This is a genomic window from Virgibacillus sp. 7505 (assembly GCF_002272135.1).
Taxonomy (GTDB): Bacteria; Bacillota; Bacilli; order Bacillales; family Amphibacillaceae; genus Terribacillus.
This window is the reverse complement of the sequence record NZ_NPBF01000032.1, coordinates 57,672-115,342: the sequence shown is the minus strand read 5'-3', so window position 1 is coordinate 115,342 and position 57,671 is coordinate 57,672. Positions and strand designations below refer to the sequence as shown.

At 44.3% G+C, this 57,671-nt stretch carries 57 protein-coding genes and 1 riboswitch (2 of these 58 cut by a window edge); of the genes, 43 read left to right on the top strand and 14 right to left on the bottom strand.

Features of this window, described 5'->3' with window-relative positions; genetic code table 11:
- The 4 genes from CHH91_RS14930 to CHH91_RS14915 form a co-directional block, all read left to right on the top strand.
- Nucleotides 1–589: the 3' portion of a hypothetical protein gene (locus tag CHH91_RS14930; RefSeq protein WP_095224246.1), read on the top strand. 107 nt of this gene lie to the left of the window's left edge; the window shows 589 of its 696 coding nt (coding positions 108–696); the start codon falls outside the window, past its left edge; the stop codon is at nt 587–589.
- Between the two features lie 106 nt (nt 590–695).
- Nucleotides 696–2,243, top strand: a complete 1,548-nt coding sequence (gene ppx / locus CHH91_RS14925; protein ID WP_095224245.1) for an exopolyphosphatase — start codon at nt 696–698, stop codon at nt 2,241–2,243.
- 84 nt (nt 2,244–2,327) lie between these two features.
- Nucleotides 2,328–4,445, top strand: coding sequence for an RNA degradosome polyphosphate kinase (locus CHH91_RS14920; RefSeq protein WP_286160800.1), 2,118 nt, complete (start codon nt 2,328–2,330; stop codon nt 4,443–4,445).
- A gap of 129 nt (nt 4,446–4,574) precedes the next feature.
- Nucleotides 4,575–5,237 carry a hypothetical protein gene (locus tag CHH91_RS14915; RefSeq protein WP_095224244.1) on the top strand — a complete coding sequence of 221 codons (663 nt, stop codon included), beginning with the start codon at nt 4,575–4,577 and terminating at the stop codon, nt 5,235–5,237.
- An 8-nt stretch (nt 5,238–5,245) separates the two neighbouring features.
- On the opposite strand, the gene CHH91_RS14910 is transcribed toward CHH91_RS14915, so the two are convergent.
- The 5 genes from CHH91_RS14910 to CHH91_RS14890 form a co-directional block, all read right to left on the bottom strand.
- Nucleotides 5,246–6,289 (bottom strand): hypothetical protein, encoded by a 1,044-nt coding sequence (locus CHH91_RS14910; protein ID WP_095224243.1) that lies wholly within the window; start codon nt 6,287–6,289, stop codon nt 5,246–5,248.
- Nucleotides 6,276–7,505, bottom strand: a complete 1,230-nt coding sequence (locus tag CHH91_RS14905; protein WP_095224242.1) for a glycosyltransferase family 2 protein — start codon at nt 7,503–7,505, stop codon at nt 6,276–6,278. Before CHH91_RS14905 ends, CHH91_RS14910 begins: the two co-directional genes overlap by 14 nt.
- Nucleotides 7,502–8,260, bottom strand: a complete 759-nt coding sequence (locus CHH91_RS14900; RefSeq protein ID WP_141234174.1) for a hypothetical protein — start codon at nt 8,258–8,260, stop codon at nt 7,502–7,504. The genes CHH91_RS14905 and CHH91_RS14900 overlap by 4 nt, the downstream gene beginning before the upstream one ends.
- A gap of 53 nt (nt 8,261–8,313) precedes the next feature.
- Nucleotides 8,314–8,397, bottom strand: a riboswitch (cyclic di-GMP riboswitch).
- A 40-nt stretch (nt 8,398–8,437) separates the two neighbouring features.
- Nucleotides 8,438–10,696: a glycosyltransferase family 2 protein gene (locus CHH91_RS14895; protein ID WP_095224240.1), complete on the bottom strand. Its 2,259-nt coding sequence runs from the start codon at nt 10,694–10,696 to the stop codon at nt 8,438–8,440.
- A gap of 18 nt (nt 10,697–10,714) precedes the next feature.
- Nucleotides 10,715–11,752 (bottom strand): endo-1,4-beta-xylanase, encoded by a 1,038-nt coding sequence (locus tag CHH91_RS14890; protein WP_095224239.1) that lies wholly within the window; start codon nt 11,750–11,752, stop codon nt 10,715–10,717.
- Nucleotides 11,753–11,994: 242 nt separating this feature from the next.
- Here CHH91_RS14890 and CHH91_RS14885 point away from each other — a divergent pair, with 242 nt between their 5' ends.
- The 6 genes from CHH91_RS14885 to CHH91_RS14860 all read left to right on the top strand — a co-directional run bounded on the left by CHH91_RS14885 (nt 11,995) and on the right by CHH91_RS14860 (nt 18,891).
- Nucleotides 11,995–12,912, top strand: coding sequence for a proline dehydrogenase family protein (locus CHH91_RS14885; protein ID WP_095224238.1), 918 nt, complete (start codon nt 11,995–11,997; stop codon nt 12,910–12,912).
- Nucleotides 12,913–12,932: 20 nt separating this feature from the next.
- Nucleotides 12,933–14,480 (top strand): L-glutamate gamma-semialdehyde dehydrogenase, encoded by a 1,548-nt coding sequence (gene pruA / locus CHH91_RS14880; RefSeq protein WP_095224237.1) that lies wholly within the window; start codon nt 12,933–12,935, stop codon nt 14,478–14,480.
- 682 nt (nt 14,481–15,162) lie between these two features.
- Nucleotides 15,163–16,167, top strand: a complete 1,005-nt coding sequence (locus tag CHH91_RS14875; RefSeq protein ID WP_095224236.1) for a CobW family GTP-binding protein — start codon at nt 15,163–15,165, stop codon at nt 16,165–16,167.
- A 56-nt stretch (nt 16,168–16,223) separates the two neighbouring features.
- Nucleotides 16,224–17,426, top strand: coding sequence for a GTP-binding protein (locus CHH91_RS14870; protein WP_095224235.1), 1,203 nt, complete (start codon nt 16,224–16,226; stop codon nt 17,424–17,426).
- A 16-nt stretch (nt 17,427–17,442) separates the two neighbouring features.
- Nucleotides 17,443–17,712 carry a 30S ribosomal protein S14 gene (gene rpsN, locus CHH91_RS14865; protein ID WP_095224234.1) on the top strand — a complete coding sequence of 90 codons (270 nt, stop codon included), beginning with the start codon at nt 17,443–17,445 and terminating at the stop codon, nt 17,710–17,712.
- A gap of 3 nt (nt 17,713–17,715) precedes the next feature.
- Nucleotides 17,716–18,891 carry a GTP-binding protein gene (locus CHH91_RS14860; protein WP_095224233.1) on the top strand — a complete coding sequence of 392 codons (1,176 nt, stop codon included), beginning with the start codon at nt 17,716–17,718 and terminating at the stop codon, nt 18,889–18,891.
- 36 nt (nt 18,892–18,927) lie between these two features.
- On the opposite strand, the gene CHH91_RS14855 is transcribed toward CHH91_RS14860, so the two are convergent.
- Nucleotides 18,928–20,934 (bottom strand): methyl-accepting chemotaxis protein, encoded by a 2,007-nt coding sequence (locus tag CHH91_RS14855; RefSeq protein WP_095224232.1) that lies wholly within the window; start codon nt 20,932–20,934, stop codon nt 18,928–18,930.
- A 216-nt stretch (nt 20,935–21,150) separates the two neighbouring features.
- On the opposite strand from CHH91_RS14855, the gene CHH91_RS14850 reads away from it, so the two are divergent.
- Nucleotides 21,151–22,368 (top strand): PucR family transcriptional regulator, encoded by a 1,218-nt coding sequence (locus tag CHH91_RS14850; RefSeq protein WP_095224231.1) that lies wholly within the window; start codon nt 21,151–21,153, stop codon nt 22,366–22,368.
- Between the two features lie 35 nt (nt 22,369–22,403).
- Nucleotides 22,404–23,258, top strand: coding sequence for a pentapeptide repeat-containing protein (locus CHH91_RS14845; RefSeq protein WP_176465806.1), 855 nt, complete (start codon nt 22,404–22,406; stop codon nt 23,256–23,258).
- A gap of 93 nt (nt 23,259–23,351) precedes the next feature.
- Here CHH91_RS14845 and CHH91_RS14840 read toward each other — a convergent pair whose 3' ends face one another.
- Nucleotides 23,352–24,413: a hypothetical protein gene (locus tag CHH91_RS14840; protein WP_095224229.1), complete on the bottom strand. Its 1,062-nt coding sequence runs from the start codon at nt 24,411–24,413 to the stop codon at nt 23,352–23,354.
- A gap of 288 nt (nt 24,414–24,701) precedes the next feature.
- Here CHH91_RS14840 and CHH91_RS14835 point away from each other — a divergent pair, with 288 nt between their 5' ends.
- From CHH91_RS14835 to CHH91_RS14815, 5 genes are all read left to right on the top strand, one after another.
- A complete protein-coding gene (locus tag CHH91_RS14835) occupies nt 24,702–25,016 on the top strand; it encodes a PTS sugar transporter subunit IIB (protein ID WP_095224228.1) in 315 nt (104 codons plus the stop codon).
- Nucleotides 25,013–25,348, top strand: coding sequence for a PTS sugar transporter subunit IIA (locus CHH91_RS14830; RefSeq protein ID WP_095224227.1), 336 nt, complete (start codon nt 25,013–25,015; stop codon nt 25,346–25,348). Before CHH91_RS14835 ends, CHH91_RS14830 begins: the two co-directional genes overlap by 4 nt.
- A 15-nt stretch (nt 25,349–25,363) precedes the next feature.
- A complete protein-coding gene (gene celB / locus CHH91_RS14825) occupies nt 25,364–26,692 on the top strand; it encodes a PTS cellobiose transporter subunit IIC (RefSeq protein WP_095224226.1) in 1,329 nt (442 codons plus the stop codon).
- A gap of 1 nt (nt 26,693) precedes the next feature.
- Nucleotides 26,694–28,109 carry a glycoside hydrolase family 1 protein gene (locus tag CHH91_RS14820; protein ID WP_095224225.1) on the top strand — a complete coding sequence of 472 codons (1,416 nt, stop codon included), beginning with the start codon at nt 26,694–26,696 and terminating at the stop codon, nt 28,107–28,109.
- 102 nt (nt 28,110–28,211) lie between these two features.
- On the top strand, nt 28,212–28,925 hold the full coding sequence (locus tag CHH91_RS14815; protein WP_095224224.1) for a GntR family transcriptional regulator: 714 nt from the start codon (nt 28,212–28,214) through the stop codon (nt 28,923–28,925).
- A gap of 19 nt (nt 28,926–28,944) precedes the next feature.
- On the opposite strand, the gene CHH91_RS14810 is transcribed toward CHH91_RS14815, so the two are convergent.
- The gene (locus tag CHH91_RS14810) at nt 28,945–29,790 is read right to left on the bottom strand and encodes a MurR/RpiR family transcriptional regulator (RefSeq protein ID WP_095224223.1); all 846 of its coding nucleotides are present in this window, start codon (nt 29,788–29,790) and stop codon (nt 28,945–28,947) included.
- Between the two features lie 134 nt (nt 29,791–29,924).
- Here CHH91_RS14810 and gnd point away from each other — a divergent pair, with 134 nt between their 5' ends.
- From gnd to CHH91_RS14790, 5 genes are all read left to right on the top strand, one after another.
- A complete protein-coding gene (gene gnd, locus CHH91_RS14805; RefSeq protein WP_095224222.1) occupies nt 29,925–30,821 on the top strand; it encodes a phosphogluconate dehydrogenase (NAD(+)-dependent, decarboxylating) in 897 nt (298 codons plus the stop codon).
- A 35-nt stretch (nt 30,822–30,856) separates the two neighbouring features.
- On the top strand, nt 30,857–32,383 hold the full coding sequence (gntK, locus tag CHH91_RS14800) for a gluconokinase (protein ID WP_095224265.1): 1,527 nt from the start codon (nt 30,857–30,859) through the stop codon (nt 32,381–32,383).
- A gap of 60 nt (nt 32,384–32,443) precedes the next feature.
- Entirely contained in the window at nt 32,444–33,766 is a 1,323-nt protein-coding gene (locus CHH91_RS14795) for a GntT/GntP/DsdX family permease (protein WP_095224221.1), read from the top strand.
- A gap of 108 nt (nt 33,767–33,874) precedes the next feature.
- Nucleotides 33,875–34,009, top strand: coding sequence for a hypothetical protein (locus CHH91_RS21280; RefSeq protein WP_286160799.1), 135 nt, complete (start codon nt 33,875–33,877; stop codon nt 34,007–34,009).
- 101 nt (nt 34,010–34,110) lie between these two features.
- Nucleotides 34,111–34,464: a hypothetical protein gene (locus tag CHH91_RS14790; RefSeq protein WP_095224220.1), complete on the top strand. Its 354-nt coding sequence runs from the start codon at nt 34,111–34,113 to the stop codon at nt 34,462–34,464.
- A 47-nt stretch (nt 34,465–34,511) separates the two neighbouring features.
- Here the strand turns inward: CHH91_RS14790 and CHH91_RS21275 are convergent, their stop codons facing one another.
- Nucleotides 34,512–34,637 carry a hypothetical protein gene (locus CHH91_RS21275; RefSeq protein WP_286160798.1) on the bottom strand — a complete coding sequence of 42 codons (126 nt, stop codon included), beginning with the start codon at nt 34,635–34,637 and terminating at the stop codon, nt 34,512–34,514.
- A gap of 438 nt (nt 34,638–35,075) precedes the next feature.
- Between CHH91_RS21275 and CHH91_RS14780 the strand changes: the two genes are divergently transcribed.
- The 15 genes from CHH91_RS14780 to gvpU all read left to right on the top strand — a co-directional run bounded on the left by CHH91_RS14780 (nt 35,076) and on the right by gvpU (nt 43,653).
- Entirely contained in the window at nt 35,076–35,276 is a 201-nt protein-coding gene (locus CHH91_RS14780; protein ID WP_095224264.1) for a DUF3311 domain-containing protein, read from the top strand.
- Nucleotides 35,273–36,730, top strand: coding sequence for a sodium:solute symporter family protein (locus tag CHH91_RS14775; RefSeq protein WP_095224218.1), 1,458 nt, complete (start codon nt 35,273–35,275; stop codon nt 36,728–36,730). Before CHH91_RS14780 ends, CHH91_RS14775 begins: the two co-directional genes overlap by 4 nt.
- Nucleotides 36,731–37,145: 415 nt before the next feature.
- Complete coding sequence (locus CHH91_RS14770) at nt 37,146–37,721, top strand: LysE family translocator (protein ID WP_095224217.1); 576 nt, start codon at nt 37,146–37,148, stop codon at nt 37,719–37,721.
- Between the two features lie 19 nt (nt 37,722–37,740).
- Complete coding sequence (locus CHH91_RS14765; protein ID WP_095224216.1) at nt 37,741–38,517, top strand: helix-turn-helix domain-containing protein; 777 nt, start codon at nt 37,741–37,743, stop codon at nt 38,515–38,517.
- A 341-nt stretch (nt 38,518–38,858) separates the two neighbouring features.
- On the top strand, nt 38,859–39,215 hold the full coding sequence (locus CHH91_RS14760) for a hypothetical protein (RefSeq protein WP_095224215.1): 357 nt from the start codon (nt 38,859–38,861) through the stop codon (nt 39,213–39,215).
- Between the two features lie 15 nt (nt 39,216–39,230).
- A complete protein-coding gene (gvpJ, locus tag CHH91_RS14755; protein WP_095224214.1) occupies nt 39,231–39,494 on the top strand; it encodes a gas vesicle protein GvpJ in 264 nt (87 codons plus the stop codon).
- 57 nt (nt 39,495–39,551) lie between these two features.
- Nucleotides 39,552–39,824 (top strand): gas vesicle protein GvpO, encoded by a 273-nt coding sequence (gene gvpO / locus CHH91_RS14750; RefSeq protein WP_095224213.1) that lies wholly within the window; start codon nt 39,552–39,554, stop codon nt 39,822–39,824.
- A 17-nt stretch (nt 39,825–39,841) separates the two neighbouring features.
- A complete protein-coding gene (locus tag CHH91_RS14745; protein WP_095224212.1) occupies nt 39,842–40,597 on the top strand; it encodes a GvpL/GvpF family gas vesicle protein in 756 nt (251 codons plus the stop codon).
- On the top strand, nt 40,594–40,857 hold the full coding sequence (locus CHH91_RS14740; protein WP_095224211.1) for a gas vesicle protein GvpG: 264 nt from the start codon (nt 40,594–40,596) through the stop codon (nt 40,855–40,857). The genes CHH91_RS14745 and CHH91_RS14740 overlap by 4 nt, the downstream gene beginning before the upstream one ends.
- A 5-nt stretch (nt 40,858–40,862) precedes the next feature.
- The gene (locus CHH91_RS14735) at nt 40,863–41,672 is read left to right on the top strand and encodes a GvpL/GvpF family gas vesicle protein (protein ID WP_095224210.1); all 810 of its coding nucleotides are present in this window, start codon (nt 40,863–40,865) and stop codon (nt 41,670–41,672) included.
- A gap of 13 nt (nt 41,673–41,685) precedes the next feature.
- Nucleotides 41,686–41,979 carry a gas vesicle protein gene (locus CHH91_RS14730; protein WP_095224209.1) on the top strand — a complete coding sequence of 98 codons (294 nt, stop codon included), beginning with the start codon at nt 41,686–41,688 and terminating at the stop codon, nt 41,977–41,979.
- Nucleotides 41,933–42,229 (top strand): gas vesicle protein K, encoded by a 297-nt coding sequence (locus CHH91_RS14725; RefSeq protein WP_095224208.1) that lies wholly within the window; start codon nt 41,933–41,935, stop codon nt 42,227–42,229. Before CHH91_RS14730 ends, CHH91_RS14725 begins: the two co-directional genes overlap by 47 nt.
- A gap of 4 nt (nt 42,230–42,233) precedes the next feature.
- Entirely contained in the window at nt 42,234–42,542 is a 309-nt protein-coding gene (locus CHH91_RS14720) for a gas vesicle protein (RefSeq protein WP_095224207.1), read from the top strand.
- A 13-nt stretch (nt 42,543–42,555) separates the two neighbouring features.
- Complete coding sequence (locus CHH91_RS20305) at nt 42,556–43,266, top strand: YtxH domain-containing protein (protein ID WP_141234172.1); 711 nt, start codon at nt 42,556–42,558, stop codon at nt 43,264–43,266.
- Between the two features lie 15 nt (nt 43,267–43,281).
- Complete coding sequence (gene gvpU, locus CHH91_RS14710; RefSeq protein ID WP_095224205.1) at nt 43,282–43,653, top strand: gas vesicle accessory protein GvpU; 372 nt, start codon at nt 43,282–43,284, stop codon at nt 43,651–43,653.
- Nucleotides 43,654–43,743: 90 nt separating this feature from the next.
- Here gvpU and CHH91_RS14705 read toward each other — a convergent pair whose 3' ends face one another.
- Complete coding sequence (locus CHH91_RS14705) at nt 43,744–44,277, bottom strand: hypothetical protein (RefSeq protein ID WP_095224204.1); 534 nt, start codon at nt 44,275–44,277, stop codon at nt 43,744–43,746.
- Between the two features lie 63 nt (nt 44,278–44,340).
- Nucleotides 44,341–47,589 carry an efflux RND transporter permease subunit gene (locus CHH91_RS14700; protein WP_095224203.1) on the bottom strand — a complete coding sequence of 1,083 codons (3,249 nt, stop codon included), beginning with the start codon at nt 47,587–47,589 and terminating at the stop codon, nt 44,341–44,343.
- 202 nt (nt 47,590–47,791) lie between these two features.
- On the opposite strand from CHH91_RS14700, the gene CHH91_RS14695 reads away from it, so the two are divergent.
- From CHH91_RS14695 to CHH91_RS14675, 5 genes are all read left to right on the top strand, one after another.
- Complete coding sequence (locus tag CHH91_RS14695) at nt 47,792–48,670, top strand: TetR/AcrR family transcriptional regulator (protein ID WP_176465805.1); 879 nt, start codon at nt 47,792–47,794, stop codon at nt 48,668–48,670.
- A 136-nt stretch (nt 48,671–48,806) separates the two neighbouring features.
- The gene (locus CHH91_RS14690; protein ID WP_095224201.1) at nt 48,807–49,118 is read left to right on the top strand and encodes a PTS sugar transporter subunit IIB; all 312 of its coding nucleotides are present in this window, start codon (nt 48,807–48,809) and stop codon (nt 49,116–49,118) included.
- Nucleotides 49,119–49,123: 5 nt separating this feature from the next.
- Nucleotides 49,124–50,473, top strand: a complete 1,350-nt coding sequence (gene celB, locus CHH91_RS14685) for a PTS cellobiose transporter subunit IIC (protein ID WP_095224200.1) — start codon at nt 49,124–49,126, stop codon at nt 50,471–50,473.
- A gap of 14 nt (nt 50,474–50,487) precedes the next feature.
- A complete protein-coding gene (locus CHH91_RS14680; RefSeq protein ID WP_095224199.1) occupies nt 50,488–50,820 on the top strand; it encodes a PTS lactose/cellobiose transporter subunit IIA in 333 nt (110 codons plus the stop codon).
- Between the two features lie 62 nt (nt 50,821–50,882).
- Nucleotides 50,883–52,790, top strand: coding sequence for a BglG family transcription antiterminator (locus CHH91_RS14675; RefSeq protein WP_095224198.1), 1,908 nt, complete (start codon nt 50,883–50,885; stop codon nt 52,788–52,790).
- A 28-nt stretch (nt 52,791–52,818) separates the two neighbouring features.
- Here CHH91_RS14675 and CHH91_RS14670 read toward each other — a convergent pair whose 3' ends face one another.
- Nucleotides 52,819–53,085, bottom strand: a complete 267-nt coding sequence (locus CHH91_RS14670) for a hypothetical protein (RefSeq protein ID WP_095224197.1) — start codon at nt 53,083–53,085, stop codon at nt 52,819–52,821.
- A gap of 145 nt (nt 53,086–53,230) precedes the next feature.
- Here CHH91_RS14670 and CHH91_RS14665 point away from each other — a divergent pair, with 145 nt between their 5' ends.
- The gene (locus CHH91_RS14665) at nt 53,231–53,587 is read left to right on the top strand and encodes a nuclear transport factor 2 family protein (RefSeq protein ID WP_095224196.1); all 357 of its coding nucleotides are present in this window, start codon (nt 53,231–53,233) and stop codon (nt 53,585–53,587) included.
- 45 nt (nt 53,588–53,632) lie between these two features.
- Here CHH91_RS14665 and CHH91_RS14660 read toward each other — a convergent pair whose 3' ends face one another.
- Entirely contained in the window at nt 53,633–55,069 is a 1,437-nt protein-coding gene (locus CHH91_RS14660) for a glycoside hydrolase family 30 protein (RefSeq protein ID WP_095224195.1), read from the bottom strand.
- A gap of 56 nt (nt 55,070–55,125) precedes the next feature.
- A protein-coding gene (locus tag CHH91_RS14655) for a beta-glucosidase (protein ID WP_286160797.1) crosses the window boundary here: on the bottom strand, nt 55,126–57,671 show its 3' portion. It continues 103 nt past the right edge of the window; the window shows 2,546 of its 2,649 coding nt (coding positions 104–2,649); the start codon falls outside the window, past its right edge; it ends in the stop codon at nt 55,126–55,128.

Below are 57,671 nucleotides of genomic sequence, written 5' to 3'. Positions count from 1 at the left end.
GGCGAATGAGCAAAAAGAGCAGTCTTATGCCGCTGAATCAAAGCTAACAGAAGAACCGAAAGAAGTGAAAATAGAGCATATCGATGGAGAGTTTGCCCTCCAGAAAGAAATGATTGCAGTGGAGGAAGAAGAAGCTGCTGAATTAGAGCCTGAAACGGAAGAAGTTCAGACAACGGAAGAACCAGTGGTTACAGAAGATGAAACAGAGTCCGGTTTTAGCTCTGATTCTACTTATCAAGCACCTGGATCAAGCTACACTGCCCCATCAAGCAGCACATCTGGCAGCAGTTCATCCAGTTACAGTGGAAGCAGCTCCAGTAGGTATAGTGGAGGATCTTCCAGTGGAGGATCATCTAGTGGTTCAGGTGGGGGGGCTTCTTCTGGAGAAACGGATGCAGAGAAAGAGAATGATAGTAATACTGCACCGTCAAAAGAAGAGGATAAACCTGCAGATAAACCGAAACCAAATCCGAAGCCTCCTGCAGCGGAAGAACCGGAAGAGGACCCAGCACCGGAACAAGACTCCGAACAACCGGAAGTCCCTTCAGATGATGCGGATGATAAGGAAGAAATAGAAGCAGTAGGATAAATCAGACAGTCGCACAATTGTGCGGCTTTTCTTTTAGGGACAATGTTATGGCAGCTCCATTTTGGGTAATATGGAGAGAAAGGATTTCGACGTGAGGGGACTTGTTATGAAGACAAAGTATTATGCCATTATAGATATCGGATCGAATACAATGCGCCTTGTCGTGTATTTGCGTGACAAGAGCGGCAGAATCAAAGAAAAAGAGAATGTGAAGGTTGTTGCGCGTCTGCGCAATTATTTGACTGCTGATGGAGTCCTGGACGAAAAGGGGATCCAGACATTGATTAAAACATTGCACAGCTTCCAGGAAGTGACACGCTTTTATGAGCTGGAGTCCACAACATGTGTGGCAACAGCTACCGTTCGACATGCGAAGAACCAACAGGAAATAGTAGAACAGGTAGATAAAGAAACAGACTTTACTATCAGGGTCCTATCAGACTATGAAGAAGCGTATCTCGGTTATTTGGCTGTGGCGAACAGTACACCGTTTCGGGATGGTATAACCATCGATATCGGTGGCGGCAGCACGGAGGTGACTTATTTCGAGAATCGCAAGCTGCTATTCTATCATAGTTTCCCATTTGGAGCTTTATCTCTGAAGCGGCAATTTGTAGCAGGAGAGAAGCCGACGGAGGAAGAACTGGAGCATATCCATACATTTGTATGTGAGCAGCTGCAAACATTGGAATGGCTGCCGGATAAACAGCTGCCGATCCTCGCAATTGGCGGAAGTGCTCGGAATGTCGTCCAGATGCACCAGGAAAAAGTCGGTTATCCACTGGCTGGATTGCATCAATATAAGATGAAGAAGCAAGATATCGAAGACATGGAATCAGAGCTTGCTCCGCTCAGCTTTGCCGAGCTGCAGAAGGTGGATGGTCTCTCAAAGGATAGAGCTGATATCATTTTGCCGGCAATACAGGTGTTCCGCTGCTTGCTTGATATTGTAGGAACAACAGATTTTGTTCTCAGCCGAAAAGGATTGCGGGATGGATTGCTGTATGAAGTGCTGCATCGCCGTAACGAAATGACCTTATTCACAGACGTACAGGAACGAAGCTTCGAGGAGCTGGCGAAGGATTTCGAGATTGATCGGACACATGCACTGCAGCGGCAGAAAACAGCTGTATTGCTGGCGGAGCTAGTGGAGAAAACAGGGCTGGTGGAATTGAATGACCATGATAAGTTTCTCGTGAAGTATGCTGCTTATGTATATAATGTCGGAGCGTATATTGATACAGAATCCGGAAATCAGCACACGTTCTACTTGTTGGCGAATCGGACAATCGACGGCTTGCTTCATAAAGATCGAATCATTCTGGCATTACTCGCTTCCTTCAAAAATAAATCCTTCTATAATCGTAACGCAGAAGTATTCCAGTCCTGGTTCAAGGAAGAGGAGCTTGCACATTACCGGCAGCTGGGAGCTATTATCAAACTGGCAAGCAGCTTGCATGCAACGAAACGGAATATTGTGGCTGACATCGATTTGCAGGAGGATGGAGACGATCTTCTGCTTACTGTAATATGCAACAAAGACTGGCGTGCAGAATGGTATCAAGTGGAAAAACAAAAAAAACATCTGGAAAAACAGCTGAGACGAAATATAGGGCTCGTTTTTCGTGAAGATACTCATTTCCATATAAGTTAAAATTTACAATAACTTCATAATCTCTCTTTTTACTGACTGATATACTAGAAGTGAAGAATACTGTCGAAAAGTGGTGCATGGAAATTGAGAACTGAGGAACAGCTGCGGGTTGATCTGAATAACCCGAAAAATTACAATAACCGAGAGTTGAGCTGGCTTGCATTTAATGAACGAGTGCTGGAGGAAGCGCTTGATGAGCGCAACCCTTTGTTGGAAAGGCTAAAGTTCCTGTCGATTTTCAGTTCCAATCTGGATGAGTTTTTCATGGTGCGCGTGGCTGGTTTGAAGGATCAGGTGAAGGCTGGATTCAACCGGCCGGAAAATAAAGCCGGTATGACGCCAAAACAGCAGCTTCAAAAAATTGGAGCAAAGGCGCACCGTCTCGTGGAGATGCAGAACAGTGTATTCCAGGATGTGATTATCCCGGAGTTGAAAGAAGAGAAAGTAGAATTATTGAACATGGAGCAGCTGTCCAGTGCCCAGCTGCTTCGTCTGGAAACGTATTTTGAAGAAGAAATATTCCCTGTACTTACGCCGATGGCAGTCGATGCTTATCGCCCGTTTCCAATGCTTCTGAACAAAAGTCTGAACCTGGCTGTCTCCTTATTGGACGAGCATGAGATGGATGAAGCTGCTCAGCAGAAGACAGCCATCGTGCAGGTGCCGGCTGTTCTGGACCGCTTTATTCAGCTGGAGGATACAAGGGAAGATGAACTCCATTTTGTTCTCCTGGAAGATATCATCAGTCATTATATTTATAAGCTATTCCGCGGATATCAAATAAAATCTGTGACAGTTTTCCGTATAACCCGGAATGCTGATATGACGATTCATGAAGAAGGCGCCCGGGATTTATTGAAGGAAATAGAAAAAGAGCTCAAGAAACGTAAATGGGGAGCAGCTATCAGGCTGGAAATCCCAAAACAAGAGTATGACTACAAAATGATCACCTTCCTGACAGAAACACTGGATATCCATCGGAAGGATGTCTATGAAATTGATGGACCGATCGACATGACGCGAATGATGCAGTTCTACAAGCTTGTTGCAGCAAAACGGGAGCATCTAGTTTATGAGACGCTCATCCCGCAGCCGCCTGCTGAAATCGGAACAGATGAGAATTTATTCGATGCTATCAATGATCGGGATATATTCCTGCATCATCCGTATGAATCGTTCGAGCCTATTGTTGATTTCGTTTCAAAAGCAGCAGATGATCCCGATGTGCTGGCGATTAAGCAAACGCTTTACCGAGTGAGCGGCGATTCGCCTATTATTGATGCGTTAAAGCGTGCAGCAGAAAAAGGGAAACAGGTTACCGTGCTGTTCGAGCTGAAAGCGCGCTTTGATGAGGAGAATAATGTGCAATGGGCCAAGGAACTGGAAAAGTCCGGCTGTCACGTTATCTATGGTATGACCCATCTGAAGACGCACAGCAAGATAACACTTGTCGTGCGGAAGAAGCATAACCGAATCGAGCGATTTGTTCATCTTGGCACAGGGAACTATAATGATCAGACGGCCAAGCTGTATACAGACATGGGGCTGTTTACCTCCAAGCGGAAATTCGGCATTGATGCGACTAATTTTTTCAATTACTTAAGCGGCTATACTGAGAAACCGACCTTCCATCATCTGTCGGTAGCTCCATTTGATATCCGGTCGGATATGATCAGTATGATGGATGAAGAGATTCGCTTACATAAACGGTATGGGAATGGGCGAATTATCATGAAAATGAACTCGATCACCGATAAGCCAATCATTCAGAAGCTATATGAAGCTTCCATCGCCGGTGTCAAGATCGATTTAATCATCCGGGGCATTTGCTGCCTGCGTCCTGGAATCAAGGGTGTGAGCGATAATATACGTGTACGGAGTATTGTCGGCAGATATCTGGAGCATACGCGAATCTATTATTTCCATCATAATGGGGAGGAAAAGATACAGCTTTCCTCAGCTGATATGATGACAAGGAATATGGAGAAGCGGGTGGAAATCCTTTTCCCGATATTCGACGGACCTATCAAGCGTCGAATCCGAGACATCCTCGATGTCATGCTAAAGGATAATAGCAAGGCAAGAGAGCAGGATGAAAACGGAGTCTATCATTATGTAACAAGGGGCGATCAGGAAGAGCTGATAGATAGCCAGCTGATATTGTTTAATGAAGCTTATCGTGTGATGGAAGATGAGGAGTGAGGATAGGACGCAATCAGCGTCCTATTTTTTTGCTTTTCGACAGAATCTGCTGGGAATTATTGCTATAATGGACTCTAGCAATCTTAAACTGGAAATTCATTCTAGCAGTCTAGCAGAGGAGTGGAAGCAGTGAAGGCATTTTTTATAACATTAATATGTATTTGTATACTTGCAATAACAGGTACTGGCATCTACTTCTTCCTATCACAGGAAGAAAACGATTCAGCCAGCGGGAAAGAAAATGAGGCAACGCAGCAAGAACAATTGCCAGCTGAAATGCCGGAAGATAAACAATTGAAGCCAGTAGAGAAAGGAGAAGGGGCGTCCAAGCTGGAGGAACTTTCTGGCGATACAAAGGATTTCCTTTCTACGTTCACATACGAGGTCTATGATGAACAAGTTGCCTATCAGAATGAAGAGCTGGTCAAGCAAATCATCAGTGACCAGCATGCCTATTTGAATGATCTCACTGGCTGGGGACACATCGATAATGTAGATATCGACTATCTGGCTCAATCAGAGGAATGGCAGCAGCTGCAGAAGGATGTAGAAAGACTGCGAACGGAAGGCTTTGCTCCATCAGAAGCTGTAAACGATATGTGGAACGCCGAGGCGTTCATGCGAATCGCAACAGACAGCGCGGACCTGAACAGTCTGCGTTATGTGCATCGGATTTTTCATGATATGGACGCAGAAATCAATGGAGCAGAAGTGGATAAGGTGTGGGGCGCAACGCGTGCATTTGGTGCTGAAACGGAGACGCAGGAGCTGTATGCATATATTAAAGGATAAAAAAGCAGTCAACGACTGCTTTTTTGTTCTTTATATAGTGTTGCTGTATAAGAAGCATACATATAATCAAAGAAATGGATATCATTGTAATTTGGGTCAGCCTGCAAGGGTGATTGTTTCTGCAGCTGGCTGTATAGAGTCTCGGACATTTGCTGATCATCTACTATTAAACTATAAATCAAAGCAAGCGCATATACAGCACTAGATTCATAATTAACTACGGGCTTGCCGGTGTTACGGTCATAGCCGCCATATAATAGACCATTATTTTGCATTTGAGTTTGAACCCAATCATGAAAACTTTTCGGTTTTTCATGTGTACTTTCTGCATACTGAATAGCAATCAAGAATTGATCAATCATATTTACCGTCTCTGCATTTGCTGTGTGGTAGCTATTGTTTTCCGGGTTGTAGATTTCATTGAAAAAAATTTTGTCTGTCAGGCCATCTGCCAAGATTTGCTTGTATCTAGGTAATTTGGAAGCTTGCAGCTTCTCCAGCACATCATAATCTATATAACTGAGATGAATCTCGGATGTTCTTTGTTGTGATGACCAATCATAGAAATCAACGATTAAACCATTAACAGTTTGTGTTTTATTCATTGTATCCCATATCTGTCCTGCAAAATTAGTGTAAGAGGAATTATGAAACTGTTCTCCCCCTCTTAGCAGTGTTCTTATTATCCGGTAATCGTCTACTGAAGCATTTGCAGTTACATCTTCTTCCAGCTGCCACTTTAGAAAAATGCCCTCATCGGTAGTGACTGTGAAGTTAGATTGAAGCAGGAGAAACTGCTCCTCAAATTCTTGGCTATCTCCGACTATGAGTAAATATTCCATGTATTGCCCGAGGCTTTCAAGAAGGATAGGAGTAGTGTCGCGTTCTCCATCTCCATAGCTAGCAATGAAACCTTCTTTGTTCTTGTATTGTTGTTTGACGGTACTAGTAACTGTTTCCTGGTCAACAGAAGAAGAGAAATTTAAAAACAAAAGAAGGCTACAAATCAGCAGCAAAAGTATTTTAGCAACATAACCTTTATGCTGCATCATCCTTAAACCTTTCTGTTTTATCCCACTTAATTGTTTGCTTCGTCAGCCGGCTCCATATATAAGAAAGTCCACTCCGTAAAAGCAATAACAGGAAGATCTGAGCATAAGTGAAATACATGATTAAGCCGATAAGTACATTAAAGGGGGTAATAGTCCTTTCAAGCACCATTGCACTGACGACCTGAGCAGTATAAACTACATAGCTCATAAACCAGAACAACAGCAAAGGAGATTCAAAATCGGGCAGGTTGACTCCTAGTAAGCTTAGAATGAACCATGTATTTGAAAATAGCAGCATTAATACAAATAATAAATAAGTCAAAACATGCTGGAAGCTATGGACAAACGTCTTTCCTTTCCAATAACTCCATTCATGAAACGATTTCTCCAATAGATAGATATTACCTGTCAGCCATCTTGTACGCTGTCTGACAAAGATACTGATTTTCTCTGGTTCCTGTTCCCATGTTCTAGAGTGGTGAACAACAGGTAATTTCCACCCTAAAGCCGTCAGCCTGACAGTAAGTTCTGCATCCTCGGCAAGAGCATACAGGTCATACCCCCCAGCTTCCTGCAGAACACTTCTTCGAAGCAGCATGTTCGTTCCTGCCAGGGAACCTGTTTTAAACATCTTCCATCGACCACTTTGCATTAATAGCTGAAAGACCTGAAATTCGATCGAGATCATTCTGGTCAATACGTTTCGGTCTGCATTGATAGTCTTAACATAACCCACTGCTCCTCCAGCGTCAGGAGTACGTTCTGCAGCGTGAATCAATTCCATCACACTGTCTTCAGCGGGCTGATTATCTGCATCAAAGACAATGAAATAATCAGATGTCGTTACAGATAATCCATAATTAAGTACCCTTGATTTTCCTTTCGGAGACCCAGGAGGGACTTTTAAATAATGTATACGGGAGAAAGTGCTGCTGAATTTTTGAATGATCTCCGCTGTGTCATCTGTAGAGGCATCATCCAAAACATAGACATCCAAAGCTCCTGGGTATTTTAGTCGAATCATAGCTTCTAAAGTCTGCTTTATCACGACTCCTTCATTATGCGCAGGAATTAAAACAGCAACAGAGGGATAGGACGGTAAAGTAATTTCTTCTTTCCTTTTCAATCGCTGTAAAACGCCGGCGATTGTAAGAATGGAATAATAGATGAGTAGAATCCAGAAAAAGGCCATAACTGCTACTAGAATAATCTTCATCCTGCTGCTCCTTTGAATGGCTGGGTTATCTCTAAGATAGATTCTATCTCTTCCTCCAGTACAGTTTCACATATGAGAGGAGGATCAATCAGATTAAATTGATTCCGAAGTTTACCCATCAATCTGTCAATTACAATTTGACATCCTGCTTCATTGGTATTCTGAAGGAAGATAAGGAATTGCTCTTCTTTTACTTGTGTGACTAAGTCGAATTCGGCGCGTATCGAGCTTAAAATCCCCTCACTTACAATGTGGGAAATAGAGTTTGTGGTTTCTAGCACTTTTTCAGGAGTAACGATGGAAGCAAAAACATAATAGTTTTGTTCATTACGTCGTTTCGTCCCGGTCGAAATCAACTTCACACGACTCTTAAATTCAGTCAAAGTTAGTAATTGGGAAGAACCAGCATATTTTTCAAGTGCTTGAATCTTCTCTTTTAGTGCTATATTTTCGTTACGATAGCGTGATGTTATCCCATAGGTAAGCCAAATTAAAACCATGCTAACAGTTACGAGAATATGGCGAAGCAAATAATAAACCTGTTCTGTCAAAGATGCATGCGTGAATAATGCATAGAAAAGTAGAAAGAAACCAAAAGAAAGACTAAGCAAAAGCAACGTGATAAATTGTCTGGCAAAGCTTCCGGCGTGGATGGAAAAAATGGCTAAAAGCAGAATTAAACCATCGGTCAAAGGAATAGAGGACGATGCTGTAAAGGATAATGCCATAAAACTACATAAAAGAAATGTCAACAAAATCCGGAGCTGCATGTCAAACCTACTTTCTTATTCAAAATAAAAAACAACCGCCAATAAAATGGCGGTTGCACTAGTAGCTCTTCTTTACCCAAGTGCCCACATACAGATAAAGAGTCGAAGCTTCATTTTCTATTGTCATAATATATCATTTATTGTATAGATGTCCATATTTATTTACGCAGTATCCGATTCAGCTGTCTCAGTCAGGAATCGCAATCCTGCTAAGTATTTTCGTCCGCGTTTTTGCACCCATTGGACACGTACATCACTTTCGCGGAAGCTGTTGTGATTGGCGTGCAGACGCAGTACTTGACCTGGTTTAATCGGTTTCTTCAGTTCGATTTGGCAGCCGCTCAGACTGTAATCAATAAGAGTGGTTTCTATTTTACCAGTATCAGCAAAATAGAGGACGCCAGGAACCGAAATTGTCTCCCTGATGCTCTGCCGCTCGGATTGTTTTGGTTCGGCTTGTGTTTGACGGAAGAAGCGGGAAACCGCATGCAATAGTGTTGAATTTACATATTCCCTGCTCGTATATATGTCTGGTGCATCGACGAACAGGAGTTTGATAAGGGCACGGTACTGTTCCTGCGTGACATCCTGGAAGGATACGCCTGCATAATAGCTTTTTCCTTGCTGGGAAACCCAATGCTTGTGAAGCTTCAAGCCTTGCAGCGGGTCTGAGGAAAGCGTCAGCGGAATTCCGGCTGACAGCAGATGGGCTGCTTTTGCATCAAGCAGTTCCAGTCTTGCGCCATATTCGCTTAAGTCAATGATTCGTATGGAATGCATCTTCTCATCAAGACTATTCACAAGCTCTGCTTCCAGCGTCACATCAAAGCGCTCTGCTTCTCGGAAGCGCGGCCGTTCCACCGAAATGATCAAAGCCATTACAAGTGCGACAGCATTGTACAGCACCCAGAAAATATTGATATAGAGCATTTCGACATTATCGTAAATCTGTATAGGGGTAAACAAATCTATTCCGATCATAATCATACTAGCAATGCTCATCGCAAGCAGAATCACATATGGTGTGCTTGTCCGCCAGAGAAAATGCCGGCGATTATTCACTATTCCTTTGCGGGTAACATTGAATTTGATCGATTTTCGGAAGAATAGTTCCGTTAGAACAGATACAGCCATGTAAGGGGCGAGTGCCACCTCATAAATGTGACTCCAAATCGTCGTCCTTTTGTTATCTGCCATGCGGCGGAACGCGAGCTGTGACGATAGGAACGCCGGCAGCCAGAACAGTAATAGAGTCGAGAAATCGGTTTGCAGACTATAGATGGAGAACAGCAGGAACAGCAATGGTGCCAGTAAATACACCATCTTATAGATACCAAAGAACCAATAATGAATTCCATCCATGTACAGCAAGCGCTGCATGAAGCTCAGACCTTTGATTGTGAGCGGATTCCATTTTCGGATGACTTGGATATTGCCTCGGCACCAGCGGTCGCGCTGCTTTAGAAGGTCAGCGTACGTTTCAGGGGATAAGCCAACAGCTAATGCTTCATTCACAAAGACTGTTTTTTGCCCATTTGTCTGGAGAAGCATACCTGTTGCCATATCCTCGGTTATGACGCCCGTTGCGAAACCCCCGATTTCCTCTAATGCACTTCGGCGGAACAAAGCATTGCTTCCGACATACATCGTCGCATTGAAGCGATCCTTTCCTTCCTCCAAACGGCGCATGAAGAAGTCTTGTTCATTCGTAATATTATCCTCGAAGAACAGATTGTACTGGAATGCGTCTGCATTATAGAATACTTGCGGTGCCTGGACGAATGAGACTTTCTTATCGGTAAAGTAGCCGAGCGTGCGTTCAAGGAAATTGGCGCGCGGTACCATATCAGCATCCATCGTGACGATGATCTCGCCGTCTGTTTTTGTCATCGCATGGTTCAGATTCCCGGCTTTTTGATGCTTATTATCCGGTCGATCTAAATAGTAAGCACCCATGGATTCAGTCAATTGCCGGATATCTGCTCGTCTTCCATCATCGCAGACATATACCTTGAGCTTGTCCTGCGGATAAGTCATCATTTGGCTCGCTGCAATCGTCCGCTTTAGAAGATCTGCTGGTTCATTGTAAGTGGCAATATATACATCGACTGTCGGCAGTTCCTTGAATTCCGAAAGCGGAATGGTTTTCCGCCTGAACGGCTTCCAGGAGAGGATGGTGAAAACGACGGATTGTAAAAATCCAGCCCATTCCGTCACCAGCAGCAGGATTCCGACTATCAGACTGAGTATTCCGACTGTCGGCAATGTGAATGCCGTCCGCCAAATCAAGTAGACAAGGTTGATACCAAGAAAGGCAGCCAGCAGCAAATACTTAGCAGCTAGATGTTTCCGGGCCAACCCATAAAGAACGAGCAGAATGACTGTGGAAGCGATTAGCCAAATGATTTCTGGAGTTTGCATGATGTATCACTTCCTTGCTTAGAATAATAGTTTTCGTTTCAATGTGTTATAAGCCTTCTTCGGCTGCCCGTTTTCATCGAAGAGGAGCGGTTTGCCATGTGGAGATTCCTGCTCGGTAACCCAGCTATGATTATCGGATATGCCCCAGACAGTGAACTCCCCGCAGGCTGGTGTATCCAGACACACTTCCATCACATCTCCGTACCGTTCAGCTTGGACATTCTTGGCATCCCCATTGTTGAGATTTTGCAGCTTCACGTCCATTTCCGTCACAGCAATTTCAAAGCCTGCATCTTCTATACGGGTGAACCATTCCTGGATGCGATCCTTGGAAAAGCGGGGGTCAGCGGCATCTACATGCGTTTGCATACCGATACTGTCAATTGGGATACCTTCTTGTTTCCAATTGCTCAAAGCTTCCAGCATCGCTTCTGATTTAGCGTTGGACATTTCATTACCATAGTCATTGTAATACAGCTTAGCATCTGGATTGGCCTCACGAGCCCACTGGAAGGCGAGAGGAATATAATCAGGTCCAATCGTGCGGAGCCAAATCGTATCCCGTAAGGTACCATCATCATTCCACGCTTCGTTGACAACATCAAACGAGTCGATGCGGCCTTGATAATGAGTGACAATTTCTTGGATATGGGTTTTGAGCACTTGCTCTGCGGAAGCGCGATCTACAGCCTGTTGAGATACCCATGCGGGAAGCGCTTCTCCCCAAACAAGTACATGGCCCCTGAGTTTGATATCGTGCTCTTCTGCCATTAGCACCATCTCATCTACTTTAACAAAATTGAAGGCTCCTTGCTCTGGCTGCATGGCATCCATTTTCATTTCGTTCTCGATCGTCCAGCTGGAGAATTCTGTGGTAGCCAGTTTCCGATATGTATCATCCTCCAGCAGGGCATCATAGCGAATCGAAGAGCCTATAAGCAGATCATCGTCTTGAGCAAGCTTGCGCAGTGGTTGTCTCTCCATCAAATACCCTCCAATGGCAATTCCAATAATGAGGATTGCTCCCCCGATCCAAATCCATTTACGCTTTTTCACAAGAAGCCCTCCATTATTAATATAGTAGTTATCGGATGGGGTCGGCAGCTATGTACCTTTTTCCAAAAGTACCCTGCAGTAAACCAGCCAACCTTAAAATGTAACTTTCCTCACAAGATATTTTTGTGTATTTTACACAAAAAAGCTAAAATTGTTTGTCTTTTCTGCATATTGAAAGCCCTTCAATAGATTTCTACAATAAAGGTATAGCACATGTGCAAGTGGATTGGGAGGTGTCACAGTTGGAAGCTTTATCTCGCAATTTTTTCTTGTATTTATCAAAGAATCAGCCGTTGAACAAATTGGCTAATTTATATGGCATTCGAATGGTCAAAGGAAAAATCGTCGGAGGTGTGTCCTTCGATCAAGCAGTACCATTCATCCAGGAGTTGAATCGAACAGGGATGAGTGTGACAGTAGATCATCTTGGTGAATACGTGGCTGATCCGCAAACAGCTGTAGAACGAGCTGGCGAGGCAGTCGCAGCTCTGGAGATGATTAAAGCGGCGAATCTGGATGCGCAAGTATCCTTGAAATTGACGTCACTGGGACTTGATATCAGTGAAGAGCTTGTCCGTTTGAATCTTCGCCGAATCCTGACGGCTGCCGATCGTCTGGATGTGATGGTGACAATTGATATGGAGGATTCGGAACGCTGTCAAAAGACTCTGGAGTTGTTCCAAGAACTGAAAGCTGAGTTTCAAAATGTGAGTACCGTCATCCAGGCGTATCTTTATCGCAGCAGTGATGATTTGGACAGGATGCAGCATCTGCAGCCGTTCATTCGTTTAGTCAAGGGAGCGTATAAAGAACCGAAATCCGTTGCTTTCCCTGAAAAAAGGGATGTAGATGCCAACTATCGCAAGTTGATTGCTAAACAGCTGGACAGCGGCAGTTATACTGCGATTGCAACTCATGATGATCGGATGGTTTCCTTTGCTAAACATTATGCCTTGGAAAAAGGGATAGGGAAAGACAAATTTGAGTTTCAAATGCTGTATGGCATGCGGCAGCAGCTGCAGCAGGAGCTGGTCAAGCAAGGCTATAAAGTCAGGATTTACTTGCCTTATGGGGATGATTGGTATGGCTACTTCATGCGCAGACTGGCCGAGCGGCCGGCGAATATTGCATTCGCATTCAAAGGTATGACACAAAAATAAAAGAAAAGGAGCGATTGATCATGACGACACCTTATAAACATGAACCGTTCACCGATTTTACAGAGGAAAAAGAACAGCAGGCTTTCCATAAAGCGCTGGAGCAGGTACAGAAGGTGATGGGAGAATCGTACCCGCTTGTGATTGACGGTGAAAAAGTGACGACCGATGAGAAAATCGTCTCTATCAATCCAGCGAACAAAGAAGAAGTAGTCGGTGAGGTTTCCAAGGCATCCCAGGAGCATGCGGAGCGTGCTATCGAGGCAGCAGCGACAGCTTTTGAAACATGGCGTTACACGAAGCCGGAGGAACGTGCGCATATTTTGATGCGTGCAGCAGCAATTGTCCGCCGCAAAAAGCATTATTTCTCTGCGCTACTCGTGAAGGAAGCAGGCAAACCATGGAAGGAAGCGGATGCGGATACAGCAGAAGCAATTGATTTCATGGAATATTATGCACGGCAAATGATGGAGCTTGCTCCTGGTAAAGCCGTCATGTCTCGTGAAGGAGAAGCGAACCGCTACATTTACACAGCGACAGGCGTTACAGTAGTCATTTCACCTTGGAACTTCTTGTTCGCCATCATGGCTGGAACGACGGTTGCTCCATTAGTGACAGGCAACACGGTAGTTCTTAAACCGGCAAGTGCAACACCTGTCATCGCGGCGCAGTTCGTCGAAGTGCTCGAGGAAGCTGGTGTACCAAAGGGTGTCATCAACTTTGTACCAGGAAGCGGCGCTGAAGTAGGCGATTATCTGGTCGAGCATCCGAAAACAAGCATCATTACGTTCACTGGCTCCCGCGATGTCGGTACACGTATTTTCGAAAAAGCAGCCAAGGTACAGCCAGGACAGCAGCATCTGAAACGCGTCATTGCAGAGATGGGCGGGAAGGATACGATCGTTGTTGATGAGGATGCTGATATCGAGCTTGCAGCAGATGCAATCGCAGTTTCCGCTTTCGGCTTTGCCGGACAAAAATGCTCGGCTGGATCTCGTGCTGTTGTGCATGAGAAGGTATATGACGCAGTCCTTCAGCGAGTAATTGAAATCACAGAATCCCGCATCACAGCAGCACCAGAAAGTGCAGATGTGTACATGGGGCCTGTCATCGATCAAGCTTCCTTCGATAAGATTACCGAGTATATCGAAGTCGGCAAAACAGAAGGCAAGCTCGTAAGCGGCGGTTCCAGTGATGACAGCAAAGGCTTCTTCATTCAGCCGACCATTTTCTCTGAACTGTCTCCGACATCCCGCATCATGCAGGAAGAAATCTTCGGACCAGTCCTTGGCTTCTCGAAAGTATCCAGCTTCGAGGAAGCAATCGACGTCGCCAACAACACAGAGTATGGTCTCACAGGCGCAGTCATTACGAAAAACAGAGCCCACATCGAATATGCGAAAGAACGATTCCACGTCGGCAACCTGTACTTCAACCGCAACTGCACCGGAGCCATCGTAGGCTACCACCCATTCGGCGGCTTCAAAATGTCAGGAACCGACTCCAAAGCAGGAGGCCCGGATTATCTGCAGCTGCATATGTTGGCGAAGACTGTAAGTGAGATGTATTAAAACACGAAAAGCGGAGAAAGCCGTTTAGGAACGGAGAAGGAAGAGAGAAAGCCCGGAGTAAGGCGTTCTTTCCTTACGCAGGGATTTATCACTTCCGGCGTAGTTCCTGGCTTTCGCAGCTAGACAACACCGAAAAGCGGAAAAGACCGCTTAGAAAAGAAGCGGTAAGCAAGGAAGCCCGTAGTGGGCGAATTCCCCACGCAGGGATTCAACGCTTATCCTCTAGTTTCTGGTTTCTGTAGCTAGACAGCTCCTCCGCCAAGCAAAACTCGTCCAAAAACGAAGAAAAGCGTGCCATCACAGGCACGCTTTTTTATATATGAGGAGATAAAAAAAGAAGGAAGATAGAGGAGAAGCTGATTAGCCGTCTAACTCTTCTTCGTTCTCTGGTTCGCTCAATCTAGTGAGCCAGTCTCTGAACTCAGCGTCATCTTTGCAATGGATTACTTTTGGTGTCTCTTCTAATTTGTTAATCATGTTACATCTCTCCTTTTCGGTGTTTCAACCAAATTATACCCGCTGCAGGATATATTGAAACCAATTTTACAGACTCTTCATCAATCTAACAAACACTTTGTAAGGTTATCTCCGGATAATTTTTAGTGGACAGACTTTACAAGCTTTGTTTCATCATGTATGATTTAAATCGTAACAATTACGAATTATATTCGAGAGGTGTATCATGTCTAACAGAACAAACAAAATTCCCGTCATGATTTTGACAGGGTTTCTTGGAGCAGGGAAGACGACGTTATTAAATCGAATACTTCGTGATGTACGAAGCAGCAATACAGCCGTTATCATCAATGAATTCGGTGAAACAGGAATCGACGGAAGGTTTGTCGAGGAGACGAAGGAAGAGATAATTGAAATCAACAATGGCTGTATTTGCTGTAATGTTCGCGGTGATTTGATTAGAATACTCAAAGACATGCTCGTTCGTGCGCACAAGGAAGGCACCGAAATTAAGCGCGTGATCATTGAAACAACAGGATTGGCAAATCCCGCGCCTGTCATCCAGACTTTCCTGATGGATGATGTTATGCGGTATTGGTTTGAAATGGATAGTGTTTGTACAGTCGTGGACGCTTTACATACCGACAGACAGTTACATGCTCATGCTGTTGCTCGGGAGCAAATTGCTTTTGCGGATAAAGTTATCATCAATAAAAAGGACTTGGTTACAAAAGAAGAATTGGAACTTTTAACGGCACGCATTCAAAGAATGAATCCGGAGGCGGAACTTTTCTTCGCACAAAACAGTCAAGTTCCAATTTTTAAATTGCTGGATGTATTCAGCTTTTCGCTTGATCAAAAGTTGAGTGTTCGTCCAAACATGTTGGATCACCATCACCACCATCATGATGATATTCAAGCAATCGTACTGAAGGATCAGAGGCAGATCGACCCGAAACGTTTGGATAGATGGTTTTCTTATTTGGTCCAGGTAAAGGGAGAGAATTTATTCCGCTACAAAGGTATTCTCCATGTGAAAGGGCAGAACAGGCGTGTGCTGTTTCAGGGTGTTCATATGCTGTTTGCAAGTTCTGCTGACAGAGAGTGGAGGCAAGGAGAAGACAAGCAAAATGAACTTGTTTTCATAGGAAGAGAGTTGGAGGAAGAAGAACTCCGGACTGGCTTCGCTTATTGTCTTGGTGATATAGACTTTCTCACAAAGGGAGCATAAGGCTAAAAAAATTTCGTTATTTTTAAATCGTAATAATTACAATTAGGAGGAATAGAATGAACAAGAAGATTCCTGTAACGGTTCTTAGTGGCTATCTGGGTGCAGGGAAGACGACGCTGCTCAATCATATTCTACACAATCGTGAAGGCTTGAAAGTTGCAGTCATTGTCAACGACATGAGCGAAATCAATATTGATGCAGGCTTGGTGGAAAACGAGGGGACATTATCGCGAGTAGATGAACAGCTGGTTGAAATGTCCAATGGCTGTATCTGCTGCACGCTGCGCGATGACCTGTTGGTTGAAGTGGAGAAGCTGGCCAAAAATGGCAGCTTTGATTATATACTCATCGAATCGAGCGGGATTAGTGAACCAGTACCTGTGGCACAGACATTTACGTATATCGATGAGCAGTTGAACATCAACTTATCCGATTTTACGACGTTGGATACGATGGTGACGGTAGTGGATGCAAATCGCTTTTGGCATGACTTCGGCTCAGGTGAGAGTTTGCTGGATCGTCAGCAGGAGGTTGCTGAGAATGATGAACGTGAAATTGCGGATCTCTTACTCGATCAGATTGAGTTCTGTAATGTACTCATTTTGAACAAATGTGATCTTGTAGGTGAATCAGCACTGCGTGATTTGAAACACGTCATGCGTCTATTACAGCCAGAAGCAAAAATCATTGAGGCAACACACGGTAAAGTCAATCCGCGTGACATACTGTTTACCCAATCGTTTGACTTTGAGAAAGTCAGCTCTTCTGCTGGCTGGCTGAAGGAATTGGAGAATGGACCAGAGCAGCATACACCTGAAACTGAAGAATATGGCATCGGCTCGTTCACGTATGTCCGGCAGCATCCTTTTCATTCAGAACGCTTTATGCAGTTCGTAGAAACAATGCCGGAAAATATTATCCGCTCCAAAGGAATAACCTGGTGTGCGACGCGTAATCAGTATGCTTTGCTGCTATCGCAAGCTGGTCCGGCAGCGAATATCGAGCCGGTATCTTATTGGGTTGCTTCCTTGGAAGAGGAACGACAGCAGTTCATTAGACGGGAAAATCCGTCCATCAATCAAGATTGGCATCCCGACTATGGAGACAGAAAAACACAGCTTGTGTTCATCGGAACAGACTTGGATCAGCAAGCAATAACAGAGGAATTGGACAGGTGCCTGCTGACAGAATCAGAGCTTTCAGGCGATTGGTCACAGCTGCCAGATCCATTTCGCTGGAACATCCAGACTGCTCAGTAAATAGGAGGAAGTAATAATGGCAAAAAAATCAAAAATAGCAAAAGAGAAAAAAAGACAGGAACTCGTGATGAAGTATGCAGAACTGCGAAGGGAACTGAAGGAAAAGGGAGATTACGAAGCATTACAGAAGCTGCCCCGTGATTCTTCGCCGACTCGATTGAAAAACCGCTGTGAAATAACCGGACGCCCGCGCGGTTATATGCGGCAATTCGGCATGAGCCGGATTAAATTCCGCGAGTATGCTCATAAAGGGCAAGTACCTGGTGTGCGGAAAGCGAGCTGGTAAGCTGTGGATCGAAGAATACCAGTGACCGTCTTGAGCGGTTACCTTGGAGCGGGTAAGACAACGCTTCTCAATCATCTGCTTGCCAATAAGCAGCAGCTGAAAATAGGTGTGCTCGTGAATGATATGAGTGAAATTAATATTGATGCCCATTTGGTCGAGCAGGGCGGATTGAAGCGCACTGATGAGAAGCTGATCCAGCTTGAAAATGGCTGTATCTGCTGTACGCTCCGAGAAGATTTGATAATCGAAATTGACAAGCTGGCTGACTTGGACATCGACTATATCATTGTAGAATCAACAGGGATATCCGAGCCAATTCCGGTAGCGCAAAGCTTTACGTATCAAGAAGATGTACTCGGAATTGACTTGTCTGCCAAATGCCGGCTGGATACGATGGTGACGGTTGTGGATGCAGGGAGATTTTGGCATGATTATCAATCTGGAGAGTCCTTATTGGATCGGCAGCAGCAGGCAGTAGAAGAAGACGAACGAGAGATTTCTGATTTACTGCTCGACCAAATCGAATTCGCGGATGTGATTTTGCTTAATAAAGCAGATCAGCTGGATAAGGAAGAACTGCAGCGGCTATACAGCTTGATGCATACACTGAATCCAGAAGCGAATATCCATCAAACAGAGTTTGGAAAAGTAGATCCGAGTCTTGTGTTGGATACAAAGGAATTTTCATTTGAGAAAGCCAGTCAATCTGCTGGCTGGATCAAGGAATTAAACAGTGAGCATATACCAGAAACAGAGGAGTATGGAATCTCTTCTTTTGTCTATCGAAGACAACGGCCGTTCCATCCGGATCGTTGGATGAAGTGGCTGGAGAATTGGCCGAGCGATGTTGTGCGGGCGAAGGGCTTTTTCTGGCTTGCATCACGCCCGGATACAAGCGGTTTATTGTCACAGGCGGGACGGTCGCTGGCAATCAAAGCTGCGGGACCGTGGATAAGCACATATCCGCCAGATGAACAGGGAGCTCTCCGAGCCGAGGACAAAGAACTGGATGCTAGATGGCACCCCATTTATGGAGACAGAATGACGGAGCTGGTTTTTATCGGGATTGGCATGGATAAGGAAGGTATAAGCAGGAATCTGGATTCGTGTCTGCTGACAGATGAGGAAATGCAGCAGGATAGTGCTGTATTTTCTGATCCGCTGCCAGCTTTTGTATAGAAAAAACCCGCTTTCCTGCTGGAAAGCGGGTTTTTGTTAATCTAATTTGAATTGCTGAAGCTGCTCTTGTAAGGTATTGGCATCTTGCTCGAGCTTTTCTGCCAGCTCTTTCAATTGATCCATGGAATGAGTTTGGTCGGCTACAGATGCCGTAATTTCTTCTGTACCGGCTGCTGTCTGCTGACTGATTGCTGCAATTTCACCAGTATTGGTTGCCAGGGTAGCTTCTCTTTCCATCATGAGTTTCATTTCTTCCTTCGTCCGTGCAGTCAATTCCATATTATGCGCAATTGCTTGCTGGATTTGAATGAAGATTTCTTTTGTATTATTTACCGCTGCTTCTTGACCGCGGACAACGTCGCCAGTCTTCGAAGCGAAGGCTGCTGTTTCAGCCGTTTCAGTTTGAATTTCCTGCACGATGGAACCGATATCGCGAAGTGCGTATTCTGTCTGTTCTGCCAGCTTGCGCACTTCATCTGCTACAACAGCAAAGCCTTTGCCGCTTTCTCCTGCACGCGCTGCTTCAATAGCGGCATTCAGCGCCAGCAGGTTCGTCTGCCCGGCAATATCTGTGATTGTATTCACGATCCCGCTGATATTAGCGGATTTTTGCTGCAGGTTCTGTACTGCGTGTTCGATCTTGCCCGTAGCTTCGATAGCATCTTTTGATTGCTCAATCAATTGCTGCATCTGGGAACCACCGACTTTAGCGGATTCCGTCATTTCCAGTGCTTCTTCGTATACTTGCTGGTTGTGTGCATTTACTAGTTTGATATTCTCTGATAATGCTTCTGTCGCAACAGTATTACGCTCCATGATTTCAGCAAGACTTGTTGTTCCAGCAGAAATCTCTTCCATCGTTGCCGCTACTTCTGCGGAAGTCGCAGCATTCTCTTCTGCATTAGCTGCCAGTGCCTGCGATGCGGACTGGACATTTGCCGAGATAGCAGTGTTATGCTGCATCATGCCATGGATGTTCCCGATCATATTATTGAAGCTGTGAGATAGATCACCAATTTCATCGGCTGATTGGTTGTTCATTTTAACAGTCAAATCGCCATCTTCTACTTGTTTCATTTTATCACGTAGTTGTTTGATTGGCCGTACAACAGAGTTCACGACGAAGAAGGTAACAATTAATGCAATGGCTAAAACAATCAATACAGTGATGACCAGAGGAAGAATAATCCCTGACGCTAAGTCACTGAATTCATGTTTTGGAACAATGGCTGAAATTGTCCAACCTGTTCTATCATTCGTTGTAAATGCAAGTACACGATCCTGGCCTTCAAATTCGTAATTGACGACACCGCCTCGGCCCATGGTCTGCATTTTCTTCCAGAATTCTTCTTTCGTTGCATCAGTGCCTAGTTTTTCAGCATCCGGATGGGATAGGAAATGTCCTGTACCGTCGAATACCGCAGCAAATCCTGTTTCCCCAACTTTAACCTGCTCTGTCAGCTCCTTTAGACGAGAAAGCTTGAATTCGACGACAACCATCCCTTTTAACTGATTGTCATTGTCAAAGATCGGCTTTACCGCATCAACCACAGGTTCACTTGAATCGGCTGACATGTATGGATCTGTATAACCAGCGCGCTCTTCCAGCTCTAAACCAAGCTGATACCATGGCCGTGTAGTTGGATCAAAGTCATCTGGTAAATTGGCTTGCGGATAGGCTACCATGTCACCGTCAATCGGCTGGTAGAAAATGGTGCTAATATTTGGGTTGTCTTTTGTATAGCTTTCCATCGTTACAGCTAGTCGGTCCATATCATCTTCCTGCAATGATTGGGTTCTGCTGATACTTCCCAATGTAGACTCGATATTGTCGAGGAATAGATCGTAGATGCTGTTCAGCTGAACAACTGTTTGATCTTCCATTTGATTGGTTTGGTTTTCAAGCACCATGTTACGGCTGAATTCATAGCCGAAATAGGCTGTTACTACTCCTGAAATGACAAACATTGCAAGAATAGGATAAAGTATTTTGCGTAAAATCTTCCTACTAAAGAAATTACCTCTTTTTTTGTTTTCTTCCATATTTATTTTGTCCCTCTCTCTGCTTATATTACGGCTACATCTATTTATCGGTAGGTAAATAGAATTATGTAGTTTTTTAAAATATAAATAATTAAAGAGAACTAATACTCAGTTAGATTTTATCAATATTTTTGGTTTTTATAGAAAAAAAGGAAGTATCTAGGCAAAGCCCTCCTGCTGGAGTATGATAAAAGAAAATGCTTAGGGGTATGAGCTATGGAGTTATTCGATCGTGTATTATCCATCAATGACTTGGATGCTGTCATCGATTTGCTTAGCTTCGAGCTGGAACGGCCAGTGATTGTCGAGAGTGCCGATTATACATTACTTGCGTATAATTCGCATTACATCCAACATTTTGATGAAGCGAACCAGCAAACGATTTTCACAAAGAAGTGGACGCTGCCAATCTATGAAAAGTTTATTGAAGCAGGTGTCGTAAATAAGCTGAAAACATATGAGCGTCCTTTTGTAGTAGAAGCAATGCCGGAAATAGGCTTGAATACGAGAATTGTTGTAAGTGCAAAGCATGAAGGCCGTATTATGGGCTTTATCTGGATTCAGCAGATGGAGGAACCGCTCCCTGTTGAAGGGATCGACTTTTTATATGATATTTCCTTCCATATCGGCAGGCTCATTTATGACATACAGAAGTCGAAGCTGAAGCAAGAGGAAAAAGAGGATCAATTTTATCAGAATATTTTTAATAGGGTATATAAATCAGCTTCAGATTTGGAATGGGGAGCAAAGGAATTCGGTGTGAAGCTGCCGGAACATTTTGCTGTTGCGGCTGTACAGCTGACAGCAAAGGATGAAGCGCTTCTTTCTGATTTGCAGCAGGTTGCTCAAACTTCCTTGCAGCTTGAAGATAAATTGCATCATGTTCTCATACAAGAAGATATCCTGCTCATCGTATTAGGAGGAAAGCGAGCAGATGCGCCAATTGAGGCATTAGCCAAGGAAGTCATCCAGCGAATCCGTGATTATGTGAAGGATAAAGACGCAGCTGTGATGAGTGGTGTTGGAGGTATTTATCAACATCCTTTCGACTTGCTGAAAAGTGCGAATCAAGCAAAAGAGGTCATCCATGCCGGCATTCTGACCCATCGCCCTTTATCTCTTTATTACAAGGATTTACACGTGTGGCGCTATCTTCAGGCTATTGCTGACAAGAATGAGGAACTTGGCTATGAAAGCGAACATCTGAAAAAGATCCAAAAGCTCGATCCGAACGATAAGAAAGAACTCCTGAAAACCCTTGAAATGTATTTGCTTCACAACTGCAAAATCAAACCGACTGCAGCAGCACTTTTTGTCCATCCGAATACGGTGAATTACCGGATTAATCAGATCAACGAAGCGCTGGAGCTTGATTTGACGGATGTACTGCAGAGATTTCAGCTGCTGTTGGATTTGATGACTAGGGGAAAGTAGGAAAGTAAAAAACTACACTATAAGGAAGAATGCTAATGTCTTATCAGATTGATAACTTCGCTGCCGAGGAGTATAGGAAGAGTATGCGGGCAGATTGTGCCAACTGTTTTGGCTTGTGCTGTACAGCGCTTCATATTGCAGCATCCAGCGACTTTGCCATTGATAAACCTGCAGGAGTACTATGTCCTAACCTGCAATCTGATTTTCGGTGTCAGATCCATAGTGAACTAAGGGGGAAGGGGTTTAAGGGATGTACCGTATTTGATTGTTTCGGTGCGGGTCAACAAGTCTCCCAAGTCACATTCAATGGACAGGATTGGAGAGAAAGCAAGGAAACAGCCAATAAGATGTTCTCTGTATTTCCGGTGATGGTACAGCTGTACGAGATGCTGGCTTATGTTACAGAGGCAATGTCTTATCGACTGCCGCAGGACCTACATAAAAAACTTACACTTCAGCTAAAGGATTTAGAAAGCTTAACAATTCTTGATGCCGACAACTTACAGACTTTGGATATAATGGAGCTGCGCAAACCTGTGAATAAGTTACTTTCCAAGACAAGCAGTCACATCCGACATACAATAACGAATTCCATTCCTGCCAAACGGAAACTGAACTATAGAGGTGCAGATTGGATAGGGAAAAGTGCAAAAGGAAAAGACCTTAGAGCAGCTGACTTTCGAGGAGCCTATCTGATTGCAGCGGACCTGAAGGATGCCGATTTAAGGGCTGTCGATTTTATCGGAGCGGATTTGCGGGATGCAAATCTGGAAGGCGCCAATCTGTCTACTAGTATATTCTTGACACAGATGCAGATAAATTCGGCACAGGGTAATAATCAGACGCAGCTTCCTTCACACATAATCCAGCCCTCTCATTGGGCTTCTTAAAAAGAGAGGATTTTAAGTTAAAGATAATATGCTATTTTGTCTGAAGGCTAATTTAAAAATAGAAAAACGGCTCATCATCAGATGAGCCGTTTTTCATTGGAAGTCATTCGACAATGCAAGTTTGTGATAATAATGGAATTGTTCGATTTGCTGTGCTTCCCATAAGAATTGTGAATAATCGCGGGCATAGCTGCGCATCAAGTAGAACAGACCGTTTTCCTTAAAATAAGTGATCGCTGAATCGTACACATAATCCATTGTGTCACGCTCCACATATTTCGCCCAAAGAATAGCGAACTGCCAGCGATATTCCAGGTTTCCCTTTTCTTCGCATACACGCATGCCGATTTTGTAATAGGTCTCCGCTTGATCGGCTTTTCCTAAAATGTAAAGGGAACGAGTCAGCGTGAATAGTGCCTGTATGTACAAGGGATGTTCCGAGTGCGTAACAGCCTGCAGCAGATACGGGATGCCTTTCTCATCTGCATTTTGTTTGTGGTACATGAGACCGATGTTAAATCCGCATGCAACAACCATATCTTCCTGTCCGAGTTTTTCGGCAATGGAGAGGGCTTCGAGGAGATTGCTTTCTGCCTTATCGAATTCCCGCAGATCGATTTGATTCAGTCCTTGGAGGGATTTGCAATTTGCAACCTTCAGTTCATATTGCGGATATGCCGAATAGATAGCTATTGCCTTTTCCAAATGAAAACTGGACAAGGCATTGATGTCTAAATAATAGAATTGCATCGCCTTGTTATAATGCAAGCCGGCATGCTCTTCTTCATCCTCAACTGCGTGCATATATAACTCTGCTTTTTCCAATAAATCGATAGCTGTAAAGTATTCTTTTCTGCTATACTTCACGATTGCCAAAAAACTATAGTAGAAAAAAGACTGATAATCGTTCAACTCATCCGGGTTCAACCGCTGCAGTTTTTCCTCGCAAAGATCCGTATCGCCTTTCAGAAAATCAAACCGTGCATCGAGCAGCAAAAAACGATCCCATAGTTCGTCCGCGAATTCACCTTCATGCAAAGCTGTATATGCTTCTTCGCGCAGTTTAGCCGACAAAGTCCGGTCGCGTGTTTTGATTGTTTTATGCCATGTGTGTAGATGGGTGATAAATTGTTCCGTGCTTTCAATAACAGCCATATACCAATACTCCTATTAGTCATAATATGCTGGACGGTTAAGGGGGTGGTGTTAATAGACTGCGATTATAAGAAAACTACTTTCAACTGATTCAAAAGCAGCTATACCGTCCCTAAAAAGATAAAGCTAGTTTAACATATTAAGGCAATGAAAGCCTATTACTATTGCCTAACATTTAGTCAGTGTAATAAAAGACTAAACATTTATCATTAAATGTCTAGACAAATAGAAAATTAGTTATATAATACAAATGAAAGCGCTTTTAATAAATCCGAGGAGTGTTATCAAATGAACAGAATCCTTTTAGCATGCAGTTCCGGTATGAGCACGAGTCTTTTGGTCACCAAGATGCAAGCGTTTGCAGATTCCATAGGAGAAGAAGCAAAGATTTGGGCAGTCGGTCAGGATCAGGCAAAAAAAGATATGGCAGAGGCAGATGTTGTACTAATCGGTCCGCAAATGAGCTTTCTCAAAGGGGAACTCGCGGCTGAAGCGCAGAAATATGGCATCCAAGTTGACGTAATCGACATGATGGCATATGGGATGGCTGATGGAGAGAAAGCGTATAAACAGGCGCTTGGTCTGATTGGAGCAACATCATGAGTGAGCTGAAATTAGAAGAGCTGACCGAGGAGCAGATTTGTTTTCAGATGATCCTGCATAGCGGTAATGCCAGAAGTAAAGTACTGCAAGCACTTCGGCTTTATCGTGAGGGTGATATAGAGAAAGTTAATGAAATGCTGGCAGATGCAGAAGATGATCTGTCACTTGTACACAAGGTCCATTTCCAGCTGGTGCAGCAGGAAGCAGCAGGCCAGCAGCGGCAGGAACTTTCTCTTTTGTTCCTTCATGCAGAGGACCATTTTATGTCTACATTGACGATGAAAGAAATGGTCAAAGAAATGATACCAATTTTCCAAGAGCTGAAGAGCTAAAGGAGGAAGCAGGCAATGTTCGATAAGTTTAGTAAGTTTTTGATTCCGATTGCCGGTAAGCTGAATAACAATCGCTATCTTGGTGTGCTGCGGGACGCCTTCATGCTGGCGTTCCCATTGACGATTTTCGGTTCTATCATGGTCGTTTTGGCAAACTTGCCATTTTTGGACAATGTAATGAGTGAATCGCTGCTCGCTGGTATCCAAGAGTCGCTCGGACCAGCACCGAATGCCACAATGAATATCGCGTCTGTCTTCGTCGTCTTTGGTATCGGGTATTATTTGGCGAAAAGCTATGGAGTGGAAGCCATTTTCGGCGGGGCTGTAGCATTGACCGCATTCCTGCTGCTGACACCATTCGTTGTGTCGACAGAGAGCGGGGAAGTGGTGAGTAATGTACTTGCTGTCGACCGTCTTGGAGCAAAGGGTATGTTCCTCGGTATGATCGTCGCGTTTGTTTCCGGGGAAATTTATCGATTCATTACACAGAAGAAAATTGTCATCAGGATGCCGGCAGGTGTGCCGCCAGCAGTATCGCAATCATTCGCTGCCCTCATTCCTGCGGTTGTCACGCTGTCGGTATTTTTAGTACTTAATATCATTGTGACGCAAGGCTTCAATACGAATTTGCATGATGTCATCTTCAACACGGTGCAGGCACCGCTCGTCGGACTTGGCGGAGGGCTTACGGCTACCTTGATTGCCGTGTTCTTCATCCAAATCCTTTGGTTCTTCGGGTTACATGGACAGATCATCATCAACTCGGTCATGGATCCAATCTGGAATACATTGTCTTTGGAAAATCTGCAAGTTTATACAGCTGGTGGTGAAGTACCGCATATCATCAATAAACAGTTCATCGAAGTCTATCTTGTCGGTGCAGGCGGGACAGGGATGACGCTTGCCGTACTGGCGGCAATACTCCTGTTCATGCGGAGCAAGCAAATGAAGCAGGTCGGAAAACTTGGGATAGGGCCGGGTATTTTCAATGTCAACGAACCAGTCATTTTCGGCTTGCCGATTGTTATGAACCCGCTGATTTTGCTGCCATGGATCATTGCACCGATGGTTGTAACGGTGGTCAGTTATATAGCGATGGCGATTGGTCTCGTGCCGCCGCCGACGGGGGTAACGATACCGTGGACCGTTCCGATTTTCATTAGCGGATTCCTGGCAACCAACTCAATTGCCGGATCTCTGCTGCAGCTCGTTAACGTTTTGATCGTATTCGCCATTTGGTTCCCATTCCTCAAATTTATCGACCGGATGAATATAAAGCAGGAAAGAGAAGCGGAACAGAAAAATGCAAAATCGGATATGCAAGTACCAAAGGAGAAGATTTGATATGGAAGTGACAGAACAGAAGAAAGACCAAGCAAACTATCTATTCCCCGAGGACTTTTGGTGGGGTTCCTCCTCATCGGCACCTCAGATGGAAGGTGCTGCGGATGTTGACGGGAAGACGCCGAATATTTGGGATTATTGGTATGAGCAGGAGCCGAATCGTTTTCATAATGGTATCGGCCCTGCCGATACATCCGGATTCTACTACCGTTACAAAGAAGACATCGCTTTAATGAAACAGGTTGGCCATAACTCTTTTCGATTCTCCATTTCCTGGTCAAGGCTGATACCGGAGGGGACAGGAGCAGTCAATGAAAAAGCAGCAGCGTTTTATCAGAATGTAATCGATGAACTGCTGGATAACGATATTGAGCCATTCGTGAATTTGTTCCATTTCGATATGCCGATGGTACTGCAGGAAAAAGGCGGCTGGGAAAGCAGAGAAGTCGTCGAGGCTTACAGAGATTATGCGTCTGTATGCTTCCGTTTGTTCGGCGATAAAGTGAAAAAGTGGTTCACGCATAACGAGCCGATCGTGCCGGTAGAAGGTGGTTATCTGTATGACTTCCACTATCCGAATGTCGTAGATTTCAGGCGAGCTGTGCAAGTGGGTTATCATACGCAGCTCTCAAGTTCCCTTGCCATTCAGGCGTACCGGGAACAAGCACAGGATGGGGAGATTGGCATCATTCTGAATCTTACTCCATCCTATCCGCGAAGCAGCAATCCGGCAGATTTGAAAGCTTCACGTATAGCCGATGCGTTCTTTAACCGCTCCTTCCTGGATCCATCCGTTAAAGGTGAATTTCCAGAGGAACTGGTAGACATACTCCGACAGGAAGGCTATTTGCCAGATTACACGCAAGAGGATCTGCAAGTCATCGGGGAGAATACAGTTGATTTGCTTGGAGTGAACTATTACCAGCCGCGACGTGTGAAGGCAAAGGAAAATAGTGTCCACCCAGATGCACCGTTCATGCCTGACAGATTCTTCGATTCCTATGAGATGCCTGGCCGGAAGATGAATGTGCATCGAGGCTGGGAGATCTACGAAAAAGGAATCTACGATATACTTGTCAACCTGCGAGATAATTATGGGAACATCCCTTGTTTCATTTCTGAAAATGGTATGGGAGTTGAAGGGGAAGAGAAGTTCCGCGACAGTGATGGAATCATTCAAGATGACTACCGAATCGATTTCATCAAGGATCATTTACGCTGGGTGCACAAGGCTTTGAATGAAGGAGCAAATGTAAAGGGATATCATCTGTGGACGTTCATGGATAATTGGTCGTGGACGAATGCATATAAAAATCGCTATGGCTTTGTGTCGGTTAACCTGGAGAAAGACGGGGAACGCACCATCAAGAAAAGCGGCGAATGGATGAAACAAGTCGTACAGCGAAACGGTTTCTGATAGTGGCGGCCAATATGGCCGTCATTTTCATTGGCAGATTGCTGCAATTCCAGTATTTTGATAAGCTAACAACAAACAGATCGGCAGCAGAGGAGGAACACTATGAAATATCAAGTGATATCAGAAGAAATCAGACATCGTATCGAATCAGGATTCTACCCTCTAGACCAGCCGTTACCAGATGAACATAGCCTTGTCGAAGAATTTTCCTGCAGCAGGATGACAGTTAAACGCGCGCTTGATGTACTTGCATCAGAGGGAATCGTTTTCCGAAAGCGCGGACATGGAACATTCATTGTGCAGTCTTCCTTCCAATCGGATTACATTCATGTGGGAACGAATGAAACGCTCGGCTTTACCAGTTTAATGAAGGAGAAGCAAGTTACCTCAAAGCTTTTGTTGTTTGACATGATTGCTCCTACAGCTGAAGTGGCATCATACTTGGCCATTTCGGAAGATACGCCTGTATATCATCATATCCGTGTACGCTGTGTCGATGATAATCCTCATGTTATAGAAGAAACGTATATGCCGACGCCGCTCATACCAGGTATCACCCCGACAGTCCTGCATAACTCGGTATATGCATACATGGAAAAAGAATTAGGCTTGAAAATTGCAGGATCACGCCGCCGGATCAGAGCGGAGCAAGCAACAGCACAAGACATGAAGGAACTGGGATTATCCGAAAATGAACCGGTACTTGTGATAGAGCAGGTCGCTTATCTCAATACCGGTATTGCCTTCGAATATTCCTTTGCAAGACATCGGTTTGACAAGTTCGAAATTACAACAGTAAATCTCAATGGAAAGTGACCCGTCAGCTTCTGGCGGGTCACATTTTTGTTGCGGCGATAGCGTTACGAACTTTTTCAACGGAGGTTTGTGCCTTTTCTTTCTGACGCATGATGACTGTTACATAAAGAGCATCGATGATACTCAGTTGTGCAATCCGCGACGCAAGCGCTTCGGAACGATAATCGGTTTCCTCTGAGCTAGTATGCAAGGCAACGTCCACCTGCTGGCCGATAGGGGACTTGGGGAAGCCAGTGATGGCGATCGTTCTGGCGCCTGTTTTCTTGACGGTCTGCAGCAGCTGATAGGCATCCTTGCTGGCACCTGAATGAGAAAAGATAAAAGCAACATCCTGGTCGGTCAGTTGGGAAGCAGACATGAGCTGCAAGTGGGCATCAGGAAAAGCGAAGGCCGGCACACCAGAGCGGACAAACTTATGATACGCATCCATTGCGACCATATTCGATCCGCCAAAACCATAGAACTCCACTCTTCTTGCCTCTAGGAGCAATAAGACAGCCTGCTCCAGCTCCGCCTTGTCCAGCACCTGCAATGTATTTTCCAGGGTTCGGATATTGGAATGAAAAATCTTTTCCGCAACCATTTTTGCCTCATCCGTATCGTTTACGTCTTCGTGCAGCATCTTATTGGGAGAAATGATTTCTGGTGCTAAAGCAATTTTCAGTGCTTGGAAGCCTTTGTAGCCGATTCGTTTACAGAAACGGGAAACAGTAGCATCCGCTACTTCGAGCTGATCTGCTACTTGGCTGATAGTCTGGTGAACAATACTTTCCGGGTGTTCCAAAATGAAATCTGCAATTTTTTTCTCTTTTTCACTCAGTCTTGGATAGTGGGAACGAATCCCCGTTAAACCTTGTTGTGCCAAGAAAATCAGCTGCCTTTCGTCCTATTTGTTACAAGCAGTATAGCACAAATTAACTGAAAGCGCTTGCTATATGAAAATTATTTTCGTATTATGGTATCATAAATTGAAAATTATTTTGAAGGAGCTAACTTATCATGCATATTGGATTAATCGGTCTTGGAAAAATGGGATTCAATCTTGGTTTGAACTTATTGGATAATAACTTCGATGTTACAGCTTTTGATGTAAGTGAAGAAGCACGTGCTAAATTCGCTGAATCCAAGGGATCAGCTGCAAGTTCTTTAAAAGAATTGGTAGAACAGCTGCCAAGCCCTAAAATTGTCTGGTCGATGGTACCGGCTGGTGAAATCACTGATAAAGTGCTGGAGGAATTAAAAGGCTACCTATCCGAGGGAGACATCCTGATGGATGGCGGTAACTCTAACTATAAGCAATCCGTGGAACGATCCAAAATTTTCGCTGCACTAGGCGTACACTTCTTCGACGTTGGTACAAGCGGCGGAACAGACGGTGCTCGTAACGGCGTATGCACAATGATTGGCGGCGATGCAGAGGTGTTCAAGACGATTGAACCTATCTTCCAAGCGATCAGCGTGGAAAATGGCTATCACTACGCTGGTAAAAGCGGCAGCGGTCACTTCCTGAAGATGGTCCATAACGGAATCGAGTATGGCATGATGCAGGCAATTGCAGAAGGCTTCGAAGTGTTAGAAAAAAGTGATTACGACTTCGATTATGAGAAAGTTGCGAAGATGTGGAACAACGGCTCCGTTGTCCGTTCTTGGCTGATGGAACTTGTGGAATCTGCTTTCAGCAAGGATCCAAAACTTGATGCGATTCGCGGCGTGATGCATTCTTCCGGTGAAGGAAAATGGACGGTTGAGACGGCGCTTGAATTGCAAGCTGCAACTCCAGTCATCGCAATGTCACTTATGATGCGTTACCGTTCCTTGGACGAAGATACCTTCTCTGGAAAAGTAGTAGCAGCACTGCGAAATGAATTCGGTGGACATGCAGTGGTGAAACGCTAAAGAAAAGGGAGGGGAAGACGTTGGCAGCTTCCTATATGATCGGTGTGGACATGGGCACAACAAGTACGAAGGCAGTCCTGTTCACAACCGAAGGTGAGGTAATTGCAAAGGAAGGCATTGAATATCCTTTGCATTCGCCTACAGCTGAAACAGCAGAACAAGATCCGGAAGTCATCTACCAAGCTGTTGTAACGGCAATCCGGGATACGATTCAGGTAAGCGGCGTAGATAAAGCGGCAATCCGCTGTATTTCCTTCAGTTCCGCCATGCACAGTGTGATAGCAGTTGATGCAAATGATAAACCGCTCACAGCATGTATCACATGGGCTGATAACCGCGCGACGAAATGGACGGAAAAAATCAAAGAAGAGACGGATAGCCATAGCATCTACTTACGCACAGGCACACCGATTCATCCGATGGCTCCTCTATCGAAATTGCGCTGGCTTAAAGAAGAACATCCAGCCACTTTTGAACAAGCGGCTAAGTTCATCTCTATTAAGGAGTATGTCTTTTTCAAACTGTTCGGCAGTTATAAGGTCGATTATTCCATCGCATCTGCAACCGGGATGTTCAACCTGGAAGAGCTTGCTTGGGATAAGGAAGCATTGCAGGTAGCTGGGGTTACGGAAGATAAACTATCTGAGCCTGTTTCGACGACGTACCAATTCGTTGGTCTCACCGAGCAAATGGCAGAAAAACTTGGTGTGCTGCGGCAAACACCATTTATCATCGGTGCAAGTGATGGTGTCCTTTCGAATCTTGGTGTCGGCGCCGTCGAAGAAGGTGTAGTAGCCGTAACAATCGGAACCAGCGGCGCGATCCGAGCTGTAACGGACAAACCGACAACTGATCCGAAGGGCCGTATATTCTGTTATGCCTTGACGGAGAATCATTGGGTTATCGGTGGTCCCGTGAATAACGGAGGCGTCGTGCTACGCTGGGTACGGGATGAACTCGGAGCTGCTGAGACAGAAACGGCAGCTAGACTTGGTATCGATCCATATCAAGTGCTGACAAAAATCGCTTCAACGGTAAATCCAGGATCAGACGGTTTGCTATTTCATCCATACCTTGCCGGGGAGCGGGCACCACTTTGGGATGCCAATGCCCGCGGTTCTTTCTTCGGACTTGGTCTGCATCATAAAAAGGAGCATATGATCCGGGCGGTGCTGGAAGGTGTGCTTTTCAATCTGTACTCTGTGCTGCTTGCTTTAACGGAACTAACCGGTAAGCCGAAACGAATCCAAGCAACAGGTGGATTTGCACGATCTGAAATGTGGAGACAGATGATGGCGGATATATTCGATCAGGAAGTGCATATACCGGAAAGCTATGAAAGCTCCTGCTTAGGAGCAGCTATTCTCGGTTTGTACAGCTTAGGGGATATCGATTCCTTTGATGTGGTAGACGATATGATTGGCAGAACGTATCATCATACTCCAGATCCGGATTGTGTAGAAGTGTATCAGGAACTAATGAGTATATATATTCAGTTGTCCAGAAGCTTCCAAACAGAATATGAACGAATCGCTGATTTCCAGCGGAGGATGCTGCGCTAAAGCAGCAGCTTCCGCCTATAGGTTTGAAAGCGCTTAAATAGAGAGAGGGGAAATCGAGGGATGGAAATCTATCTTTTACTCATGACCTTATTATCAATCGTGATCGTTATCATCGGTGTCACGGTTTTCAAATGGCATGCGTTTATCAGCTTGACCGTGGCCAGTCTCTTCCTTGCCATTACCGCAGGTTTGTCATTTGATCAGATTGTCGGAGCTTATGAGACAGGTGTCGGCGGTGTCCTTGGGCATCTAGTCGGTATCCTTGCGCTCGGTACGATCCTTGGTAAGATGATGGCGGATTCGGGTGCCGGTAATCAGGTGGCAGACTTCTTCGTAAAGATGTTTGGGCCGAAAAGGTTACCGTGGGCTATGTTTATTGCCGGTTTCATCATCGGAATTCCGGTATTTTTTGAGGTGGGTATTCTGATCGTACTCCCGCTTGTTATCAGTATCTATAAGACAACGAAGCAGAATATTTTGCTGATCGCTTTGCCTGTCATAGCCGGTCTATCCATTGTGCACGGACTTGTGCCGCCGCATCCAGGTGCACTGGCAGCTATCAGCATTTTCGAGGCAGATCTTGGAATGGTATTATTGTACTCCCTTATTATCGCTATCCCTGCAGGTATCCTGGGCGGACCGGTATTTGCCAAGTGGGTGCATAAACGGGTTATTCCAGTAGGAGAGCCTAATCTCATTAAAGTGACACAGCCTGAAAGCAAGCCAGGCACAGGTATCAGCTTCTTTGTTATCCTGCTGCCAGTCATATTGATGATATTGTCAGCAATTGGGCCATATCTGCCGCTTCCTAGTCTAGCGGAGAAACTGCTTGTCTTTATCGGAAGTCCGTTAGTAGCGTTATTGATTGCAGTATTTGCAGCTTACTACTTCCTTGGTTTCCGTCAAGGTATGAATAAGGATCGTTTGAAGAGAATGACGGAGGAGTGCATCCTGCCGGTTGGTTCCATCATCTTGATTATTGGTGCTGGCGGAGGGTTCAAGCAGGTGCTCATCGACAGTGGAGTTGGCGATACAATTGCGCAAATGTCAGAGCATCTATCTCTTTCTCCAATCGTGCTCGCCTTCATCGTTGCCGGCTTGATCCGAATTGCAACAGGATCCGCAACAGTTGCGCTGACAACAGCAGCAGGTATTGTATCTCCGATCATCGCGCACATGTCAGGTGTCAATCTAGAGCTACTCGTCATCGCTACCGGAGCCGGTTCCCTCATGTTCTCCCACGTGAATGATGCCGGTTTCTGGATGGTCAAGGAGTACCTCGGACTTACCGTCAAAGAGACATTCCGAACATGGACCGTTCTCGAAACGATACTGTCATTTGTAGCATTCGGCGGCGTATTGATTATGGATATATTCGTTTGATGCAATGAATCTAGTTTTTGAAGAGGCTGAAGCAGGAGAGTTTCAGCTAGACAGAACCCGAACTACGACGAGAATCTTTTAAAAAAAGATTTGCGTGAGTTCGGGTTTTTGTATGGAAACACGATTAGCGGTGAAGAATTACAAGCACTTAATGATTCTTCACAAGCAACAGTAGCTGTTCAAGAAGCTGCTAATGCTACAGAAGAAGAAATTGCTGATGCTCAATCCTTGAATCAACGGTAGCTGGTAACAGAGAAATTACTGTATACAAAAATGGTTTGGTTGGTATTGAGGATGCCCAAGCTGGTTCCTCTCTAGTTGAAACAGATGGAGAATTCTCCATAATGGCAACTAAGACTAAGACTGCTTCAGCGACCAAGTCTTACTATTCATGGGTAGGATTAAAATTATTTACTGTGTCAGTTTCATCTAAATTTAAGTATACTGGTAGTAGTGCCAGCTATGGTGGCGGGCTTGATTATTATTACAAACGTGGTACATTGTCAGCATGGACAGTAACCGACTGGGGTGGCTTCCATGAAAAATCTGGAACTTCATACTACGCAAGAGCTAAGGGTAACTTCCAATTTGGTTTTCAAGCTAAAGGTATAGGTTTAGTTATTCAAGAATTATATATCAGGCATACAGTCACAGTTTCTAAGCCAGGAAAAGTAACAAAGAACTTCTACCAAAGGTAACAAACAAAAAGGGAGATAACTATGTTTAAAGGATTTAAAAAGCGTGATTACATCATATCCTTTGTCTTAGCAGCTTTTATTCTTACGATCAACCTAATGGCACCAGTTACTGTTTTAGCGGTCATAGGAGTAATATTATCAGCTGCTGTCTTTTCGTTAGTTGTCGGTACCATAACCAATCTTTTGCGAAAGCTTTTAAAAACAAGTAATAGTTAAGAGCCAATTGGCTCTTTTTTTTTGTACAAATAAAGTGTTCCTTTAACATAGTGCAAAGAAATAGCTTCTAAAAAATCAGTAAGCATTCTACATAATAAGTGTTCAGTAACCTAAATGCTTTAAAGTTCTAAGGTGTACTCACCTACCATGCCTTCATTATCACGATCGTCCATGTAGGGGGTATAACCAATGATCCCGCTAATTGAAAGATTTCTTTTGTATTCTGCCTAAATTCCATAAAACCTTCGTTTTAAGAACTATAGTCTTATCTATGTTCCAGCTTCTTTTCTAAATGCTAAATTAATTTTGCTTATCAAGAGAAGAAGGATTATGATATCATCATGTGCTTTTTGAGAGAAAGCAATGCAAAACAAACTTGGATGGTGAAATCAAAAATGAAACGTTTATATTTTCTCACTGTCATTCCCTTCATCGGGATGCTGGGATTCCTCCCATTCGCAAATAGAGTGGAACCTTTTGTACTTGGCATGCCGTTCGTGATGTTTTGGGTGGTTCTATGGACTGTTCTTACATCGGTTATCTTGGCAATCATGTACAAACTAGATCCACGGAATAAAGAGGATGAGAAAAAATGAATATTGCACTTATAATTATATCGGGATTTTTGCTTTTGGCAGTCTTCCTGGGAATCAGATCCACAAAAGGAAAGGATATGGACCTGGAGCAATGGACAGTCGGAGGCCGAGGATTCAGCGGCATTTTTGTCTTCCTGCTGATGGCAGGGGAAATTTATACAACATTCTCCTTCCTGGGTGGAAGCGGCTGGGCATATGGGAAAGGCGCACCTGCTTTATATGTACTTATGTATATTGGTTTGTCATATATTATGTCTTATTGGCTTTTGCCGGTCATATGGCGATACGCGAAGGAACATAGACTTGTGTCACAATCTGATTTCTTCGTCAGCAAGTTTAACAGTCCGTATCTAGGTGTACTTGTTGCACTAGTCGGGGTGATTGGTATGATTCCTGTCATTGTTGTGCAGCTCAAGGGGTTGGGAATCATCGTTTCGCAAGCATCATATGGGGCTATTTCTATGCAAACTGCTGTATGGATCGGCGCTATCAGCTTAACGATTTATGTGATGCTATCGGGCGTGCATGGTTCAGCATGGACAGCTGCAATCAAGGATATTGTCATGGTAATCGTCATTTGCTTCCTCGGTATCTATCTGCCGCTTCATTATTATGGCGGCTTCCAGCCTATGTTCGAGGCAGTTCACGCGGCTAACCCTGAATTTCTCAAGTTCCCGGATGAAGGCTATAGTATGACATGGGTCATCTCAACTGTTTTGCTGCTCGTGCTTGGGTTCTATATGTGGCCGCAAGTGTTCAGTTCCACATATACAGCGAAAAGCGAGAAGGTCTTCCGTAAAAACGCGATAATAAGCCCGCTTTATACACTTATGCTCTTATTCGTCTTTTTCGTCGGAACAGCAGCGATTCTGGCTGTGCCTGGATTGGAAGGGGAAGATGTGGATCTTTCCCTATTGCGACTATCGATTGAGACCTTCGACCCGTGGGTGATCGGTATCATCGGCGGCGCGGGATTGCTGACAGCGTTGGTACCAGGTTCCTTGCTGGTCATGAATACAGCCACTCTACTTGCAAAAAATATCTATCAGGTGTTTGCACCTAAGACAAGTGACAAGACAATAGGAAAGTTGGCTAGATTGTTTGTTCCGATTGTTTCCTTGCTGGCAGTCTATTTCACACTGCATGGAGGAGCAACGTTATCGAATATCATATTGATGGGCTACAGCCTGATGACGCAACTCGCTCCGTCCCTATTCTGCAGCTTGTGGAAGCGCAGCTTCATCAATAAGTATGGGGCAGCAGCGGGAATCATTTCCGGACTAGCTGTTGTCGCTTATATCACAACAAGTCAAACAACATTAGTCGATTTAATCCCATCTCTTCCGCAATCATGGAATGATGTGAATACGGGGATTATTGCATTGATAGTTAACTGTATAGTGATGGTATTAGTGAGTTTGGCTACACAGAAAAATAAATTGAAATCTGTGTAAGGTTGAAGTCCTAGGGAGGCTGGAACAAAAATGTTTTAGCCAGATGAAAACCTGAACAAGTGCGTAAATCTTAAAACAAGATCTGCGTAAGTTCAGGTTTTTTGTTTTACTATAATCTATACTAGCGTAGGCAGAATACGGAGACTCCTCGAAAATACGAATCAATTTTCTTCGTGCGAAGAGAAGCTGTCGTAGCTTTCCTTGTCCTACGGGAACAGCGCGAGTCGAAGACCCCGCAGTGGTGTATTTCCACGAGGAGGCTGAGGCCGTGCCCGTGGAAAGCGGAGTGTTCTGCCGAAGCGGTGCTTAGGGGCATTGTTCGTAATTAGACACTTATAATTTGCAATAATGTACTATATAACAGCAGTTGCTTCGGTTTATATTCATGTTAGACCATTGAAAAAGGAGAGTCAGCATGAATATCACTTCTTTTCTGATTTACTGCTTTATCGTTACATTTACACCTGGACCTACGAATATTGTTATCTTATCAACTGTGAATCAATTTGGTACTAAAAGAGCAATGCGCTATACGTACGGAGCGACTCTCGCATTTAGTCTTCTGTTATTTCTATCTGCTATACTGAATGCAGTACTTGTAACTGTTTTACCGAAAATACTCGTTTTCCTGCAAGTAATCGGAAGTCTTTACATGTTATACCTTGCATATCAAATATATAAGTCAGACAGCTCGAAAAAGAGCGGTCAACTGAACGGCACTTTTCTATCCGGTTTCTTCATGCAGTTTTTGAATCCGAAGGTGATTATCTTTACACTGACTGTCATTCCCAGTTTCGTTATGAAAAACTATACAGAAAATGCAGTGATACTGATCTTTGTTGCTGTTATAACGATAATTGGTTTCTTGGCTTTCATTGGATGGGTCCTTTTCGGTACTATTTTTAAGAGATTCCTCCAGAAACATACCAAAGTGGTAAATATACTCATGGCAGTGTTTTTACTCTATGCAGCCTGCATGATATGGATTTAGATAACCAGAGGTGAAGAAAATGGAAAAGTTCATCTATAAGAAGTCGGCTGGGATCACTGTCTTGTCGGCGAGCATGAAGGAATTCACATATAAGAAACATGCGCATAGGGAGTATGCAATGGGTGTTACCTTACGAGGTATACAACAATATAATTTGGATGGCCACAAGCAATTGTCTTATCCGAATGGCGTGATGTTATTTAATCCGGAACAGACACATGATGGTATGGCACACGATGAGACTGGTCTTGAGTATGTGATGCTGTACTTGGAGCCTGAGTTGCTGCAGGAAATTACAGGGCAAAAGGAATTGATTCGTTTTGCAGAGCCAATCGTATATGATGCTGGACTCGAAAAAAAGATCCTGAGACTTGGTCAGGCAATATTAAATGAAACCGAAGAAGTCCTAAGTAATGAACTAGCTGTTTCTCTAGCAGATAGACTCACAAAAACGGAATTAAATACTACCAGTAAAAAGGATAATGCATTAATTCTGAAGGCGAAGGAAATGATTCACAGCAACCTTCAAGGTGTACTAAAACTGGATGAAATAAGTCACGAATTACAAATTTCGAAATACAAATTTATTAGATTGTTTAACATGCATACGGGCATTTCGCCGTATCAGTATTTCCTAAATAGCAAAGTCCAGCATGCGAAGCAAATCATAGAGAAAAACAAAGATATATATGAAGCAGTTGCGGCTTGTGGGTTTGTTGATCTGACTCATTTGAATAAGCATTTCAAAAGTGTCTATGGAATAACTGCGCATGATTATGTGGCGAATATAAGGTAAGATTCCACTTATCGGAAATAAGGAAGTCAACTAAAAAATGAACATCTTTACAAGGAAACAGTGATTAACAATATTATTAAGTGCAAGAAACGTTGCAACCGCGCTATCGCATCAGATAGCGCGGTTTTCTGATTTTTTGTTACCAATGATGCCAATATCTTCATTCACAATTTTTTTGCTATAAAAGTGATTACTTCTGGGAATGTAGCTTCTATGTGCACAGGAGGTGAGCAATCGTTAAAGCTTACAAAACAAAAACAGCTAAGGCAGCAACGCGGCTGGTAACCGGTGTTCTAAAAAAAGCTATTCCCGAGGAAAAGAAGAAAAACCTTAAGAAAAAAATGGGGCAGATAGCAAAGGATCAAATGGAAGCCTCTCTATCGAATAAGGTAGGAGAAAAAGCGGAAACTGCCGCTTCGAAACTAGAAGACATCAAGAAAAACAAAAGTACTGATGTACACGAAAAGGCTCAGCAATCGGCCGATAAGCTGAGGACGAAATTACTGGATTGGAAAGGTGAACTCCAGGATACTGCAAAGCAGATGAAGGACAAGGTGGAGGGTGACCGCGGATCTGATAACCATGGCCCGCAAGTCAAGTCTGTTTCTAATATCAAACATATTGAAGATATAAAAAGCTACCGGGATGTAAAAGGGCCGGCAGCAGCGAAAAAGTTGAGCGACGTGAAGAAAAAATAAGAAGGAGTGTTTAACATGGCAGTTCAAAAAAGTACAGATAGTTCCGGTTTGGCAGATGTAATTGACCGCATTCTAGATAAAGGGATTGTAATTGACGCGTTTGTCCGGGTCTCTGTAGTAGGAATTGAAATTCTAACAATCGAGGCCAGAGTCGTAATCGCAAGTGTGGATACTTGGCTGCGATATGCGGAAGCAGTCGGGCTATTGCGTGACGAAGTACAAAATGAAGGATTACCGGAACAAAAGAATGAACGAGGCAATTCCTTATTCAGTGTATGAGGAGAGCAGGCTTTAGGCCTGTTTCCTCTTTCACAATTTAGTTAAAGGGGGGGGAATATGAGCATTACAGAAATCATGAAAAAAGTTAGCAGCTTCTTTGAAGAATATATCGCGCCGCCCCATAAAATCACAGCAGTGGAACCGAGACAGGGTGAAGATAGTGCAGACGGATGGACTGTCACGATAGAAGTATTTGAAGAAAGGGATTATATGAAGAAGTATGCAAAAGACGAAATGCTTGGTGTGTATAGCGTCACTCTTAATAAAGATGCAGAAATTGAATCTTATTCAAGACAAAGCACACGTTACAGAAGTGCAGTAGATCATTAATAAAGGAGGCAGCAGCAATGGATGGAACGTATGTATTTTGCGCAGTACAGAATCCGGTTCAGCCGAGCTTCGGAGATGTGGAGCTGGATGGCGTTTCCGGGAGCACATATATGATCCCTCATGGAGATATGGCATTTGTGGCGGCTAAAGTTCCGCAGAAAATTTATCATCCTACCAAGGATAATCTAATGGCTCATCAAGCTATCCTTTCCTCTGTAATGAAGAAACAGGAGGAGATGATTCCTGTCAGTTTCGGCAATGTTTTTAAAACGGATGAAGATGCCAAGGTGATACTGAAGAAGCTAGAACCTCAGTTTACAGAACTATTTCCGGAGATTCGCAATAAGATCGAGCTGGGATTGAAAGTGATCGGCAAACAGGAATGGCTGGAGGAGGAAATTCATAAAGATCCTGCTATCGTCAGACTGAAAGAAGCCGTAAGCAAGAAATCCAAGGAAGCTGGATACTATGATCGAATGAAGCTTGGTGAACTAACCCAGAAGTTCTTTACAGAAAAGCGCCGGCAAATGGAAGAACAGATTCTTACGCCGCTTCAGAAGCTCGCCACAGCAGCAAAAGCAAATGAACCGATCAGTGAGAAGATGCTGCTTAACAGTGCGTTTTTGCTGGATAAGGAAAAAGAATCTCAATTTGATGAAGCAGTCAATGAGCTTCATGACAAATGGGAAGGAAAAGTAGATTTTAAATATTCCGGCCCATGGCCAGCATATAACTTTATCAATATTCGTTTACAGGTTGAAAAGCCATCATGATCCCTTTTCTGGTCTCTGCACCAATCAAACTACTGATAAGAATTGGGCGGGAAATTAAGGGCGAAGCTGATAAGGAGTATTTCGATATCTCCGTTATACAGCAAAAGTTGATTCAGCTGCAGATGCTGTATGAGTTGGAGGAAATCTCAGAAGCGGCATACAAAGAAAAGGAACAGGAACTGCTGCTGCGCTATGAAGTAGCCAAGCAGCGTGAATTGGATGAGTGGGAAAAGCTTGCTGAAGAAGAGGATAAGGAGTAAGGGATATGGAACAGAAGGAAAATTATATTTATTTATACGGTATTGTACCTGTTATTGAACTGGATAAAACACCATTTTCTTCTTTTGCTGGCATTGATAAGGAACAGCAAGCAGCGGTTGCAATATACGGGGACATTGCAGCTATTTATACGAAAGTGGATGCGGAAGCGTATGAAGGGGAAGCATTGGAGTCGAGAATGAAGGACGACCTTGAATGGCTTCAGGAGAGTGCAATGCACCATCATGAAGTGCTGCTTGATTTGCAAAAGCAGTATACGCTGATTCCGATGAAGTTCTGTACAATCTACCTGAGTCAGGACAGTCTGGAAGAGAAGCTGCGTGAACAAGCAGATACAATCCAAAGTCTATTTGTCAGAATTAAAGGCAGCCAGGAATGGAATCTGAAAATCTACTGTGATGATGAACCCCTCCGTGCGCACGTACTGCAGCACAGCCCCAGCATTAAAGAAAAGATGAAGGAAATAGAGAGCTTGCCTCCCGGCCGTCAATTCTTTGAGAAGCGGAAAATCGACCAGCTTGTCGAGGCTGAATTAGAAAAAGAGAAAAACCAATTCTGTGAACAGGTACATGCTGAACTAACTGAAATTGCTTCAGAAGAGAAAGTAAAGACAGCCTGGAGCAAGGACGTCACAGGTCGTGAGCTGGAAATGAGCTGGAATAGTGTTTATCTTATCCAGGAGCACCAAGTAGAAGCATTTTTAGAGCTTGTTCAACAGAAAAATGAAGAAAGTGCTTCGTCTGGATGGAGATTCGAAGCAACTGGACCTTGGCCAGCTTATCATTTCGTCTATTAGATGGAGGCACAAGATGAATACACGTGAGACGATTGACAGAAACAAGGATGTTTCCTTGATAGATATACTTGATGTCATCCTCGATAAGGGTGTTGCAATAAAAGGGGATTTAATTATTTCAATTGCTGGAGTTGACTTAGTGTACTTAGACTTGCGAGTGCTGATTGCCTCTGTTGAGACGCTAGTACAAAATCAATCCGGTAATACACGGGTGGACTTTACATCAGAAGCATTTGATAAACAGAAGGAGGAGCTGGAACATGGAAGTGCAGCAGCCGAAGAGCGGGCGAATCCATTTAGATCCTGATGATGCGGAACATGGTTTGGCACAATTAGTTATGACAGTGATCGAATTGCTTCGCCAGATTGTCGAACGTCATGCCATTCGTCGGGTGGAAGGCGGAACACTATCGGATCAGCAAATTGAAGATCTTGGCATGGCATTGATGAATTTGGAATTAAAGATGGAAGAACTGAAGCTAATCTTCAACTTAAAAGATGAAGATTTGAATATTGACCTTGGCCCATTAGGAAATCTCTTACCAGAAAAGAAGTGAGAACATGGCAGATCAACAAGTCGTTCAGAGCAACACGAGTAACTTGGTCGATGTATTGGAAAAAGTACTGGATAAAGGTGTCGTTATTGCTGGGGACATCACAGTAGGGATAGCTGATGTAGAACTGCTTACCATCAAGATACGTTTAATCGTAGCCTCGGTCGATAAAGCAAAGGAAATTGGCTTAGACTGGTGGGAATCAGATCCATATCTATCCTCAAAAGCAGCAGACAGCAATACGAAAAGGTTGCAGGAGGAAAACGAACAGCTTCAGAAACGCCTGGAATTACTAGAACAAAAAATGTCGGACTAAGGAGGAACAGAAAATGAGTGAAATGAAAGATAAAGTTGTAAATAAGGCAGTAGTTAAAGCAGCAGATAAAGTAAGGAAGGTAGATAATACCTGGAATAGGACAATTGCAGGTGGTATAGCCGGAGCCTCAATCGGACTACTAACTAGCCCGAATATCGGGAAGAAAATCGCAGGTACTTTCAAATCAGCGAAAACGAAGGTGACGGGAAAAGACTTAGGTGAATCAGTTAAGCAGATGAAAGACCAAACCATCAATATGGTGCAGGATAAATTTAAAAAAGACAAGAGTTCAGACGATGATAATAACACAGAAGAACAAGAAGAAAAGAACGAGAATGTTGCGAACCAGAATGATAAGAACAACGAGGACAGTCAACAGGATAACAACAATACAGGTAACCAGAATGATAACAACCAGGACAATCAAAATGATAAGAACAATCAGGATAAGCAAGATGATAGCAACAAGCAGGATAAGCAGGATAATAGCAACAATCAAGAAAATCAAGATGATAACACCAATCAGGATAAACAAAAGGATCCAGGCAGCCAGAACAACCAAGCTAACGAGAACCTGCGTGACGAGAATGAGCATTTAAAGCAGAAAATCGAAGAATTGGAAAATAAATTGAGCCAGCTTTTGAATGAGAACTCATCAAAAGAGGAAGATACTGCGAACAGCAATGGAATAACAATCGTGCGACAAGATGACGTAACAAAGTAATTAGGAGGATTGAAAATGGCTAAAGATGAAATTTTATCATTCTTTGTACAGGCAGCTAATCATCATGATTTCTCCACGGATATAACACTGCATGTGAAAGGTGGGCTGGTCACTGGGACTATCATTTCAGCCGCATCTTACTTCTCCGATTTAAAAGACAGCATCTCAGAAAAAAATGATGTGGCTAAGCAATTGAAGGAAGCTTTGAAGCAGGCGGAGGAATCGGCGGACACCAAGCAAAGCAATGCGGAGTACATTCATTTAAAAAATATGTCCACATATCTGGCAGAAAATAAAACTACACCAGCTAATTCTGATCTTCTATGGCGCGGAAAGATTAGCGAGGTAGATGGATTCTTCCTTGGTAGGATGTCAGATGAAGAATAAAGAGAGCTCCGGCATATGGTTGCCGGAGCTTTTTATGTGTTGCGATTGTTTCTGCAATGACTATACCATGTGTACAATAATCGTGTTTCCTTAGTTAATACCTAGACGATCTTTCATTGTAGTTATCATTTCTTCCTGTACAAACGTTTCTCTTAAGGTAAGGACCAACTGATCCTTTACGACAGGGCGTCCTAAGATGTCATTTTCGTAAAGGAGATGGATGGTAAGTATTTCTTTGTCGGTTATTCGGAAGAGTGTATACAATGAACTGAAGCCATCTTGTCCAATGAAACGTTCAACGGCCATACTTCCGGTCATGCTACCCCACCATGATAAAAAGGCGTCTAAGCAGCCTTCAAAGCTGTTATCATCTTGAAAAAGCAGTCGGAATTTTTCTTTTTGGTGGTAAAGAGACAAGGAAGGGGAAGTAGTGCTGGATAATGATTCATTCCACAGCTGCTGTAATAAAGGCTGCAAAACTGCTTTTTCCCGCAGTTTCCATGGGTTACCAGGCATATAGGGAAAACGATGTTTCTCTTGTTTGGCATAGTTATGTACAAATAAAAGGAAATTCAAAGAGTCGGATGCATCAACTGTCAGTAAACGTTCCTTTTCAGGTTTCAAATAAAGTCCCCCAATATGATGGAAAAGCCTGCAGTCATTTACTGCAGGCTTTTCTGTGTTCTTTTATTCCTTAGCTGCTTTCTTCGCTCGTTTTCTTTCCTTGCGGCGCTGGCGCTCTGCTTTATGATGCTCTTGCAGGCTGAAGCGTGTTGTTGCTTCATACACGATAGGTACGATAACAAGTGTCAGCAAGGTAGAACTGATAAGACCACCCATTACAGTGATTCCAAGTCCTTTCGAGATTAGAACGGAACCGCCGCCTTCGAAGCCGAAAGCAAGTGGTGCAAGTGCGCCGATTGTAGCAATGGCTGTCATCAGTATCGGACGAAGACGAGTTACACCGGCTTCGAGAATCGCTTCGCGAGTCGGAATGCCTTCTTTTTCCTTATGAATGATACGATCGACTAGAACGATGGCGTTCGTTACAACGATACCGATCAGCATAAGCATCCCGATAAGGGAGGAAACACTGATTGTCTCGCCGCCGATGAGCAATCCTACCAACGCACCAATGACTGTGAACGGCAGGGAGAATAGGATAGCAAACGGTGCCAGTGCTCCGCCGAATGTTAATACTAGTACGAAGTATACAATCGCAATCGCTGCCAGGATTGCAAGACCAAGCTGACTGAACGATTCATTGATCTGTTCAGAAACCCCGCCCTGATCGATGCTTACGCCATCAGGCAATTCAAGGTTATCAATCTCTTCTTGCAAGCCGCTAGTAGCAGTTGCGACATCATCGCTTGTAATATCAGCAGATACAGAACCGTAAAGTTTTTCATCACGTCGCTGCAATGTATTCGGAGACTGACCGTCTTCGATTTCAGCAATTTCGTTCAGAGCCACTTCTGTCCCGAGTGATGTTTGGATCGTTGTATTTTCCAGATCTTCTTTATCCTCGAAAGATTCGTTTGCTACTTGCACATAAACATCCAGTGCTTCGCCATCATCATTTTGAATAGTAGCGATTGACGGCTGGCTGCCAATGTTGGACAGCTGAGCCGTGACTTGAGCTGCTGTCAAACCTAACTGAGCCAGTTCTTCCTGGTTGGCTACAATTGTATATTTGTCATATTGCTCAGAAGCATCAGAATCCGCGTTAGTGAAGTTATCGTCATTTTCAATTAGATCAATGACCTGCTGAGACGCAGTTTGAATATCTTCTACGTTATCACCGTAGATGTAATATTGTGTTGTGTTGCTGCTTGTGCCCGTCATGTCGATGGATCCCCACTCACCTTGGTCTGTCAAGGCTTGCAGATCATCGACGACTGCTTCTGTCTCGCTTTGGATATCTTCATAATCATCGCTATAGCCTAAATAGAAGAGGGCTGAATCTCCGGTTGAACCTGAGAGCGGATTACCTCCGCTGCTGATTGTATACTGCAATGTTTCAACGCCGTTGCGATCTAGCAGCATATCCTCGGCTTGGTCGGCAACTTCCTGAATGTCTTCGCGTGTTTGACCTGGTTCAGGTGAATAAGACGCAACGACCATATTCTCGCCGGTACTAGGAATAAAGCTGACACCAATCGAAGGAACTAAGAACAGACTTCCGATTAGTAAAACAAGCGCAATAACGAAAGTGATGATTTTATGCGACAAGCTCCAATTCAAGATTCGCTTGTAGAAATTCGCCAGTTTGCTTGGTTTTTCTTCTTTGTGTACATAATTTTTTGCATCTTGTTCGCTAGTGCCGCGATCCAATCGTTTGCGGAACAATGTATGTGCCACCATCGGTACAACGGTAACCGCAACGAGCAAGGATGCCAGCAAAGCGAATACGACAGCTAATGCGAATGGCAGGAACAATTCTCCGATTTGTCCTTCAACTAATCCAAGAGGAAGGAATACTGCTACTGTTACAACAGTAGAGGATAAAATCGGGACGAACATTTCGCGTGTTGCATCAATGATCAATTCTTTGCCGCGCAGTTTTTCATCTGCCAAGGACATGCGTCGGTAAATATTTTCTACAACAACAATCGAGTCATCAATTACCCGGCCGATGGCAACGGTAATGGCACCCAATGTCATGATGTTCAAGCTGATATCCATTTCATATAGGAAAATCAGACCGATCAAAATCGATAATGGAATCGAAATGATAGAAATGATTGTAGAACGGATGTTACGCAAGAACAAGAGGATGATGATCACAGCGAAAATGGCGCCGAAGAGTGCTTTGTTCACCATCGTGTGGACAGAATCCTCGATTGGTGCACCTTGGTCCATTGTTGACGTAATGGTCATACCATCATGATCTTCTTCAAACTGCTTTATTTCATCTTTTACTGCATTGACAACTTCTACAGTATTGGCGTTTGGATCCTTCGTAATGTCGATCCCGATGGAGTCCTCGCCATTTGTGCGGGAAATGGATTCTACTTCACCGACTATTTCCACTTCCGCTACATCCTGCAGCTGGACAGTTGGCAGTTCAGTCGGAGCTTGTGCAGCCTGCGCCGCTTGTGCTGCAGCATCAGCTTGACCGCCTGCAGCTGCCTGACCGCTTTGGCCTGCTGCTGCTTCTTGGCCACCTTGTGCCTGTTGTGCACTTGCGCCGCCTGTAACCGGAATTTCCAAGTTACGTAAATCATCTAGTGTGACAATGTTGCCGTCTACAGCAACGTTTTTCTCGCTGTTACCAAATTGGTACAAGCCGAGCGGGTAAGAATCACTGCTGTTCTGGATGACTTGACCGACAGTATCCTGTGTCAAACCATTTTCAGCCAGAGCATCTTCATCGTAAGTGATTTGTACTTCTTGTAGCTGCTGTCCCGAGATACCAACAGAAGCGGCACCTTCAATTCCTTCAAGTGCTGGCTGGAGATCGGATTCGACAGTCTGAGTCAGTTCTTCTATTGTTTGATTGCTATTAGAAGCACTAAGGGTGATGACAGGGAAGGAATTCAAATTGATTTGTGCAGCTTCTGGTTCTTCTGCATCCTCTGGAAGCTGTACATTCTCAAGTGCATCCTTTACTTCCTGTTCTGCATCATCCAGATTTTTGGAATAGGCGTATTCCAACTGGATAGTTGATGCATTCTGCATCGATGTAGAGCTTACATTCTCTATGCCATCCAAGCTTTGGACAGCTTGCTCAATTGGTTCTGTTACATTTTCCATGACTTCCTCTGGCGGTGCGCCAGGATATGTAGTTGTTACGGTGAGGACTGGTACACTGATATCCGGAAGTGTTTCCAGTTTCATATTTGTTCCAGCATAAATACCTGTCACGACAACCATGATGGTAAGTAACCATACGGCAACCTTATTTTTCAAAGAAAAGTTGATAAACTTTCTCACGGTCCAGCTCCTTTACTCTCCATTTGACCGACTGGTCATTAGTCCTCTATACTATATAGGCAACCACATCACAATGCAACAATTATATCAAGGATATAAGGAAGTTCAATAGCTTAATTACAGCTTTATTCTAAGAATTCATATATTATTCACAGTCTCTTAACACACTATGACCGACCGGTCAGTCGAAAGGAAAGGCAATATGCAGGAGAAAAAAATCACAATAATTGAACGAGCAACTGAGATTATTGCCAAAAAGGGCTATCATGCTGCAAGCATTCAAGAGATTGCAGTCGCGAGCAAGCTTTCCAAGGGGGCATTTTACCTTTACTTCAAATCCAAGGAAGAGCTGATGGCAGAAATCCTCCGCTATCATATCCGTTTGATAACGAAGGAGATCGAAAAAGTCGATCAGCTGGATTTGGACAGCCGGGAGAAAGCAAAGCTGCGTCTGGCAACCATGATGCGTGAACTCGTCAAACGCGGAAATTTCATCGTAATGCAGCGTCACGATATCGATTCCGATATAGGGAAAGAGATGGAATTGTTTTTCCTGGAGGAAATGGAAAAGGGAAGGCGTAAGACAGAGCTTGATTTGCTCGAAGTATACGGAGAAGAAAGCAAACCGTATTTAAAGGATTTAAGAATGATGCAGGAAGGGATTCTTGCACAAATCATCGGTGATATGCTTCTTCATGGGCTGATCCTGGATCTGGACAAGACAGCTTCTTATATTCTCGAACGAATCGATGATATGGTGGAAGGCCTTTTGAGAAGGAAAGCTGAACCACTTGTGACAGATGCAACACCAGTTTCAGCTTCCATTTTCGAGAAAGAGATGAAGGAGCGGGAAGTAAAACAGGTGTTAGAACGGATGCAGGTTGTTATTCTAACCCTTGATGCAGATGTCCAGGATGTGCAGGAGCTGCAAGGAGTTGTTGAACTGATTCAGGAAGAGATGCAGAAAAAAGAGCCGAAAAAGCTGCTCATCCAAGGCTTGATTGCCAACTTTAAAGGCATCGGGGAACTGGATGGTTTGCGTAAGGAATTGGCAGGACTATTGAATATAAAAGTATTATAGGGCAGAGCCGGGATGCAGCATGCATGCTGGCTTTCCTGTACTTAAACAAGTTTCCGTTGTGATACGGCAAAAAAATAGCAGGAAATGTAAACGCTTTCATCGTATATTGAGAGTAAGAACCGAAGGGGGTAGAAAAATGAATATCTTACTCGTATGTGCCGCAGGAATGTCTACTAGTCTGCTTGTCTCAAAAATGGAGAAAACAGCAGTAGCAGAATCGAAAACGTACAATATTCAAGCTGTATCTGCCGATCAGGCGAAAAAACATATTGCACAGGCTGACGTATTGCTGCTTGGTCCGCAAGTACGCTACATGCTGCCACAGATGAAAAAACTAGGAGAAGAGCGCGGTATTCCGGTTGATGTAATCAATAGTGTCGATTATGGTACTGGAAATGGAAAGAATGTGCTTCATCATGCTGAATCGCTATTTGCGAAGAAGGGGTGAGCTAGATGAGCCGGTTCAATGATTTTCTTGAAATGAAGGTAATGCCGATTGCTGGTAGAGTTGCAGCACAACGGCATCTGGTAGCGCTGCGGGATGGTATCATCCTGACAATGCCATTGATCATTGTCGGATCACTCTTCCTTATTCTAGGTAACTTGCCGATTCCGGGATACGCCGATTTCATGGCTGGTATTTTTGGGGAGTCATGGAGTACAAAGCTGCAATATCCCGTTAATGTAACCTTTGATGTTATGGCATTATTTGCTTGTTTCGGTATTGCGTACCGACTGGCGCAAGCATATGAATCAGATGGCGTGGATCCGCTTTCTTCAGGAGCAATTGCCTTATCTGCATTCTTGCTTGCAACACCTTACAGCCCTTTCCAAGTTGGAGAAGCTACTGCCAATTTCGTGCCGGTATCCTTATTGGGCAGCGGCGGCTTGTTCGTTGGTATGCTGGTAGCGATGCTAGCTACCGAGGTGTATCGATTCATTGTTAAAAAGAATATTGTCATCCGTATGCCAGATGGTGTACCGCCGGCTGTGGCGCGGTCATTCATTGCACTTATTCCGGGTTTTGCTGTCATCATCCTTGTTTGGCTTATTCGTTTGCTTGTAGAAGCAACATCGTTCGGTGATATCCATAATTTGATTGCAACTGTTATTGGATCGCCGCTTACGCTCGTCGGTTCCTCCTTCATCGGCAGCTTTGTCGCAGAATTGATGATCGTGCTGCTTTGGGTGTGCGGTCTGCATGGTGCCAATATCGTCGGCGGAATCATGTCCCCGATTTGGCTGAAGGCGACAGCGGAAAACGCTACAGCATTTGCTGCTGGCACAGAACTGCCGCACATTTTCACAGCTCAATTCTTTGAAGTGTTCATTCATGTGGGTGGATCAGGGTCGACGATCGGTTTGGTTTTGATCATGATTTGGCGGGCGAAGCTTAAGCAAAATAGACAGCTGGGTAAGCTAGCGACCGGTCCAGCGATTTTCAATATTAACGAACCAGTCGTTTTCGGTCTTCCGATTGTACTGAATCCGATTATGATCATACCGTTCATCACTGTCCCGCTCGTGATGGTAATCACCACATACATCGGGATGAGCACAGGTCTGGTGGCTAAACCAGCAGGAATTGTTGTTCCTTGGACCATGCCGCCATTTATCTCGGGTTACCTGGCTACAGGAGGCAAAATCTCAGGTGCTGTTATTCAGCTGATCAACTTAGCGATTGCGATGGTTATCTATTATCCGTTCTTCCGCGCCCTTGAGAAAAACCAGCTGAAGGAAGAGGAAGCAAGACAGCGTGAAGTGGCAGCGTCAGAAGACGGCACAGATCCGGTGAGCAGGTAAAAAGGAGGAACGTGATGAATATAGAAGAGAAAGCATTTCAGCTGATACTGCATGGCGGTGATGGCCGAAGCTATGCGATGGAAGCAATGATACTGGCCAGACAGCATGCATTTGAGGAAGCGAAACAGAAAATCCAGGCTAGCAAAGAAGCAATCAATCAGGCGCATCATATCCAGACGGAGCTTATCACTGCCGAGGCAGGCGGTGAACAGACGACCTTGACTCTCTTGATGGTGCATGCGCAGGATCACTTGATGAATGCCATGACAGTACGGGAATTAGCGGAAGAGATCATTTATTTGCAGGAGGAGCTGGCCAGACAGGCAGCAGCTAGAGGGTCAGTTTAAAGCTGGGCGGTCATTTGATCGCCTTTTTTGCATAGGCATGGAGGATATGGGGGTGAATCTGTATGCTGCAACCAAGGCTGTTGGAAGTATTGACTTTCCTGTCATCTGAATCGCGGACGCTGACAGCGGATGAACTGGCAAGGAAGCTGGCTGTTTCTGAAAGGACAGTGCGTTCTGATATCAAGCTGCTTCAGCAGGAACTGCCGGCGGATTATGCCAAAATAGAATCGATACGAGGGCAGGGCTATCGGCTGGTGGTAATAGAGGAAAAGCTCTTTCAGCAGTACTTGCAGGAAACTATCCGAGTAAAGCAGGAGCGTTTGTATACGCGGGTAGAAACACCTGCTGAAAGAGTGAATCACCTTATGCAGCTGTTGCTTTTAGCTGATGGCTTTATCAAGATGGAAGACCTGGCACAAGCTTGTTTTGTCAGTTTTCCGACAGTGCAGAACGATCTTAAACAAGTGCGTTCTTTATTACAGCAATCGGGGCTGGATCTGGAGAAAAAGCCGAAGTACGGTATTCGTATCGCTGGAACAGAGACAGAGAGACGGTATTTCCTGTCTGCATTTTTTTCGAAGCAGGTCGGTTGGCATAAAGCGTACAGTTTACCGGATAGCATTATCTCTGAAGCGGAGATTCGTTACGTACATGATATTGTGCATAAGTTTGTGACGGAAAATCAATTGATACTGTCGGATGTAGCAGTGCAGAACTTGGTTACGCATATTGCGATTGCCTGCCGGCGGATCAAGGATGAACAATATGTGGAGCTTGCCCCTGATGCCATGCAGGATATCATCCAGCAGCCGGCATTCCGGGAAGCAGCCCAGCTTACCGCTATGCTGGAGGCAGAGCTTCATCTGTTTTTCCCGCAGGTTGAAGTAGCTTATATGACGATACATCTGATGGGAACAGATTATGTATCCAAAAGTAAATTGGATGGTCACATGGGTATGCCGGACTTGGCAGCAGCAATTGTAGCGAGGATATATGATAAGACGGGATTAGATCTGAGGCTTGACCAGGAGCTTCTGCGTGGCTTGAGTTTGCATCTTAAGCCTGCCGTGCATCGACACCTGTATGGCATGAATGTACACAACCCGCTGCTTGAGGATATTAAACGGCATTATCCGCTTGCATTTGAGGCTGCTGTCATCGGTTCTTGTGCGGTAGAAAAAGAGGTCGGCATTCAGCTGGCAGAGGAGGAAATCGGTTACTTGGCGCTGCATATCGGTGCCGCTTTAGAACGAAGCAAGCAAACAGGGCGGAAAATCAGATGTTTGTTGGTCTGTGCATCTGGCGCAGGCAGTGCGCAGCTGCTTCGATATAAGCTGCAATCACTTTTTCCGGACAAGTTGGATATCATTGATACAATCGAATATTATCGCTTGCTTCGTGAAAAAGAATGGGAAGCTGACTTGATAATCAGTACAATTCCAATTGAATCGGCTGTCACACCATTACCGGTTATTCTCGTACCCGTCATTCTGGATAAAGAAGCAATTTCAAAGCTGGAAGCTTACCTGCATTTCGGTCAGCAGATCCGCTATATTAATCCTGCTTATGTATACCTGCAGCAGGATCTAGAGAGCAAGGAGGAAGTTCTGGCTTATTTGACTGAGGTACTGCAAACGGATGGAAAGGTTGGCGAGGATTTTCTTGCTGCTGTATATGAGAGAGAGTCTATGGCGCCGACCAGCTTTGGAAATTTTGTAGCAGTACCGCATCCGATCGAAGCCAGAGTGGAAGAGACCTTGTGGGTGATCTGCACCTTAAAAAAACCAATCGACTGGTCTGGTAAGCAAGTGCGGTTTGTGTGTCTGTTATGTATCGAAAAGGAAAGCGATGAGGATTTTACCGGTATGTATCAGCAGCTGGTGCGAATCATCGAGGAGCCGGAGCATGTTCAGAAACTGTTGGAAGCCCAGACGTATGAGGAGTTTTATAAGGCGCTTGTATCTATATGAAAGCAGCTGCCTAAGTAGGGCAGCTGTTTTAGTTAGGCGAAGGCTCGACTTTTCCGCTCTGACGGGCGAGCTTCATATTCGCGCGTTTTGCCATTTTATAGGCGTCATAGATATTATAGATCGAGAAAATGAAAAACGTGAACAGACCAACAACAAACCACATCAGGAACAAGTTGATCAGATTGATCAGGATGAAGATAGTCCCTTTCAAACTCTGTTGGTTATAAAACTGACCCAAGCCAGCGAATAGAAAGCTCAATAGTGCCGCAACGAGCGGTCTTCTTTTCAATTCCATCTTGTCACCCCATCTTTTAAATACTGTACCAGTTTTCATAAATGTATACAAATATGGTCAGCAAGTCTTTTTTATTGTATTTTGAAACCCTTTTCATAGAATGGACGTAAAGATATAATTAAGATAAAAAGCGAGGCGAGTCGAGATGGATGAACAGCTGCAAGTGAAAGAGACAATTTTGCAATTAGAAAGATCCCTGCTGGAAGATGACACGAGACTATCGACAGACGCTGTCGGCAATTTACTGACAGAAGACTTTTTGGAACACGGATCATCCGGTCAATCATTCCGTAAAAAGGATATTGTCACAAATGGATTGGATTCAGTTGATTTGGATATCAGGGATTTCGATGTACGGATATTGTCTGAAGACACAGTTCTGGCTACATTTCGTACCTGTGACGCAGGATCGGGAAGAGAGCAGCTGCGAAGCTCCATTTGGCGTTATCAGCCGGGCGGCTGGCGGATGTTATTCCATCAAGGAACTCCAGCAGAAAAATGAAAAAGGCGGCTGCATGAAGCAGGCCGCCTTTTTTGCTGAACATTCTCATCGTCCTTCCCAAACGAAGGTGATGGCTGATTGTGGTGCGATTGTATATGGAAGATGCTTGTTCTCCTCTTCGAGTTGGAAGGTTTGTGTCGTATTGCTCGTATTTGCTGCAAGCAGGATGATTTTATCTTCTTTTTGATCCCAGAAAGCGGCAGTTGAAAGATGCGGCAGCTCTGTACTCGAGATACGAACTGCCCCAGGCTGGACGAACTTGCTTATATGACCAAGTGCATAATATTCAACGTTCTTCTTACTATTACCTGATTGGCTGTCAACTGTGACGACGCCCCGGCAATCCGTGCAGCCGCCATTTGTCGGTCCGCCTGTCTCATCCAGAGCCAAGTTCCATAAAAACACCGTTTTGGACCAATTCCGGGTTGTGCCGATGATAACTTGATCCATCAGCCAACTCAAGTTATCTCCGAAATCCTCACCCCATGCTCCTCCGCTGCACTCAGTGAAGTAGATGCCTTTCTCGGGATGAAGCTCCTGTATTTCTGCAGTATTCTCTGGATTGCCTGCGTAGCAATGATAAGCAGTTCCTGCTGTATACTCTGAAGCTCCATTGAGCACTGTCTCTGCGTAATCTTTGCTGTTTTCCCAGTTATGGTCATACGCGACAATAGCTGTTCTTAAACCAGCGTCCAGGATTGCTGGTCCTAAAAAGTTCTGGATAAAGTATTGCTGCTCCGCTGCACCCATTGCCATGCTCGGATAAGCTGCTGTTTCAAACTGCGGCTCGTTTTGCACAGATAGCAAATCAATATCCAATCCTTCCTCCTTGTAATCCAGCAAATACTTTATAAAATAATCCGCGTAAATCTCATAAGTTCGTTGATCTGCATAATTCAGATAGGAGCCATTATATGTGTGCTCTCCATATTTCAGCCATGGTGGTGCAGTCCATGGCGTACCCATCAATTGCAGTTCGGGGTTGCTTATCTTTGCTAGTTTCAGCATGTTCATGACGGTACGATCTGGTGCAGTGGAGAAATGCTGCAGCGGATCTTCAAGTGTACCTTGCTGATCTGCATACGTATAGGAAGATGGGTTTCCTCTATCATCCACGCTATAATCTGAAGCTCCAATTGTGTGTCGAAGGTATGATAAATGAATACCGGATTCGCTGAACAAATCCTGGAATAGCGCATCGCGTTGTTTAGCAGTCAATTTATGTTCCAGCAGATAGGCGCTTGATCCAGTCATTGCCGCTCCGAAACCATCCATTTGCTGATATGTTTTATGCTTATCGACAAAAATGGTCGGAAGATCCTGCTTGTCATCCTGAAATAGTTTGGCAGGCTGGTTCTCGAGAAGATGCTGCTCATCTCCGGTTGTCAGCCAGCTGTCAGCTAGGGGAGGAGGTTCTTTAAACCTGTCACTCAGCAGGAAAAAGCAAAGCATGAGTAAGAGAAGGGATGTGAGTCTTTTCATCTTATTCCTCCTTACAAAAACATCCTGCAGAGTTTCTGCAGGATGTTTTCATTTTGTTATGGCAAGGTTACAGTACCTTCTAATCTAATATCCTCGGAAGAGCTGCCCACATAGACAGGCACTTCGCCAGAAGGCATAACCCATTCATTTTTCGTTTCATCATAATATGAGAATGCTTTCGGATCGAGCTCAATCTTGACGGACTTCTGTTTGCCAGGTTTAAGCTCGACTTTCTCGAAGCCGGCTAACTGCTTAGCAGGTGTTTCAACGTCTGTTGTCGGTAATTCGCCTGCGTACACTTGGACAACTTCAGCACCTTTTGTATCTCCAGTGTTGGCAAGGTTAAGCTTCACTTCAATGCTAGTATCATCTTGCTTCTGTTTCACTTTCGTATGCAGATTGCTATACTTGAAGTCAGTATAAGAAAGACCGTATCCGAATGGATAAGCTACTTCCAGGTTTTGTTTGTCATAGCCGCGATAACCGACGAATACACCTTCTGAGTAGTTGTTTACGCCATTCGTACCAGGGAATTGGTCTTCGTTGCTTGTTGGTGTCTTGTCTTCATCGACAGGGAATGTAACTGGCAGCTTACCAGATGGGTTGACATCCCCGAATAGGACATCCGCAATGGCATTACCTTGTTCTTGACCAGGATACCAAGCCTGAACGATACCTTTGACATTGTCCTGCCAGTCTCCCATTTCAATTGCGATTCCGCTCTCATTCACGACAATCGTGTTTTTATTAACTTTTGAAACTTCTTCAATCAGCTGCTGCTGGTTGTTTGGCAGCTCCATGTCGGAACGCTCTGTGTAGCCTTCGCTATCATATGTGCGTGTTACAATGACAGCTTTATCTGCTTTCTTGGCAGCTTTTACAGCTTCTTTGATCTGTTCATCGACAGCACCTTTTGCAGGTTCCCAGCCGAATCTTACCTGACCGCCATAATCACGGCCATCTCCAGTTTCATAATCTGTTTGATATTCGATTCTAATATCATGCTGCTCGCCTTTTTTCAATTCTACTTCGACGGATTTGGTACCAAGCTCTTTTCCTTCATTCTCTACAATCAGCTCGCCATCCAAATAAAGTTTACTTGTTCCAAAGCTGGTAGTGGATAGGTTATATGTTCCATCCTTAGGAGCTTCAATGACACCCGTCCAGCGAGCGGACATCATGCCGTTCAAGTCTGTCGGCAGCTTGTCCAGTTTTGGTGACTGAGAGTTAAAGCCTTCATAGTTATAGAATCCAAGGTTCATGTTAACTTGTCTGTCTGTACGTTCGTGTGACGGGTTTCCTTCAAAGTTCTTATTCGTCCAGTATTCCGCTTTTAATCCATTCTCAGATGCATCTTTTGCAGTGTGCAGCAGGGAAGAAGGGACAGCGTCAGGTCCAGGCATAACATCGCCAGCACTGATTGGATCGGTTCCAGCTGTATAGCTGACTTTGGTATTTTCCCCAGCTTGGTTTTTGATGCCTTCCAGCGGACTTACAGTATACGTCGGATTCACGAGCGAGCTGCCGCCGCCAGCTGCTGATGCATTATCAGCATCAGGTCCGATTACAGCAATGGAATCTGTGTTGTCCTTGATTGGCAGAACATCTTTTTTGTTTTTCAGCAATACCATGCTTTCGGCAGCTATTTCGCGTGCTGTTTGTCCGTGGGCTGCTGTATCGATCTGCTTATTCTGTGTCGGATTATCAATCAAACCTTTATCGAACATTTGGTAAAGCAGGCGGTAGGTGCTTTGATTGATTGTTTCTTCGCTCACTTGACCGTCTTTCACAGCTTGGAGCAGATTATCGCCCCATTTACCATCTGGTTCTCCTGGAGTTTCCAGATCAAGACCGGAATTGATAGAGTTCGCCGTACTGATGTTGGCACCATAATCACTCATAACAAAACCTTCAAAGTCTAGCTGATCGCGAAGCAAATCAGTTAATAATGTTTTGCTATCACAAGCGTATTCTGTATTCACCTTATTAAAGGAACACATGATACTGCTAAGATCAGCATCTTCAATCGCTGCTTGGAATGGGCGAGCGTAAATTTCATTGATTGCACGTTCGCTTGCCTGTGAATCATTCGTGAAACGCAATGTTTCTTGGTTATTCAGCAGATAGTGCTTTGCTGTCGTCATGACGTGATTTTCTTGAACTCCATTTATGTAAGAAGCAGCCATGCGGGATTGCAGCACTGGATCTTCTCCTAAAGATTCGAAGTTACGGGAACCGAATGCGTTCCGCGCAATATCAAGGCCAGGTCCGAGCAGCACATTATGTGTCGTATTGAAAGCTTCGTTACCGAGCACATCTCCGTATGCAGCTGCTGCATCTGTATCCCATGAAGCTGCAAGGGCAATTGGAGCTGGCATTGCAGTTGACTGTTTGTTCTGTATGTCAGGGTTAGCAATTCTGACCCCAGCAGGGCCATCTGCCATTTTCAATTCAGGAATTCCGTATTTCTCCATTCCTTCATTGTAGTATCCATAATAGTTGTTTAAATTTCCTGTGATGAGATTAACCTTGTCCTCAAGGGACATAGCATCAAGCAGCAGGTTTGTCCTCTTTTTCGCAGACAGATCCACATTCATCCAAG

Bases quoted from the DNA above. Each gene is read 5' to 3' on its own strand.
- CHH91_RS14775 (WP_095224218.1), top strand. From the start codon at position 35,273: ATGAATATTGCACTTATAATTATATCGGGATTTTTGCTTTTGGCAGTC.
- gvpU (WP_095224205.1), top strand. From the start codon at position 43,282: ATGGCTAAAGATGAAATTTTATCATTCTTTGTACAGGCAGCTAATCAT.
- celB (WP_095224200.1), top strand. From the start codon at position 49,124: ATGAGCCGGTTCAATGATTTTCTTGAAATGAAGGTAATGCCGATTGCT.
- CHH91_RS14840 (WP_095224229.1), bottom strand. From the start codon at position 24,413: ATGGCTGTTATTGAAAGCACGGAACAATTTATCACCCATCTACACACA.
- CHH91_RS14795 (WP_095224221.1), top strand. From the start codon at position 32,444: ATGGAAATCTATCTTTTACTCATGACCTTATTATCAATCGTGATCGTT.
- CHH91_RS14835 (WP_095224228.1), top strand. From the start codon at position 24,702: ATGAACAGAATCCTTTTAGCATGCAGTTCCGGTATGAGCACGAGTCTT.
- CHH91_RS14910 (WP_095224243.1), bottom strand. From the start codon at position 6,289: ATGATGCAGCATAAAGGTTATGTTGCTAAAATACTTTTGCTGCTGATT.
- CHH91_RS14690 (WP_095224201.1), top strand. From the start codon at position 48,807: ATGAATATCTTACTCGTATGTGCCGCAGGAATGTCTACTAGTCTGCTT.
- CHH91_RS14740 (WP_095224211.1), top strand. From the start codon at position 40,594: ATGATCCCTTTTCTGGTCTCTGCACCAATCAAACTACTGATAAGAATT.
- CHH91_RS14760 (WP_095224215.1), top strand. From the start codon at position 38,859: ATGGGGCAGATAGCAAAGGATCAAATGGAAGCCTCTCTATCGAATAAG.
- CHH91_RS14745 (WP_095224212.1), top strand. From the start codon at position 39,842: ATGGATGGAACGTATGTATTTTGCGCAGTACAGAATCCGGTTCAGCCG.
- CHH91_RS14665 (WP_095224196.1), top strand. From the start codon at position 53,231: ATGGATGAACAGCTGCAAGTGAAAGAGACAATTTTGCAATTAGAAAGA.
- CHH91_RS14905 (WP_095224242.1), bottom strand. From the start codon at position 7,505: ATGAAGATTATTCTAGTAGCAGTTATGGCCTTTTTCTGGATTCTACTC.
- CHH91_RS14790 (WP_095224220.1), top strand. From the start codon at position 34,111: ATGGCAACTAAGACTAAGACTGCTTCAGCGACCAAGTCTTACTATTCA.
- CHH91_RS14695 (WP_176465805.1), top strand. From the start codon at position 47,792: ATGCAGGAGAAAAAAATCACAATAATTGAACGAGCAACTGAGATTATT.
- ppx (WP_095224245.1), top strand. From the start codon at position 696: ATGAAGACAAAGTATTATGCCATTATAGATATCGGATCGAATACAATG.
- gvpO (WP_095224213.1), top strand. From the start codon at position 39,552: ATGAGCATTACAGAAATCATGAAAAAAGTTAGCAGCTTCTTTGAAGAA.
- CHH91_RS14855 (WP_095224232.1), bottom strand. From the start codon at position 20,934: ATGGAAGAAAACAAAAAAAGAGGTAATTTCTTTAGTAGGAAGATTTTA.
- CHH91_RS14660 (WP_095224195.1), bottom strand. From the start codon at position 55,069: ATGAAAAGACTCACATCCCTTCTCTTACTCATGCTTTGCTTTTTCCTG.
- gvpJ (WP_095224214.1), top strand. From the start codon at position 39,231: ATGGCAGTTCAAAAAAGTACAGATAGTTCCGGTTTGGCAGATGTAATT.
- gntK (WP_095224265.1), top strand. From the start codon at position 30,857: ATGATCGGTGTGGACATGGGCACAACAAGTACGAAGGCAGTCCTGTTC.
- CHH91_RS14830 (WP_095224227.1), top strand. From the start codon at position 25,013: ATGAGTGAGCTGAAATTAGAAGAGCTGACCGAGGAGCAGATTTGTTTT.
- CHH91_RS14815 (WP_095224224.1), top strand. From the start codon at position 28,212: ATGAAATATCAAGTGATATCAGAAGAAATCAGACATCGTATCGAATCA.
- CHH91_RS14820 (WP_095224225.1), top strand. From the start codon at position 26,694: ATGGAAGTGACAGAACAGAAGAAAGACCAAGCAAACTATCTATTCCCC.
- celB (WP_095224226.1), top strand. From the start codon at position 25,364: ATGTTCGATAAGTTTAGTAAGTTTTTGATTCCGATTGCCGGTAAGCTG.
- CHH91_RS14870 (WP_095224235.1), top strand. From the start codon at position 16,224: ATGAACAAGAAGATTCCTGTAACGGTTCTTAGTGGCTATCTGGGTGCA.
- CHH91_RS21275 (WP_286160798.1), bottom strand. From the start codon at position 34,637: ATGGTACCGACAACTAACGAAAAGACAGCAGCTGATAATATTACTCCT.
- CHH91_RS14765 (WP_095224216.1), top strand. From the start codon at position 37,741: ATGGAAAAGTTCATCTATAAGAAGTCGGCTGGGATCACTGTCTTGTCG.
- CHH91_RS14670 (WP_095224197.1), bottom strand. From the start codon at position 53,085: ATGGAATTGAAAAGAAGACCGCTCGTTGCGGCACTATTGAGCTTTCTA.
- CHH91_RS14845 (WP_176465806.1), top strand. From the start codon at position 22,404: ATGTCTTATCAGATTGATAACTTCGCTGCCGAGGAGTATAGGAAGAGT.
- CHH91_RS14735 (WP_095224210.1), top strand. From the start codon at position 40,863: ATGGAACAGAAGGAAAATTATATTTATTTATACGGTATTGTACCTGTT.
- CHH91_RS20305 (WP_141234172.1), top strand. From the start codon at position 42,556: ATGAGTGAAATGAAAGATAAAGTTGTAAATAAGGCAGTAGTTAAAGCA.
- rpsN (WP_095224234.1), top strand. From the start codon at position 17,443: ATGGCAAAAAAATCAAAAATAGCAAAAGAGAAAAAAAGACAGGAACTC.
- CHH91_RS14770 (WP_095224217.1), top strand. From the start codon at position 37,146: ATGAATATCACTTCTTTTCTGATTTACTGCTTTATCGTTACATTTACA.
- CHH91_RS14895 (WP_095224240.1), bottom strand. From the start codon at position 10,696: ATGCAAACTCCAGAAATCATTTGGCTAATCGCTTCCACAGTCATTCTG.
- CHH91_RS14680 (WP_095224199.1), top strand. From the start codon at position 50,488: ATGAATATAGAAGAGAAAGCATTTCAGCTGATACTGCATGGCGGTGAT.
- CHH91_RS14730 (WP_095224209.1), top strand. From the start codon at position 41,686: ATGAATACACGTGAGACGATTGACAGAAACAAGGATGTTTCCTTGATA.
- CHH91_RS14725 (WP_095224208.1), top strand. From the start codon at position 41,933: ATGGAAGTGCAGCAGCCGAAGAGCGGGCGAATCCATTTAGATCCTGAT.
- CHH91_RS14780 (WP_095224264.1), top strand. From the start codon at position 35,076: ATGAAACGTTTATATTTTCTCACTGTCATTCCCTTCATCGGGATGCTG.
- gnd (WP_095224222.1), top strand. From the start codon at position 29,925: ATGCATATTGGATTAATCGGTCTTGGAAAAATGGGATTCAATCTTGGT.
- pruA (WP_095224237.1), top strand. From the start codon at position 12,933: ATGACGACACCTTATAAACATGAACCGTTCACCGATTTTACAGAGGAA.
- CHH91_RS14875 (WP_095224236.1), top strand. From the start codon at position 15,163: ATGTCTAACAGAACAAACAAAATTCCCGTCATGATTTTGACAGGGTTT.
- CHH91_RS14675 (WP_095224198.1), top strand. From the start codon at position 50,883: ATGCTGCAACCAAGGCTGTTGGAAGTATTGACTTTCCTGTCATCTGAA.
- CHH91_RS14720 (WP_095224207.1), top strand. From the start codon at position 42,234: ATGGCAGATCAACAAGTCGTTCAGAGCAACACGAGTAACTTGGTCGAT.
- CHH91_RS14850 (WP_095224231.1), top strand. From the start codon at position 21,151: ATGGAGTTATTCGATCGTGTATTATCCATCAATGACTTGGATGCTGTC.